We start from the raw sequence: 57,671 nt of genomic DNA, 5'->3' as shown, positions 1-57,671 counted from the left end.
AGACCAGCGCGGTCAGGGTGATCACACTGCGGGTGCGCCGGTCGAGGCCCTCCCGGTTCCAGACCTCGCCCCAGACATAGCGGGTGACCAGGTCCTGGAAGTCGGCGGTGAAGCCGTCCGCACCGGCCGTCGCGGCGTCCACATAGGCGTCACCGAGCACCTCCCGGCGTACCTTCATACCCGGTTCGTACGGGTCGGGGCGGCCGGAGACCTCGGGCTCGGGTGCGGCGGGGGCGATCTCGGCGACCGGGACCACCGGAGCGGAGACCGCGGGCACCGGGGCGGCGGCGGTCTGCTGGACCGGGATCGCGGACAGCGTGTCCTGGGGGGACCCGGCGAAGTGGGCCACCAGCAGGTCGGTGACGGCGGCCGGCTGCTCCACGGGCGCGAGATGCGAGGCACCGGGCACCAGCGCGAGCCGCGCGTCCGGAATACCGGCGACCAGCGTGCGGGCCTCGGCCGGGCCGGTCACCTGGTCCTCCGAGCCGACGAGTACGAGGGTCGGGACCCCGATACGCCCGAGTTCGGCCCGGACGTCGAAGGCCGCGAGCGCCTCACAGGCGGCGATGTAGCAGCCGGGATCGGTCGTCCGCACCATCTGGACGGCCCACTCGACGATCGCCGGCTGGGCGGCGGCGAAACCCCCGGTGAACCAGTTCTCGGGCGCGCTGCGGGCCATCGGTTCGAGGCCGTTCGTCCGCACGACCACCCCGCGCTGGCGGAACTCGTCGGCCGTCCCGAACCGGGGCGAGGCGGCGACCAGGGCGAGGGATGCGACCCGGTGCGGATGGCGCAGCGCCAGGTCGATCCCGATCGCGCCGCCGATGGAACAGCCCGCGTAGCCGAAGCGCTGGATTCCGAGACCGTCGAGGGTGGCGAGCAGCCGGTCGGCGAGCTCACCGACGGCGTCGGCGGGATGGGCGGGGGCGCCGCCGTGACCCGGCAGGTCGTAGCGGAGGATCCGCCAGTCACGGGCCAGATCGGCGATCTGCCTGTCCCACATGTGCCATGTGGTACCCAAGGACGGGCCCAGGACGACGACCGGGGCGTCTTCCGGCCCGTCACAGCGGTATTGCAGGCTGTTCATCGGTGTCTCACTCACCCGCCCGACCCTCTCATCTGTCACGAGATCTCACATCTCCGGGGTGGACCTAGGTGCTGTGACCGGAAAGGTTCACCGGCCCGCGACGCCCTGCACAGCACTTCGCTGCGTTGTCGGACCGCGCGAGTACGGCGAGTACGAGCTGCGGAACTCCGCCTTGCGCCGCATCACCCGTCCACATCATCCCAAGGCAATACAACTAGCGGGCCCTGCCCCGCTCCGGCACCGCCGGACCTGTCGGCGAGAGCCCGGGGAAACGTCTCCGGTATGTACCCGTGGCCGTGTCGGCAGTGGGTCCTCCGGGCACGGGCCCTCCTTCGGTCGCTTCCGTATCCGCGACGTCCCCAGGGGCGCCGAGCAGCCGCCTCGCTCTGTCACCCCGCTGCCGGACGGCACCGGAGGACCTGACGGACGAGTACCGGACGGCTCGGCGCCGCCGGGCGGGACCGCCGTGACCTCGATGCCGTCCGCGGGCAGGATCATCTTGAACCCGGTGCGTACGAGTGCCTGATCGTCGGCGATGACCGCGCGCAGCGGCGGCGGGGCGGCGCTCACACCGCGCTCCGCGGTATGCGGGCGCTGACCCGGTAACCACCGGTCCGGGTCGGTCCGGCCGTCAACTCGCCCTGGTAGACGGAGAGTCGCTCGCGCAGCCCCAGGTGGCCGCGGCCGTTGCCCTCCACCGGTGGGGACCCCTTCGCGCCGCCGGTGTCCGTGACCTCGATCTCCAGCCAGTCGTCGGTGTACCCGACGGCGACGGACGCCTCCGCGCCGCGAGCGTGCTTGATCGTGTTGGTCAGTGCCTCCTGCACGACGCGGTACGCCGCGAGGTCCGCTCCGGGCGGCAGCGGGTCCGACGGGAGCGACACCCCGACGCTCACGGGCGTCCCGGCGGCCCGCACCCGGGCGACCAGTGCGTCGAGCTGCGCGAGTCCCGGCTGCGGCTCCAGGCCCTCGGGTCTCCCCTGGTCCGGCCCCGCCAACAGACCCATCACATGGCGCAGTTCGGCCATGGCGGCCCGGCCACCCGCCTCGACGGCCAGCAGTGCCTCCTTCGACTGCTCGGGGACCGTGTCCATCACTTTGCGGGCCGCACCCGCCTGGATCACCATCACGCTCACATTGTGGGTCACGACATCGTGCAGTTCGGAGGCGATGCGGGCACGCTCCTCGTCGACGGCCCGGCGCATGGCCTCCTCCTGGGCCTGCTGCAGTTCCCTGACCCGGTCCCGGCTGGACGCCAGCCGCAGTTGCAGGAAGCGGACGAAGCTGGCCAGCATCCCGGCCACGAGCAGCACGAACCCCGGACTGGACCATCCCGGGAGCACGGGTTCGGCGTTGCGGAAGGCGAACCCGGACACTCCGGCGGCGACCGCGAGGAGGGCGATCGCCAGCATCCGGTAACGGCTGTACACGACGGCGCTGTAGGCACTGACGACACAGGCCAGGACGGTGATCCAGGGGGCGGAGCTGCCGATGGCCAGGCTCGCGCCGAGCACCGTCGCGAAGACGGTCAGCGGGTGGCGGCGGCGCAGCGCCAACGGCAGCGTCGACAGGACGACCAGGGCCCAGGGCACGGGAGGCGGCTCCTCCTCAACGGGCAGGGCACCGAAATCGGGCAGCGTGGGCGGTACCGGGATCCCGGTACCGCCGTCGATCCGGGGAGGGTCCACGTTCACCGGCCCGCCACCGGGATAGCGCACCGCGGCATACAGGGCGACCACGGTCAGCAGCACCGCCAGCACCACATCGACGCGCGCCGCCCGCTCGGACAGCGGAGCCGCCTTCGCCTCGGGGCGCAGCGCGTGGATGAGCTGTCGGCGCCGGTCGCGCCGGTCTTCCGTCTCCATCCGTACAGTGTGCTGCGCTCTGTGCCCGGTCCGCGTCCGCCCATCCGACCGGGTCATTGTCCGCGAGGAGTACTCCTCAGGTAGGAGTCCGCGGCATGTTCATCCGCGGGAAGGCACCGATGTTGTTTCCGCGGCCGACGCGTACGAGGGGCGTCGGCCCCTCGGGCAACCGGCTGGAGATCCACACGGGCATGGCCGACTTCCCGTCGGCGTCTCACCGACGGGCCCTGGGGTAGTGACTCATGCCGGGGAGGGCGGAGGCCCCTCTCAGTCACTTACGGGCATCCTCGATCACTTACGGTCGCACTCGATCAGGGAGTGGTGGTGGAAACGACATACACCCAGGGGCTGTCGGTTTCGGTCAGATCGACGGTGATGTGCTGGGTCGGCCGCGGCTTCCGCTGCGGATTGGTGGTCCCGAACCAGTCCCGGCGGCCCGGTGAGAAGTCCCAGCCGGCCTTCTCGGCGTCGCGCGAACCGATGGCGACCACCCCCTCCTGGAGCGCAGCCCGACTGCTGCCGATGTCCTCCAGGAAGAGGTCGAGCCCCGCGGACGTCGTCCTGAACTGCACGTACAGCCTGCTGGTCTTCCAGTTGCTGGTCTCGTAGTACTTGACCTTCTTGGAGTTCGGGGGGATGGGCACCTCGAAGACCCGTCGCTTCATCTGCGACGGCCACTTGCCCACCAGTCCGGTCGCCGAGGACTCGGCCGCCTTGTCCCGCCCGCTGGCGCGGCTCTGCTCGGCGGAGACCACGAGATATCCGGCCGGGATGCCCACGAGCAGCACGATGATGATCGCCGTCAGCCAGCGACGGATGATCATGTGCCGCCGTCCTTCGGGCGGCCGGAAGCTGTCGTCGGGGGACGCGGGCTGTCGGGGCACGGTCATGAATGGGTTCCTGCGTGGGGGCCAGAGGAAGTGAAGTCTACGGGGAGCGGGGTTCGGCGCGGGCTCCCGGTGGGCGGGGCCCGGGTCGGGCCCTGAGCGGGGCTACGGCTCCCTGCGCCGGGTTATGGCTCCCTGGCCGGGCGGGTGGTGGTGGAGTTGCGCAGGACCTGGGCATAGCGCTCGTACCGCTCATGGCGTTCGACCCGGCGGCGGTTGGTACGGCGGAAGCGGCGGGCCACGAGTCGTGCGAGATCGGCCGCGCCGACCATACCGGCCTCCGGACCCAGCTGGGCCTTGGTGATCCGGGCCTCCGGACGGTATCCCCGGCCCGTCAGATGCCGGCGGAAGGCGTCCCGCGCGGGCCCGATGAGCAGGTCGTCCGCCGCGCTGACCCCGCCGCCGATCACAAAGCACGACGGGTCGAGCGCGGCGGCCAGATTCGCGATACCGACGCCCAGCCACTGGCCGATGTCCTGGAACAGCTCCACGCACATGGCGTCGCCCTCACGCGCCAGCTCCGTGATCAGCGGTCCCGTGATGTCGGCCACGTTGCCGCCGACCCGGTCGATCAGGCCCTGCGCGACCGGGGAGTCCGCCACGGCCAGTTCCCGCGCCTCGCGCACCAGGGCGTTGCCGGAACTGTACTGCTCCCAGCATCCCCGGTTGCCGCAGGGGCAGCGATGGCCGCCGGGCACGACCTGCATATGCCCGAACTCGCCCGCGACCCCGTACTTGCCCCGTTTGACCTGCCCGCCCTCCAGGATCGCGCCGCCGATGCCCGTGCCGAGCGTGATCATGACCAGATGGTCCTCGCCCCGGCCGGCGCCGAAGCGCCACTCGGCCCAGGCGGCGGTGTTCGCGTCGTTGTCGACGAGTACGGGGACGGCGAGGCGGGCCGAGAGCGCGTCGCGCAGGGGCTCGTTGCGCCAGGCCAGATGCGGGGCGAACAGCACCTTCGAGCGGTCCGCGTCCACCCAGCCCGCCGCGCCGATGCCGACGGCGTGGACGTCGTGGCGGTCGGAGAGGTCGAGGACGAGTTCGCAGATGGTGTCCTCGACGACCTTGGGGCTCTTGGACTTGTCCGGTGTCTCCGTACGGACCTTCTCCAGGATGACCCCGTCGGCGTTGACGACTCCCGCCATCACCTTCGTCCCGCCGATGTCGATACCGACGGTGGGTACGCGGGGCGCGGTCAGATGCGACCGCCGCTCGCGCGTCCCGACGGTACGCAGGACGGTGGCGCGGGCGGAGCCGCGGTCCGGGAGGTCGCGATAGGTGCTCATGTCCCTGCGGGGTGTCGGGGGCGGGGGCGGGGGTGGGCGGGGCCACCGGAGCCCTGATTCTGCCACTAGGCGGGGTTGGGTGGGCGTCCGCGATGGTGGTCGTCTTCGTCCTCGAACGCCGGACGGGCTCGGGTGCGGGGGCGGGCCATGCCACGGGGGCCGTGGCTCGGGTCCGTCCTCAAACGCCGGACGGGCTGGAGTGAGGCCCCCCTCGGGGGCAACCCGAGCCACTGCACCCGTAGCCGAGGTCCGTCCTCAAACACCGGACGGGCTGGACAATGCGGCCCAGGCCCACCACCAGGACGACAGGCCGGGAGCGGCTGCCCCACACCAGAAGCAACCCGAGCCACCGCATCCGTAACCCAAGTACGTCCTCAAACGCCGGAGGGGCTGGAAAATGCCCCGTACCAGAAGCAATCCACGCCGCCGGGCCGTGGCCCGGGTTCGTCCTCGAACGCCGGACGGGCCGGGAGTGCGGCCCCTCCTCCGGGGCGGTCAGCCGGGGGTGGGGGACGCGGGGCGGGAGAGTTCGTGGCGGAGGTCGTCCAGGTCGCTGCCCCCCGCCATCTGGCGGGTGAGTTCGTCCAGCGTCACGGAGTCCTTCGTATGGCTGCCCGACATCGTCCCGCGCTTCAGCAGGACGAAGCGGTCGCCGACCATGTACGCGTGATGCGGGTTGTGCGTGATCAGTACGACGCCGAGCCCCGCGTCCCGCGCCGCCGCGACGTACTTCAGGACGACTCCGGACTGCTTCACCCCCAGCGCCGCCGTGGGCTCGTCCAGCACGAGGACCTTCGCGCCGAAGTACACCGCGCGGGCGATCGCGACGCACTGCCGCTCGCCCCCGGAGAGCGTTCCGATCGGCTGGTCCACATCGCGGAGGTCGATCCCCATCCGGAGCAGTTCCGCGCGCGTGGTCTCCCGCATGGTGCGGACGTCGAGGCGTCTGAAGGGCCCCGCCCCCTTCACCGGCTCGGAGCCGAGGAAGAAGTTCCGCCACACCGGCATCAGAGGCACCACGGCCAGGTCCTGGTAGACCGTGGCGATGCCCCGGTCGAGGGCCTCGCGCGGCGAGGAGAGCGCGGTCTGCTCGCCCTCGATGGAGAACGTGCCCGCGTCGTGCCGGTGCAGACCGGCGGCGATCTTGATGAGCGTGGACTTGCCGGCTCCGTTGTCGCCGAGGACACAGGTGATCTCCCCGGCACGGACCTCCAGCGAGACCCCCTCCAGCGCACGGATGTTCCCGTAGTACTTACTGACCCGGTCCAGTTCGATCAGTGCGGGCCGGCCGTTCATCGTGTCGCCTCCGCCCTCTTGCGGACCCATGCGTTGAGCAGCGTGGCCAGGAGCAGCATCGCCCCCAGGAAGAACGTGAACCAGTCGGGGTTCCACTCCGCGTAGACGATGCCCTTGCTGGTCATGCCGAAGATGAACGCGCCGACCGCCGAGCCGATGGCGGAGCCGTACCCTCCGGTGATCAGACAGCCGCCGATGACCGCCGCGATGATGTACGTCAGCTCATTGCCGACGCCCTCGCCGGACTGGACCACGTCGAACGAGAACAGCAGATGCTGGCCGGAGACCCAGGCGGCGAACCCGACGCCCAGGTAGAGGCCGATCTTGGTCCTGACCACCGGCACACCGACCGCGCGGGCCGCGTCCGCGCCGCCGCCGACCGCGAAGATCCAGTTGCCGAAGCGGGTGCGCAGCAGGATCCAGGTCGCCAGCGCGACCAGGGCGAACCACCACAGGATGGTCACCTTGAGGGTGACATCACCGATGACGAGTTCGGAGGCGAACACCTTCTTCGCCGACGCGAAGCCCTCCATGTCGCTGATGGAGTCCGAGGAGACCCGGCCGGTGATCAGCTTGGTGAAGCCGAGGTTCAGTCCGGTCAGCATCAGGAACGTACCCAGCGTGATGATGAAGCTGGGCAGCCTCGTCCGGGTGAGCAGGACGCCGTTGAAGACCCCGACCGCCAGGGTGACGAGCAGCGACACCAGGACGCCGACCCACACGTTCGCCGTCATCTGATAGCTGAACATCGACGAGATCAGGGCGGAGCTGGTGACCAGCACACCGGCCGAGAGATCGAACTCGCCGCCGATCATCAGCAGGGCGACCGGTACGGCCATGATCCCGATCGTGGAGGCCGCGTACAGCACGGTCGAGAAGCTGGACGCCTGGAGGAAGGAGTCCGCGACGAACGAGAAGAAGACGAAGACGGCGACGGCTCCGACGACGGAGCCCAGCTCGGGCCGGCCCATCAGTCTTCGCAGGGGGGAGGTCCGCAGCAGGCGCTCGTCGCCTCCCGTTCCCGTGTCGCGAGCGCCGGCCGGTGGTGCGGTCGCGCTCATCGGGTACCCCGCCCGGTGTAGTCCTCCAGCCGGGCCGCACTGTCCCCGCTGACGATCTGGGGTCCGGTCAGGACGGGCCGCCCGCCGCCGAGAGCATTGGCGTTGTAGCGGTGGAGCCAGAGCAGATCGACGGCCTCGTACCCCTGGAGATAGGGCTGCTGATCGACGGCGAAGCCGAGGGCGCCGGTCCTGAGGGCCGCCGCCACCTTGGGGTTGAGGTCGAAGGTGCTGATCTCGGCCTTGCTGCGGGCGGTCTCCTTCGCGCGGACGGCCGTGTCCGCGAAGGGCGCGCCGAGGGTGACGACCGCGTCGATGGAGCGGTCGGTCTGGAGCTTGGCCTCGATGGACGCCTGGACGTCGGGCATATTGGTGCCGTCGACGTACAGATTCTGCATCGCGCCGCCGAACGTCTTCTTCGCACCGGCACAGCGCTGCTCATGGCCGACGTTGCCCTGCTCGTGCAGCACGCACAGGGCCTTCTTCCGGCCCCGCTTGTCCAGCTCGTCACCCACGGCCTCACCGGCGACGGTCTCGTCCTGGCCGATATGGGTGATCGCGCCGTACGCCGCCGACTGCCGCGAGCCGGAGTTCACCGTGATCACGGGGATGCCGGCCGCGACGGCCTTCTTCACGACGTCCTTCATCGCGTCCGGCTTGGCGAGCGTGACGATCAGCCCGTCGACCTTCTTGTCGATCGCGGTCTGGACGAGCTGGGCCTGCTGCTGGCCCTCGTCGTTCTTGGAGTAGAGGAAGTTGATGTTGTCCTTGGCCGCCGCCTCGGTGGCGCCCTTCTGGACGATGTCCCAGAAGGTGTCGCCCTCGCCCGAGTGGGTGACCATGGCGAAGGTCCAGCGGGGCGTGCTCACCGCGGCCTTTCCGGCCGCGGCGGTCCGGGCCTCGCGGGCGTCCGCCGCGCGCTTGCCGCCGGTGCTGCTGCATCCCGCCAGGGAGGCCCCGAGCACCGTCGCCAGCAGCGCGAACAGCGCGCGTGCCCCTGTTCTTGCCCTTGCCACGCTGCCGTGCCCTTCTTGCCGTACTTCTCGGTGCGGCCGGGGCGAAATGTCGCGCCCCGGCCGCCCAAGTATGTGTCACGGCAGGTCGGGGGGTGGGCAGCGGGTGTGGAGGGGTACTTCGCGAGGCGCTCGCGAGCACGCGTTCCGGTACGCGCCGGGGCGCTGCAACCCGTACGCACCGGGGTGGCCGTGTCCTCGGGCACCGGGGTGGTCATCCGCGGGTGCCGTCGCTCGTGAACTTCTCCCGGGCGTCGGTGTACGTCGGTGTCCTGGGCCCCTCGCCGCCGGAGCCGCCGCACCCGGCGACGAGGACCAGGGCACTCGCGGCGAGCAGGGCAGCTGCCGTGCGAGGGGTGCGCCGGTGTTCCGCCTCTCTCCCGGCCGCGCGGTTGCGGCTGGCGAGTCTTTACGGCGGCCATGCGACTCCGTCAAGATTTTTGTCCGGACATTCTGAGGTAACAGACATTCTTGGGCGATTCAGGGCTTTCGAGTCGCAATGCCCCGGGGCGGAGACCGCAGGGTGGTTCGGACCGGGCGGGGCCGGGTGGGCCGGAGACGGTACGCCGGGCCGGACGCAGGGCCCAGGGGGGCAGAGCCGTGGCGGTGCCGCGGGCGGGTCGGACGATACGCCCGGTGGCCCGGAGACCGTGGCGGTGCGCTCAGGGGCGTACGAGCAGCTGGAACTCGAACGCGTACCGCGAGGCACGGTAGATGTGCGAGCCGAACTCGACGGCCCGTCCCGTGTCGTCGAACGTGATCCGCTCCATCGTCAGCACCGGGCCGCCCGCCTCCTCGCCGAGAAGCTCGGCCTCGGCGGCGGTGGCCGCCCGCGCGCCGACCGACTGCCGGGCGCTGTGCAGGGTGATCCCGGCCGCCCGCATCATCCGGTACAGACCGGTGGCCTCCAGCTGCTCCGTGTCACAGGCCAGCAGTCCGGCGGGCAGCTCGTTGACCAGGAGGGCCATGGGCTCCCCGTGGGCGTACCGCAGCCGTTCGATCGACCGGACCTCGGCACTCTCGGCGATACCGAGGGCGCCGGCGGCCCGGGCGCCCGCCGACCCGACGGTGTTGCGCAGCACGACCGTCGCGGGCCGCTGGCCCGCCGCCTCCAGGTCGTCGTAGAGGCTGCTCAGCTCCAGCGGGCGCTTGACCTGGGAGTGCACGACCTGGGTGCCCACCCCGCGGCGGCGCACCAGCAGGCCCTTGTCGACGAGTGACTGGATGGCCTGGCGCACGGTCGGGCGGGACAGCCCGAGCCGCCCGGCCAGCTCTATCTCGTTGCCGAGCAGGCTGCCGGGAGTGAGGGCTCCGCGCTCGATGGCCGATTCCAGCTGCTGGGACAGCTGGAAGTAGAGCGGGACCGGGCTGGTGCGGTCCACGCTCAGCTGGAGCGACGGGGACGCGTCCGTCTCTGATCTGGGCTGCTTGGGCACAGAGTGAGCGTAATCGCCTCTCAAGTTGACGGGAAGTCGTGAAGTTCGGTTGTCAGGACAAAGCCTTGACACGGTAGGCGGCACCCCATCATTTTTGGCGCATGCGCATCGGACTCATCGGTACGGGCCGGATCGGCACCTTCCACGCGGGCGTACTCAGCCGCCACCGGGAGGTCGGCTCACTCGTCGTGGCGGACGCCGACCCCGCACGGGCGGCGGCGGTCGCCGAGCGGACGGGAGCGACGGCGGCGCCCAGCGCTCATGAGGTCTTCGCCTGGGGCGTGGACGCGGTGGTGATCGCCTCGGCGACCGCCGCGCACGCCGAGCTGATCGGGCGCGCGGCCCGTGCCGGGCTCCCCGCGTTCTGCGAGAAGCCGATCGCGGTGGATCTGCCCGGCACGCTCGCCGCCCTGCGCGAGGTCGAGTCCGCCGGGACACTGCTCCAGATGGGTTTTATGCGCCGATTCGACGGGGGCTATCTCGTCGCCCGCGATCTGGTGCGCTCAGGGCAGCTCGGGCGGCTCCACACCGTACGCGCCATCACCTCCGATCCGGCGCCGCCGCCCGCCGCGTATCTGCCGCTCTCCGGCGGGCTCTACCGGGACTGCATGGTCCATGACTTCGACATCCTGCGCTGGGTGACCGGGCGCGAGATCGCCGAGGTGTACGCGACCGGTGCGGACGGGGGCCCGGCGATGTTCCGCGAGGCGGGTGATGTGGATACCGCGGCGGCGCTGCTGACGCTGGACGACGGCACGCTCGCGACGGCTACGGCGACGCGCTGCAACGGCGCGGGCTACGACGTACGCATGGAGCTGGCGGGCGATCTGGACCAGGTGGCGGTGGGCCTCGACGACCGTACGCCGATCAGCTCGACGGAGCCGAAGGGGCCGCCGCCCGCGGACAAGCCGTGGGCCGGATTCCTGGAGCGGTTCGGGCCCGCGTACGAGGCGGAGCTGGACGCGTTCGTCCGGCTGGTGCGCGGGGAGACGGAGAATCCGTGCGACGGGCGGGAGGCGTTGGCGGCGCTGAGGGTGGCGGAGGCGTGTGAGGTGTCGCGGCGGGAGGGGCGGCCGGTGCGGGTGGAGGAAATCGGGGTCGGCTGACCCCGGGCCCCGGGCGCGGCCCGTTGCCCTGGGCGCCTGCCCTGGGTGGCCCGGTTCGCGGTGGGCGCGCGGCGTCCCGAGGGGTGCTCCACTGTCGTGTACGTGGCCTGTACGCACCGGGCCCTCCGCGGATGCCCCTGCGACAGCACAGGCTCCTGGCGGGGGCTCCGCCCCCACACCCCTGCGCCTCAAACGCCGGCGAGGCTCAAAGAGGGAACCCGCACCCCGGCCCCACAGAAGCTCCGCCTCCCCGCCTCAAACGCCGGCGAGGCTGAAACAGACAACCCAGTCCCCGGCAGGCACGCGGTACCGGCAAGGCACTCCGGCATCGCGCACGTCGCCCCCGCGCACCGGTCCCACCACGAAAGCCCCTGCGACAGCGCAGGCTCCCGGCGGGGGCTCCGCCCCCACACCCCCGCGCCTCAAACGCCGGCGAGGCTGAAAGACAGAACCCGCACCCCGGCCCCACAGAAGCCCGCCCCTCCCCGCCTCAAACGCCGACGCGGCCGAGATAGCCGCACCCGGCACCCCGGCCCCGGGCAGCCCGGTCGCGGCGGCCCCATGGCGCCCGCCTGGCGGAGCTCTCCGCCCTGGCGCACATCGCCCCCGCGCCGGGCCCTCCAGGTTCAAGAACCGAACCCGCGCCCCCGCCAGGAGGCCCGGGGTCAGGGCTCGTCGTCGAGGAGGCCGGCGTCGTGGGCCAGGAGCGCGATCTGGACGCGGTTGTTGAGGCTCAGCTTGGCGAGAATGCGGGATACATGGGTCTTCACGGTCGGCAGGCTCATATAGAGCGCGGCGGCGATCTCCGCGTTGGACTGGCCTCGGCCCACCGCGACCGCCACCTCGCGTTCCCGTTCGGCGAGGGCGGCGAGTTGCCGCGCGGCCGTGGTTCTGCGGGGGTCGGCGCGTCCGCGCTCGTGCGCCCGGTCGGCGACATGGCTCATCAACTGCCGGGTGACGGCGGGGGAAAGGACGGGGTCGCCCGAGGCCACCCGGCGTACCGCGGCGACGATCTCGGCGGGCGGGGTGTCCTTGAGGACGAAGCCGGCGGCCCCGGCGCGCAGGGCTCTGAGCACCTGTTCGTCGGCGTGGAAGGTGGTGAGGACGACGATCTCCGGGGCGTTGGGGCCCCGGCGGAGTTCCTCGGTGGCGGTGAGTCCGTCGACCTCCGGCATCCGGATGTCCATCAGCACCACGTCGGGGGCGAGGCGTTCGACGAGGGCGGGGACCTCGGAGCCGTCCGCCCCCTCCCCCACGATCTCCAGGTCGTCGGCTCCGCCGAGCATGAAGGAGAGGCCCGCGCGTACGAGGGGGTCGTCGTCGACGACGAGCAGCCGGATAGTCATGCCGCCCACGGTAGCCAGGCCTGGACATGGAAACCGCCGTCACCGGTGACTCCGTGCTCCAGTCTGCCGCCCGCGAGCGTCGCGCGTTCGGTGAGTCCGATCAGTCCCTGGCCCGATCCGGGCACCGCTTCGATCTCGCCCTCGGGGGCCGGGTTGGCGATGTCGACGGTGAGCCCGTCGCCCGGCCGGCCGTCGACCGCGACCGTGACCTCGGCGCCCGGGGCGTGCTTACGGGCGTTGGTCAGGCCCTCCTGGGCGATGCGGTACACGGTACGGCCGACGGCGGCGGGGACGGCGGCGGGATCGTGGATGCGGTTGTCCAGGCTGACCTTCATCCCGGCGTCCCGGGATTCGGCGACCAGCGCGTCCAGCGTGGCGAGGGTCGGCTGGGGGCGGTTGCCGCCGTCGCCGTCGCCCGGCGCCCGCAGAACGCCGATGATCTCGCGCAGATCCTGGAGCGCGTCGTGCGCGCTGTCACGGATCACCCCGGCCGCGCGGGCGACTTCGGAGGGCGGTGCGTCCGGCCGGAACTCCAGGGCTCCCGCGTGGACGCTGAGCAGGGTCAGCCGGTGGGCGAGGACGTCGTGCATCTCCCGTGCGATGGCCTCGCGCGCCAGGCGCTGTGCCTGCTCGGCGCGGAGTTCCGCCTCGGTCTCGGCCCGCCGGGCCCGCTCGCGCAGGGCGACGACCAGCTGTCTGCGGGCCCGTACGAGCATTCCCCAGCCGGTCATCAGCAGCAGGACGATCACCCCGGCGATGATCGAGGCCGCGGGGGTGGAGTTGGGGTCGGGACGCACGAACGGCTGGACCGCGCCGAGGACGAGCGAGATCAGGCCGACCATCGCGACCGGCCGGAAGGGCCGGTGCACGGCGAGGCTGAACAGACTCACGATGAGGGCGCCGGCGGAGGTCGGCGAGACGACCGTGACCACGGACAGCACGATCGTGAGATGGACGGGCCAGCGGCGGCGCAGCCAGATCGCGCAGCAGGCCGCCGCGCCCGCCAGCTGGTCGAAGAGGACGATCCCGTCGTTCTGGTTGATCTGGTCGCTGGCATCGGCGATCACCAGTCCGAACAGCGCCGCGAAGAGGAAGGCGACGATGTCGACGACCCAGTCGCGCACGGTCCGCCTCCGGCCGCGTCCCCGGCGGCCGGACTTGCCCGAGGTGGGCCGGCCCGGATCCCCCTCGGGCCGGCCCACCTCGGGCTCCGGGTCCATCAGTCCCGGTTCCGCCATGGCCGAGGGCAGCAGCCAGGGGTACTCCGTACGCGTCATGTCGACAAAGTTACGCATGCCGGGTCCATCCCGCTGCCCCTCCGGGGCCGGAAGCTACCAAAGTCGCGGGACCTCAGACTTTTGGACGGGCGGCACATCCCGAGGGCCGACGCGCCGGTGCGGCGCACAGGAGAACGATCGGGGCATGAACAAGCTGATCGAGACCACCGGCGGGCTGCTGGTGCTCCTGGGCGTGACCGGAGTCCTGAGGGAACTGACCGGCTGGTTCCATTTCATGGGGTTCACCCGTTTCCTCACGGAAAATATCAGTTTTATGAAGGAACACGGTCTCTTCACCAACATCGTGATCGCGGTGGCGGGGGTCGCGCTGGTGCTGACCGCCGGCGCCCGCAGATAGGCGTAGCGGCGGCTCGGTTCCGGGCGGGCGCCCGTGCGCCTTCCCGGACCGGGGTCGTACCGCCGTCACGGTACGAGCGCACGCCGGGCCTCCCTCGCGGGGCCCGGCACCCGTACGCTCCCGGCACCCCGTATCCGCGCCGGTGCTCAGTACGAGCCGTACTCGGGGCGGCCCGCCAGTTCATAGCTGTGGATGGCCACGCCCGTGCCGGTGGTACGGGCCTCCTTGTGGCGGAACGCGGTCGGCACCGCGCCGTCCGCGAAGAGCCGGCGGCCCTTGCCGAGGACCACGGGGAACGTCAGCAGATGCAGGGTGTCGGCGAGGTCGTGCGCCAGCAGGAAGCGGGCGAGTTCGCCACTGCCGTGGACCTGGAGCTCGCCGTCCGTGCGTTCCTTGATCGCAGCGACCTCCTCGGCGAGATCGCCTCCCCCGATGACGGTGGTGCCCGCCCAGTCGGCCTTCTCCAGCGTCTTCGACGCGACGTACTTGGGGAGAGAGTTGAGCCGTGAGGCGATCGGGTCGGCGGGGTCGGTCACCTTGGGCCAGTATCCGGCGAAGATCTCATAGGTCCGCCGTCCCAGCAGAAAGCCGCCGACCCGGTCGAAGACCCCGGTCATGAACGCGTTGAAGTCCTCGTCCCCGTAGGGAACGGACCATCCGCCGAGATCGAATCCGCCGGAGGGGTCCTCCTCGGGGCCGCCGGGTGCCTGCATCACCCCGTCGAGGGTGAGGAAGGTGGTGATGGAAAGGGAAGCCATGGCCGGGCCTGCGCTTTCGTACGAGGGTGTGGTTGCGGTCACCGGTTCCGACCGCCCCGCCCTCCGGAACTCATCGCCATGAACCCCGGCCCCGACCCGGCGGCCCGGGCCGGCAGGGGCCGGGCACCCCCGCACGTCACCCCCGCGGGGCGTCGTACCGCGACCGCAGTCCGGCCGCGCCCTCCTCGGTCAGGCTGCCGAAGGCCCTCAGCCGGGAGATTCCGCCGTCCGGGTGGATGTCGAGCCGGAGCTCGCTCCCCACGGCGACGGCGTCCAGCACGAAACGGTGGTTCGTGTCCGGCTGGAGCCCGGTCATGGGCAGGATCCGGACCCACTCACCCTCCGGGCCGTCCCGCAGGGAGACCGAGGCCCACCCCGCGCTGTTGCCCTTGAGGTACGCGGTGTCGATCTCCAGCGCGCGGACGCGGGACCGTCCGGCCAGCCGGTAGGAGATCCAGTCGTTGCCCGTGTCACGGCGGCGGCGGGTCTCCCAGCCGTCGTCCATCCTGCGGGAGCGGCCGGGGTGGATCGTGTGCGCGGCCGGTGAGTAGAAGCGGTCGGACGCGTCCTCCACCCGTCCGCCGTTCTCCAGCGCGACGAGATCGAAGGTGCCGAGCGCGGCGAGCCACGCGGGGTCGGGTGCCACCTCCCCGTACACCCGCAGCCGGGCGATTCCGCCGTCCGGGTGCTGATTGACCCGCAGATGGGTGAAGCGCCCGCCCGCGGACACGGCGAATCCGTTCGCCGCGTGCCCGCCGACGGGTGTACGGGGCACGAGCGTCGTCCATGCGACGCCGTCCGCGAGGAGTTCGCCGGGCGACGGCGTCCCGGTGACCGCGGTCGCCTCGACGGATACGGCGTGGGGATGGTTGCCCCGGAAGTGGGCGGTGTCGACGACGACGCCGTGGACGATCCCGGGCGCCCCCAGCCGTACGAGCGCCCAGTCGTGCTCGTCGAGCGGGGGATGGGGGCGGGAGGCCGAGGGGCCCCGGCGGCGGCGGGTCTCCCAGCCGTCCATGATCTTGCCCTTGTGGCCGAAACGCTCCGGGTCGAACTCGGCCGGGCCGGGCTTCAGCAGATTCTCGCGCTCGGCGAAGAACTCGTCGTTCGCGGCGATCACGGAGGAACCGAGCCGCCGGTCGGCGAGATCGACATGGTGGAGGAACGGGAAGTCCGCGGTGCGGTAGTCGGCGTAGGGGTCCCCGCCCGGGTACGGACCGGCGGCCCCGGTGAAGGAGGGGATGGCGGGAGGGACGGGGCTGGACATGTTCAGTTGTTCCTTTCGAGCAGTCGTCCGGCGGGCCCGGCCGGGAACGTCCCGTCCGCCATCACCAGGCGGCCGCGCAGCCAGGTGGTCCGGACGACGCCGTGCAGGGTTCTGCCCGCGTACGCCGTGACCCGGTTGCGGTGGTGGAGCCGGGCGGGATCGACGGTGAAGGCGGCGTCCGGTGCGAGCACCGCGAAGTCGGCGTCACGTCCGGCCTCGATCGCGCCCTTGCGGTCCAGCCCGGCCAGCCGCGCGGGGGCGGCGGACATCCAGCGGACGACGTCGTCCAGGGTGTGGCCGCGCCGGCGGGCCTCGGTCCAGATCACGGGGAGGCCGAGCTGGAGCGAGGAGATACCGCCCCAGGCGGAGGCGAAGTCGGCCGTCTTCAGCTCGGTGGTGCAGGGCGAGTGGTCGGAGACGACGCAGTCGATGGTGCCGTCCGCGAGGCCCGCCCACAGGGCCTCCCGGTTGGCGGCCTCCCGGATCGGTGGGCAGCACTTGAACTCCGTGGCGCCGTCCGGGACTTCCTCGGCGGTGAGCGTGAGGAAGTGCGGACAGGTCTCGGCCGAGATCCGGACGCCGTCGCCCTTGGCCGCGGCGATCAGCGGCAGCGCGTCGGCGGAGGACAGATGGAGGATGTGCACCCGCGCGTCCAGCCGACGGGCGAGCGCGATCAGTCGCTCGACGGCCCTGTTCTCGGCGTCCCGGGGGCGGGAGGCCAGAAAGTCGGCGTACTTCGGGCCCGGCCGCTGGGCCGGGAGATGGCGCGGGTCCTCGGCGTGCACGATGAGCAGTCCGCCGAAGCCCGCGATCTCGGCCATCGACCGGGCGAGCCGGTCCGGGCCCAGTTCGGGGAACTCCTCGACACCGGACGGCGACAGGAAGCACTTGAACCCGAAGACCCCGGCGTCGTGCAACGCCCGCAGCGACGGGGTGTTGTCCGGGACCGCGCCGCCCCAGAAGCCGGTGTCCACATGGGTCCTGGCCCTCGCCGCGCTCTGCTTCGTCCGCAGATGGTCCACGGTGGTGGTGGGCGGCAGCGAGTTGAGGGGCATGTCGATCAGGGTGGTGACACCGCCCGCGGCCGCGGCGCGCGTGGCGGTCCGGAAACCCTCCCACTCGGTGCGGCCGGGGTCGTTCACATGGACATGGGTGTCGACGAGACCGGGAAGCACGGCATGGTCGCCGACGTCCTCCAGCCGGGCTCCGGCCGGGATCACGGAACCGTACGGCAGGACGGCGGCGATCCTGCCTCCCCGGACGGCGACCGAGGCGGGGCGGGTCCCGTCGGGGGTGACCACCCGCGACGAGCGCAGAACGAGATCGATATCGCCCATGCCGAGTCCACCGGCGTCCGCACCGCTCAGGCCCGTGTCGCTCAGGACTGTGTCACGCAGGGCTGTTTCCGTTGGTGCCGTCGCGCTCGGTGCCGCGTTGCTCGGTGCCGCGTCGCTCAGGCCCGCGTCGCTCAGGTCCACATCGCCGCCCATCCGCGTCTTCGCGTGTGCGCGCCCGCACCCACCCGTGTGGTCCGCGCCCGCGCATCCAACAGATTCAACGAACTGTTGAACGAGTCTTCCCCCTGACAGGGGACCCGTCAAGGCATGTGGATTTCCGCTGAGCGAAATAGGAATCCCGCTCAGCAGAAGGTAGCGTGGAATCCCCAGGGTGCCGCCGGCCTGGCCGGGGGCGCACCCCGACTTCGTGAGGACAGCGGACAAACACCCCCTGACCGGCGAGGACTCCAGGCCGGGAGCGATGTGCCGGGCGCTGCCGCCCGGTAGGCTGCTCCCTTGTCCGTCCGCCCGAAAGGACCCGCCGCCCGTGCCGACGTCCAGCGCCAGCTCCGCCGACACCACCAGGAACGCGACCAGCGGTGGTGTGCAGTCCCTGGAGCGCGCCTTCGATCTGCTCGAACGCATGGCCGACGCCGGGGGCGAGGTCGGGCTGAGCGAGCTGTCCGCGAGCAGCGGCCTTCCCCTGCCCACGATCCACCGGCTGATGCGCACCCTGGTGGCCTGCGGCTACGTCCGCCAGCAGCCCAACCGCCGGTACGCGCTCGGTCCCCGTCTGATCCGGCTGGGCGAGTCCGCCTCCCGGCTGCTCGGCACCTGGGCCCGCCCGTATCTGGCCCGGCTGGTCGAGGAGACGGGCGAGACGGCGAACATGGCACTGCTCGACGGTGATGAGGTCGTGTACGTGGCACAGGTGCCGTCCAAGCACTCGATGCGGATGTTCACCGAGGTCGGCCGACGGGTCCTGCCCCACTCCACGGGGGTCGGCAAGGCACTGCTCGCCGGCGCCGGCGCGGACGAGGTACGCGCGCTGCTCGCCAGGACCGGAATGCCGGCCGCCACCGAGAAGACCATCACCACACCCGATGTCTTCCTCCTGGCCCTGGAGGAGGTCCGGCGCAGCGGTTACGCCATCGACGACAACGAGCAGGAGATCGGGGTCCGCTGTCTCGCGGTGCCCGTACCCGACTCGCCGACCGCCGCCGCGATTTCCATCTCGGGCCCGGCGGGCCGGGTCACCGAGTCGGCCATGGAGCGGATCGTGCCCGTGCTCCAGGAGGTCGCCCGTGAGCTGTCGGCGGCGCTGGCGAGCAACGGGACGGCCGGGGGCTGACGTTCCGTACGCCGAGTGCCCGGCCGCGCTCCCCCGCGCGGGGTGCCGGGCGCGCCCCGGTCCGGGTCGCGAGCAGGGCGGGGTCCGCTCCGACCGCGCGGGCCGTCCGGTGCTACGCGCCGCTCGCGGCCTCGTCGATGAGATCGGCCACGGCCTGGGGCTGCGAGGCCATCGACGCGTGGCTGGCATCGATTTCGACGGTCTTGCGCGGTGACATCCGCTGGGCCATCCGCCGTTCGTTGTCGGGGTGGATCATCCGGTCGTTCACCGACACCTGGTACCACACCGGCTTCTTCCGCCACGCGGGGTCGGTCACCTCGTCCCCGAAGGCCGAGGCGAGAGGGGCCTTCTGGGTGACGGCCATGACCAGCGCCTCGTCGGCGGTCAGGTCCTGGCAGAAGCTCTCCCGGAACGCGTCCTGCTTGATCCAGAGATAGCCGTCGGAGTCGGGGGCGATATTGGCGAACGCGGCCGGCGGCAGCTCCTGACTGATACCGCCCGGGCTCTCCCCGGCGTCGGGCGCGAACGCGGCGACATAGACCAGTCCGGTGACATTCGGCAGATCGCCCGCCTCCGTGATGACCGCGCCCCCGTACGAGTGGCCGACCAGCAGCACCGGGCCGTCCACCTGCCGGACCATCTTCCGGGTGCGCTCGGCGTCCTCGGCGAGCGAGGTGAGCGGGTTCTCCACGGCCCTGAGGGAGGTGTAGCCGCGGCCCTTCAGCTCAAGGATGGTCTTGCCCCAGTGGGCCGCTCCACCCCAGAATCCGTGCACCAGGACGACGGTCGGTTTACTGGCCGTATCGGCACCTTCGTTTCGGTCTACGGCCTGTGGAACCCCCTTTGTTTCCACGCTATGACCGGCCCTCCGACCGTGCCACCGCAGGCACCTCGACCCGGCGCCGGACCACCCACGGAGCCGGGACAGGACGCAGGGAGCGCCCGGGACACGGCACGGAGCCGGGTTGCCGCGCCGAGAGACGGAAGCGCTCGGGGATCCGGCCCAGCCGCCCGCGTACGGTCGTGGCTCAGGGGCGGCGGGCCGGCACCGGACTTCCGTACCGGTTCAGGCCGATTCGCGGACAGGGCACGACGCACCGCCGGGCCGATACGCCGCCGGGGCGGGCCCGGCGCGGCGGCTCATGGCACGGCGGCTCACGGTGCGACGGCTCACGGCGCGGCGGCTCACGGCTGGCGCGGGACCTCGCCGAACACGTCCACGGCCCTGCGCACCTGGTGCAGCGCGGGCGCGAGCGCGCTGACCGAGCCGATCGCGCCCGCGATCAGCAGCAGGGAGCGGCGCATCCTGGGGATCTCCGGCGTGCCGCCGTCCACCATCGCGGCCAGGACCGCCAGTTCGTCCTCCGCGATGTCCCGGTCGGAGAACCTCCCGGGGTGGGCCGCGAGTTCCCGGCGCAGCCGTGAGACGGCGGCGTTCAGTTCCGCCGCCCTGGGGTCCTCCCCGCTCCCTGTCACCCGCGTCTGCCCCACGCTTCGCAACAAAGCTCTCCCCCTCACACACCCCCCGGGACGGCTCGACGACGCTCAGTCGATGCACAACCACCCAGAGTTGCGGGCAAGTTAACGCCATAGGAGGTGGTACGCGCCACTCCATGGACCGAATTCAAGATGTCGGTTGTACGACATCCACCGCGTTGAGCCACACCGTGACATCAAGGGTGACAAACCTACTGGGGTCGGAATCAGGGGATTTGCCCTGGTAGGTAACGACGCCCACATGTCCGGAATCGGTGAGGACGCAGAACTTTGAACCCTTGGAGAGTACTTCGAGTTCCAGGCTCTGGGCGTACCGGGTCTCACTCCGGCAGGTGGCGAGCTCCGGCTTCTGACCCTTGCGCAGCAGGATGAGCCTGCCGTTGTCGACTTCGAGACGACCCATGCTCCAGTCGTAGGCGACATCGGAACTGGAGTTGTCGTTGAGGGGCTTGAGGGGGTCGTCACCGAAGGTGAGGTGGTAGCCGTCGACCACATTGAGGGCGGTGTACGAGGAGGGTTCCGGGTCCTGTACCGGTTCGGCGGGCGCCGAGGACTCCTCCGTCACCGAAGGTCCCGTCTCGGGCCCGGACTCCGGCGTACTGTCCGCCGGCTGCTCGGGGGCCTCGGACGTGGGCCCGGGGCCGGCGGAGTCGCTGTTCCGCGCGTCCTTCTTGTCGCCCTTGTCCGCCAGGGCCAGATACGCTCCGCCTCCCGCCAGTGCGCCGATCACCAGGGTGGCGACGACGGCGATCGCGATGACCCGGCCGCGCTTCTTCGGCGGCGGGGTGGGCCCGGCGGGCACGGTGGCCGAGCCGTACGGCTGCGCGGGCGCGCCGTACTGCGGGGTGGGGACGGTGGCGCCCTGTGGAGCGGGCTGGGGCTGCGGATAGCCGTACGCGGAGGCCGGGGGCGGGCCGAAACCGGGCGGCGGGGTCGCCGGGGCGGCCATGGCGGTGGGGGTGGGGGTGACCGGCGGGGTGTCCGCGGGGTTGCCGGGGGCCGTGCCCGGCGTGGTCCCGGCGCCCTGCTCCGGGGCCGGGGCCGGGGCCGGGGCTCCGGCGGTCTGCTGCCCCGCCGGGACGGGGGCCCCTGCCCCGGGAGCCGTCTGCGGGACCCCGTCGGGGGACGCCTGCGGGACCGCGGACGGCGGCGGTCCGACGGGCGGCTGCGCCCCGCCGGACGGCCCTGCCGGGGCCGCGGCCGGGGCGCCGGCGGGAGGCGCGGGCACCTGGGCGGCGGCCGGCGGGGTCGTGGGCGGCGCGGGGACATGACCGGGTGCGGGGGCCGCGGCGGGGGCGGGCGGGGGCGGGGTCACCGGCGGTGCGGGCGCGGCCTTGCGCGTACCGATCTCGGCGGCGACCACGCTCGGCAGCCACTCCTCCGGACGGCGCAGCACCGTTTCCGCATTGGCCTCCTGGCAGATCGTCAGCAGTTCGGTGACCGAGGGCCTCTCGTCCGGCTCCTTCGCCAGACAGCGGGTCACGAGTTCACCGAGGGACTCCGGGACGCCGGAGAGGTCCGGCTCCTCGTGCACGATCCGGTACAGCACCCCGTGCGAGGTGCCCTCGCCGAAGGCGGCCCGGCCGGTGGCGGCGTAGGCCGCGACCTGCCCGAGCGCGAAGATGTCGGTGGCCGGGGTGACCTGGCTGCCGGCCGCCTGCTCGGGGGCCATGAACGACGGCGTACCGATGGTCACTCCGCTGCTGGTGAGCGAGGTGGCGTCGGCGGCGCGGGCGATGCCGAAGTCGATGACGCGCGGTCCGTCGGCGGCGAGCAGGACGTTCGCGGGCTTGAGGTCGCGGTGGACGATGCCCGCGCCGTGGATGACCTGGAGGGCCTCCGCGATGCCCGCGACCAGCAGCAGCACGGTGTCGACCGGCAGTTTGCCGTGCTGCGCGACCGCGTCGGCGAGGGAGGGCCCCGGGACGTACGCCGTGGCGAGCCAGGGCTGTTCTGCGTCGGGATCGGCGTCGATGACCGGCGCGGTGTACAGCCCCTGCACCCGCTGGGCGGCATGCACCTCCTGGGCGAACCGGCGGCGGAACTCCGCGTCCTGCCCGAAGTCGGGCCGGATCACCTTGATGGCGACGGGCCGGCCGCCCGGTGTGTACGACAGATACACCTTGCCCATGCCGCCCGCGCCGAGCCGGGCGGCGAGACGGTATCCGGCGACGTGCCGCGGATCCCCTTCACCGAGTGGCTGAAAGACCGTTCCCTGATGTGCGCGCCCACTCATCGATTTCTGTCCCCCACGGCGAACTACACGAACTGGAAGATGCACCTTATCCAAGGTCACCCGCCCCTCTCCACGCTGGACGACGGCTGCCGCGCACGCGGTTGCGGGACACTGCGGACGGTCCGTCAGCCACCCGCCGCTTCGCCTGGGTTTGCGATAAGGAGTCCGTATGACACCTCCCCTGCCGCCCCTGTCCGGGCAGCCGTCCCGGGAACCTCCGGGAGGGCCGGTCCCGGGCGGGCCGGCACCCGGAGGCCCGGTTCCTGGAGGGCCGGTCCCGGGCGGCCCTGTGGTCGCGGGACTGCTGCTGGCCGCGGGCGGTGGACGACGGCTCGGCGGACGGCCGAAGGCGCTGCTCCCGTACCGGGGCCGGACGCTGGTCGAGCACGCGGCCGGTGCCCTGCGCGCGGGCGGGTGCGGTCCGGTGCATGTGGTGCTGGGCGCGGGGGCCGGGCGCGTACGGGCCGGGACGGGGCTGCCGGGGCTCGCCGGCTGCGTCCTGGTGGACAACCCCGGCTGGGCCGGGGGCATGGGGTCGTCGCTGCGCGCGGGCCTGGAGTCGCTCGCGGGCACGGGCGCCGACGCGGCCCTCGTCCTCCTGGTGGACCAGCCGGGGATCGGCGCGGCGGCGGTCTCCCGGGTCCGGGCGGCGTACGGCTCCCGCGACGCGCTGGCGGCGGCCTCGTACGCGGGCGAACGCGGACATCCGGTCCTCATCGGCGCGCACCGGTGGCCCGCCGTCGCCCGGAGCGCGGCGGGCGACCGGGGTGCCCGCGCCTATCTGAACGGGCACGCCTCTTCGCTGGTCCTGGTGGAGTGCGGTGATGTGGCGGAGCCGTACGACATCGACACCCCGGAGGATCTGGAGCGGCTGGAACGAGGAGCCCCGGGGACGGGTGAGCCGTGACCTGGGCGGCGGGGCGGGCGCGGTACGGAACGGGCGCCGGGTTCCGGGCATCCGCCGGGTTCCGGGCACTCACCCGGCTCCAGGCACCCCCGAGGGCCCGGGCACCCCGGAGCCGGGCGGAAGCGCGGCGCCACCCACAACGGCCCCGCACCCGATGGACCGTCCGGTGCGCGCCGGGCCGGGAACTCTCGACATCAACAGACCTTGAACTTCCACAATGAGGAAACTACTATCCACTTCACGGCACCCCGCCTGCCCGGGAGGCCCGCGTTCGATCCGCGTACCGCCCGCGAAGGAAGTGACAGTCCATGTCCGCAGCAGCGCCGTCCCCACCGGCCGTCGTCGTCGAAGCCGAGCCCCTGCCCCGGCAGGAGGAGGTGCTGACCGAGGCCGCCCTCACCTTTCTGGCGGAGCTGCACCGGCGCTTCACCCCCCGCCGTGACGAGTTGCTGGCCCTGCGGGCCGAGCGGCGCGCCGAGATCGCCCGCACCTCCACCCTGGACTTCCTGCCGCAGACGGCCTCCGTCCGCGAGGACGACTCCTGGCGGGTCGCCCCCGCTCCCCCGGCGCTGGAGGACCGCCGGGTCGAGATCACCGGCCCGACCGACCGCAAGATGACCGTCAACGCCCTCAACTCGGGCGCGCGGGTCTGGCTCGCCGACTTCGAGGACGCCTCCGCGCCCACCTGGGAGAACGTGATCCTCGGCCAGCTCAACCTGATCGACGCGTACGAGCGCCGGATCGACTTCACGGACGAGCGCACCGGCAAGTCGTACGCCCTCAAACCGGCCGGAGAGCTGGCGACGGTCGTCACCCGCCCGCGCGGCTGGCATCTGACAGAGCATCACCTCCGGGCGCCGGACGGCACCCCGCTCCCCGGCGCGCTGGTCGACTTCGGCCTCTACTTCTTCCACAACGCCCAGCGCCTCACCGACCTCGGCAAGGGCCCGTACTTCTATCTCCCGAAGACGGAGTCCCATCTGGAGGCCCGCCTCTGGAACGACGTCTTCGTCTTCGCCCAGGACTACGCGGGCATCCCCCGGGGCACCGTCCGCGCGACCGTTCTGATCGAGACGATCACCGCCGCGTACGAAATGGACGAGATCCTCTACGAACTGCGCGAGCACGCCTCCGGGCTGAACGCGGGCCGCTGGGACTATCTGTTCTCCATCGTCAAGAACTTCCGGGACGGCGGCGAGAAGTTCGTCCTCCCCGACCGCAACGCGGTGACGATGACCGCCCCCTTCATGCGCGCCTACACCGAACTCCTCGTCCGCACCTGCCACCGGCGCGGCGCCCACGCCATCGGCGGGATGGCCGCCTTCATCCCCTCCCGCCGCGACGCCGAGGTCAACCGGGTCGCCTTCGAGAAGGTCAAGGCGGACAAGGACCGCGAGGCGGCCGACGGCTTCGACGGCTCCTGGGTCGCCCATCCCGACCTCGTACCGGTCGCCATGGCCTCCTTCGACGCCGTCCTCGGCGACCGGCCCCACCAGAAGGACCGGCTTCGCGAGGACGTCACCGTCGCGGCCGCTGATCTCATCGCCGTCGACTCCCTGGACGCCAGACCCACGTACGAGGGGCTGCGCAACGCGGTCCAGGTCGGAATCCGCTATATCGAGGCATGGCTGCGCGGCCTCGGCGCGGTCGCCATCTTCCATCTCATGGAGGACGCCGCCACCGCCGAGATCTCCCGCTCCCAGATCTGGCAGTGGATCAACGCGGGCGTCGTCTTCGAGAACGGCGAACGCGCCACCCCGGAACTCGCCCGCGAGGTCGCCGCGCGGGAGCTGGAGGCCATCCGCGCCGAACTGGGGGACGAGGCGTTCGAGGCGGGCAACTGGCGGCGGGCCCACGATCTGCTGCTGAAGGTGGCCCTCGACGAGGACTACGAGGACTTTCTGACCCTGTCCGCGTACGAGCAGCTGATCGGCTGATTCCCTTCGCTCCTCCGCGCCCGGACCGCTCCCGGGCGCGGAGGGCTGCCATGATGCGCTCCATGAGCGGACTGCGGGTCGCCGTCGTGGGCGGCAGCGTCGGGGGATGCGCGGCGGCACTCGCCGCGCACCGCGCCGGACACCGGGACATCACCGTCTACGAGCGCGCGGCGGGGGATCTCGCCGACCGGGGCGTCGGAGTCGCCGTCCACAGCACGCGCTATACGGAGCTGGAGGCGGCGGGCTACCTCGACGGCGCGATGCCCTGGGTCAGGCTGACGGAGCGTCATTGGCTCGTCCGCGACGGCGACGCCCCGCTGGGCCGTCTGATCGCCTCGGACGCCTTCGCCTTCCGTACCTACAACTGGGGTCCGCTGTGGCGGGAGTTACGGGCCCGGGTACCCGATCCGGTCGTCTTCCGCCCCGGCACCGAGGTCTCCTCCGTCGTCGAGTCGGACTCCGGCGCCGAGGTCCGTACCAGGACGGGCACCGCCCGCTACGACCTGGTGATCGGCGCGGACGGCTATCGCTCGGTGGTCCGTGAGACGGCCTGCCCCGGTGTACGTCCCGCCTACGCGGGCTATCTGGCGTGGCGCGGCGCCTATCCGGAGAGCCGGCTGCCGGACCCCGGCCGCTGGGAGAAGACCACGGTCGCCTACGTCGTCTTCCCCGGCGGCCATCTCGTCGTCTACCGCATCCCGGACGGCACGGGCGGTCACCGGGTCAACTGGGTCCTCTACGCCGCTCCCCCGCCGGGTTCCGACAGCCGTCTGACCCGGCCCACCAGTCTGCCGCCGGGCACCCTGGGCGAGTCCCTGCGCGAGCATCCGGTCCGGCTGGCGTCCCGTCATCTGCCGCCGTTCTGGGCCGAACTCGTCGGGCTGACCGCCCCGGGCGAACTCTTCGTCCAGCCGATGTACGACTTCACCGCCTCCCCCGGCTCCACCCGGCGGCTGGCCCTCCTCGGCGACGCGGCCACGGTCGCCCGACCCCATACGGGCGCGGGCGCCGTCAAGGCCCTCCAGGACGCGACCCTGCTCGAATCCGCGCTCCGCTCCACACCGTCCCTGCCCGAGGCCCTCGCCGCCTACGACGGGGCCCGTTCCGTCATGGGCCGCACCATGGTCGACCTCGGCCGCCGGCTGGGCCACGCCCTGGTCGAGTCGACCCCTGACTGGCGGGCCCTGGACCAGGCCGCGCTGGACGCCTGGTGGAAGGGGGCGGACGGGGCGGGGGTGTTCGGCGGAAGGCGCCTGTAGAGGGGCGCGGCCGGAGCGCGAGCCCGCCGGGTGCGGCGGGTGCGGCGGGTGCGGCGGGTGCGGCGGGTGCGGCGGGTGCGGCGGGTGCGGCGGGTGCGGCGGCGGATCGTTCCGCCGGTCAGCCCTGTCCCGCTCCGCCCGCCCCGGGCCGGCCCGCCCGCTCCCACGCCTCGATGATCCCGGCGGGGACACGGCCGCGGGCCGGGACGTCGTAGCCGTGGGCCCGGGCCCATTCCCGGACGGTCTCGGTGGCCACCGGTGAGGGGTCCGGGGGCCCCGGAGGTGTGCGGGGGACCGGACTCGACGGGGTGAAACGCATGGCCTGGTCGAGCAGGTCCCCCGGGAACTGGGGCACGGTCGTACCACCGCTCAGTACGGCGAAGAGGAACCTGGTGAGGGTCCCGCCGAAGGTGAACCAGCGCGGCCCCCGGGCCTCGTTCACGGTGACGCGCCAGGTGTCGGGAGCGTCCTGCGGGTCGGTGATCCGGAAGAGCCGTTCCCCGTTGTCCGTGCCGGCCATGGCGAACAGCCGCCGGGGGTCGTGGGGCACCGGGTGCGTGCCCCGCTCCCGGTCCCGGCTCAGCTGTTCCCGTGCCCCGGCGGGCACCGGACCGGTCAGATCGACCCATTCGCTCGCGCCGTGCGGGTGGAAGACATGGATGCAGCCGGCGAACACCCCGGGGCCGTACACCGACGCGAGCCGCTTGTAGTCACCGGGGAGCCGGATGCCCAGACGCGTCTCGACGTCGTCCCAGCCGACGGGCCGGGGGGAGGTTTCGGGAGGCGGGCAGAGCCGGGTGAGTTCGGCGAGGGCGGTCACTGGATTCCTGGAAGACGTCGCTGGAGCCGGTCGGCGTGGTCGGGGTTCAGCAGGGTCGTGCCGAGTCTGAAGCCGTTGCTTCCGTCGGCCTCCGTCTGAATGTACGTGGGCACCGAGTCCTTCAGATCGTCCGTGTACTCGAGGTAGACGCTGTACCGGACGATCTCGCCGGGTACCCCCGGGCCGGTCGCCGGCCACCGCATTGTCGATCGACTGCTCCAGATCGCGCATGTCCGGACTGTTCGTGAGGTCCTGCGTGATGGCCTTGCCCGTGTGGCCTGCCGTCCTCGCCCTCGGCCCCGCCTTCGCGCCCTGCCTCGTGCGGCCGTCGGACGTGGAGACGGGCGACCGGTCCGGTGGGTCACCCGGACAGTCCTCCCGTTTCACTCTCGCGCCCTCCGAGGCGTGCAGGGCCGGGCGGGCTCGAAAACGCTGGAGGCCGGCAAACCCCTCCCGAAGAAACGAGACCCGCCATGTCCGTGTCCTCATCGGTGCGCCACCCGGGCCGGCGCCGAATATCCCGTACGCCCCGTGCACCCCGTACCTCCTGTGGCTCCGGTGGAACGCGTACGCCCCGTGCGTTCCGTGGCTCCCGTGGCTCCCCCGCTTCCCGTGGTCGCCGGACAGCCGCCCTCGCGCTGGCCGTGACCGCGGCGGTGGCGGGCGCGGGGCCCGCGGTGGCGGCGGGGCGGGGTTTCGGTGGGGAGAGGCCGGCGGGGGCGGGGGCCGGGGGGACGGGCAAGCCGACGGTGGTGCTGGTGCACGGCGCGTTCGCGGACGCGTCGGGGTGGAACGAGGTCGCCGAGCGGCTCATCAAGGACGGCTACGACGTCATGGCACCCGCCAATCCGCTGCGCAGCCTCAGCGGGGACTCCGCGTACATCGCCAGCGTGCTCAAGAGCATCGACGGGCCGATCGTGCTGGTCGGCCACTCCTACGGCGGTGCGGTGATCAGCGGTGCGGCCGCCGGGAACCCCAATGTCAAGGCGCTGGTGTACGTCTCCGCGTTCATGCCCGACAAGGGTGAGACGCTGGGTGCTCTGGCGGCGAAGTTCCCGGGCAGCGAACTCCAGCCCGCGCTCAACCCCGTTCCCTACTCCGACGGAACGACCAGCGGGACCGATCTGTACATCAAACCCGACCGGTTCCACAGCGTGTTCGCCGCGGATCTGCCCATGTCGGTGACCCGGCTGATGGCCGTGGGGCAACGGCCCATCTCCGGCGTCACCTCCGAGGAGAAGGCGGGGCCCGCCGCTTGGAAGACCATTCCCTCGTGGTTCGTCGTCGCGAAGAACGACAAGGCCATCGCCCCCGATCTGGAGCGCTTCGAGGCCAGGCGCGCCGGGTCGCACACGGTCGAGGTCGACTCCTCGCACGTGGCGATGATGTCCCGCCCCGATGTCGTCACCCAGACGATTCGCGAGGCCGCCGTCACCACCGCGTCCGACTCGGCCAAGGCGGCTGCCCTGGCCGAGAGCGGCGCCCGCAGGCTGGCCATCGCGGGCGCCGGCGGACTGGCGTGCGCGGCGGTGCTCACGGGCACGGCGCTGGTCGTCACCGGAGCCCGGTGGCGGGCGCCGCGCCGCTGAGCGGACCGGGTGGGGCGGTGAACTCCCTTACGGGACCGTGCCGGACGCCCCGGTCGCACCCGCCATGAGCGGACCGGCCCGGCCACCGCGGTGAGCCGTCAGCGGACCACCACCGTGCGCTGCGCCGAGAAGTCGCCCCACTTGCCGTCGGGGAGCTTGGCCCGGAGCTTCACGCTGTAGCGGGTGCCGGGCGGATCGGTAACCGTCATCGTGTAGATCGCCCGGCCGGCCGGCGGGGTCGCGCCCCACACGATCGTGGTGGCGAACTTCCCGTTGAGATACAGCTCATGGGTGTGGATCTCCCCATCGGCCTTCGGTGGCGTCCATGTCAGCTCGACCGACCCCTTGCGCGCCGAGGCCGTCACGTCCGTGGGCGCCGTGCTGGGGCCCTCACCGGGTGCGGCGGGTGTGGTCAGATCGACGGCTTCGCTGTCCGGGGACGAGTTCTCGGCGGCATCGCGGGCCCGGACGGTGAACGTGTAGACGGTGCCGGGGCGCAGTCCGGTCACCCGGGCGGTCGTCTCGGTGCCGGGGACACTGTGGATCCGGGTGTCCTCCTGGTAGACGTCGTACGAGGTCACCGTGGTGTTGTCGGTCGCCTTCCCCCAGGTGAGGGTGACCGCGCGGCGGCCGTCGAGTCCTCCGCGGAGCCGCACCGGCTTCGTGGGGGCCACCTTGTCCTCCGGCGTGGGGGCCGGGGTGGTGACGGCGGTGGCCGGGCTCGGCAGCGAGAGATTCCCCGCGGCGTCACGGGCCCGGACGGTGAAGCTGTACGCGGTCTTCGGGCTGAGGCCGCCGATGTCCACCATGTTCTTGGTGGCGGGCAGGGTCTTCACCCTGGCGCCCTTCTGGAACACCTCGTAGCCGGTGACGGCCTTGTCGTCGGTGGACCGCTCCCACATGACGTGGACGGATGTGGCGCTGCCCGCCTGTGCGGTGACGCCGGACGGTGTGGTGGGGGGCTCGGTGTCCTTGTCCTCACCGTCACACGCGGTGAGGAGAACGAGGGCGGCCGCGCAGACCAACGCGGCTGTTGTGGGGGGACGTTGCACGATCGGGCCTCCGCGGGCGAGGGCAATGGTCCAGACCAATATGGCCGCAGGGGGCCCGGACGGCAAGGCTCTCGCGCGGATTCGCGACGGGGCTCCGGGCGGGGCGCGGGTGGGCCCCGGGCGTGGGCGCGGCGGGTGGTGCGGGCCGGATGCGCGCTGCGGATGCCCCGCAGGGGTATCCGGCCGGCGGGGACGCGGCCGGCACGGCTGCGGTCGGCACGGCCCGCGAGGACGCTGTCTGCACGGATGCCTCGGTGGCTACGGCCGGTAGAGCTCCGGCCGGTACGACTGGGGACGACTGCGGTCCGTAGGGCCGCGGGTCCGGTCGGTAGAGCCGCGGGGCAGTCGGTACGGCTCCTCGCTACGGATGCGCCGGTACGGCTCAGAGGGCCGGGGCGAGCCGTCTCCGCGCGCCTCACCGGCTTTGTCCCGGCCCCGCCCCAAGGCCCGGTCCGCTCACCCCATGCCAGGTCGCTCACGCTTCACCGCTGGGTTCACCGCCAGGCCGAACCGGCGACCGGGGCACGGCGCCCTGGGGACCGGCGGCGATGCGTTGCGGGTCGGGGGGCGGCAGGTCGCGGCGGTCACATAGCCGACGCGGTTGGGGCCCTTCGGCGCGGCCCCCGCCCGGAGCGACGCAACGGCACCTTTCAGGCTCGGCGACGACCGTCACGGAGTCGGCGCGGCCTCCTCGGGCCCGCGACGATTCGCCGGACGGCGGGCGATGAGTTCCCGGTATGCGGACGGTCTCCCCTGTATGGACTCCACGACGACGCCCTCCCTTCCCGGCCTGCGCCCCGCCGCCGACGCCGTGGCCCGGCTGCTCGACGGCGTCGGCGACGAACGGCTCGGCGATCCGACCCCTTGTCCCGAGTACGCGGTACGGGAACTGCTCGGCCATCTCCTCGGGCTCGCTACCGCCTTCCGCGACGCCGCACGCAAGGAACTCGGGGAGACGACCGGCGTCAGCCCCGATGACGCGCTGCCGGTCCTGGAGGACGGCTGGCGCGCTGTCCTGCCGCGACGACTCGACGAGATGGCCCGGGCCTGGGCCGACCCCGCGGCATGGGAGGGCGAGACCCAGGCCGGAGGGGTCGGCCTGCCGGCGGCGCTCGCGGGGCGGGTCGCACTCAACGAGCTGGTGATCCACGGATGGGATCTGGCCCGCGCCACGGGCCAGCCGTACGCACCGGCCGAGGCGAGCCTGCACGTCTCGTACGCGCTGCTGGAGGCGGCCGGGGACGACGACCCGATGCGGGGGACGATCTTCGGGCCGGTCGTGGAGGGAGCGTCCCTGCTCGACCAGGTCATCGCTCTCAGCGGACGACGCCCCGACTGGCGGCCCGGTGAGCGGGCGGCGGAGAGGTGACCGGAGCCGGATCTGTCGACACCCCGCCCCCGCCCGGCCGACGGCACTCGCCGCCGGGCTGACCGTCGGCCTCTGATCCCTCCAGCCTCCGCCCGGACCTCGGCCACCGCCGACTCCCCCGGCCCGTCCGGCCGCACCCCGCAGGCGCCCGGCCCGCGTACCCCGGGCGCACCGCTCCTGCGGGGCGCACCGATTCTCCGGGGAGCCCGCCGGTCCGGGTCCCGCGGACCTCGGATCAGCCGCGTGGCACCGCCTTCACCGGCACCCGCCGAGCGCGCCACCGCCGGGCGGCCCCCTCGCCGTCCCCGCCCCGGGACACCCGGCCCGCGCACCACGCCCGTGGCCGGCGCGTCCCGGTCGCGTGCCTCAGCCCGCGAGCAGCTTCCGCGCCGCGTCCTGGAAGCGCTCGTCCCCGGGGATGATCTCGGACTCCGGGCCCGAGGCCACCACCCGTAGATCCCGCTCCCCCAGGGCGGTCAGGCGCGCCGTCTCCTGGGCGCTGAGGGTTTCCGGGCCCAGCGCCCCCAGGGCCTCCAGGGCGGTGAAGGGATCGGCGTGCAGTTCGGCCGAGGTCAGGAGCAGGTCGGCCGCGTGCGCGGGGGCGCCGCCCGCCGCGTGGAGCGCCAGGACCGCCGTCGGCGCGTGTTCGGGGTCGGTGAGCAGGGATTCCAGCACGGGCGCCAACGGGCGGGCGAGGACTCCCAGTTCGGCCGCGGCCCGGCAGGCGTTGTGGACCGGCCCGCGCATCCACATGCCGTCCGCCGCCTCCGCCAGGACGCCTCTCAGAACCGTCAGGGACTCGGCCGGGTCGCCCGTCAACCGCCACAGGGCCAGGGCTATCCCGGTGTCGGTGTTCATCTCGTGGACCGTCCGACCGCCCGAGGGGGTGAGCGCCGCCCGCAGATGGGGGACGAGAGCGGTGCCCTCCGCGCCGAGGCTGCCCGCCGTCTCGGGGATCTCCGGGCGCAGTTCGCCGCCCAGGAAGTCCTGGAGCGCGCTCAGCAGCGGTCCGGTCTCTCCGGTGAGGCCGCGCAGCGCCTCGGCCGCCGCGTAACGGTCCGCGACGGGACCGGAGCCGGCCGCCTCGCGCAGCAGTTCGGCCGTCGCGTCGCGGCTCTCCGGTGGGCAGACCGCCGCCAGTGCCCGCGCGAAGCGGGACGGTGAACGGTGGAACAGGGCCGTCAGCTCGGGCAGCGCCGCCGATGCCCGGGGGCCCCAGCCCGCCAGCAGTTCGGTCAGCCGGCCCGGCCCGCTGCTCTTGATGTCGTCCGCCGCGGCGACGGCGGTCAGCTGGATACGGATCGCGTTCAGCAGCTCCGGCGCGTACGGGAGCGGGGCCGGGGGGCGCCAGCCGGGGAAACCGGCGACGGCGGCGAGCGTACGGGAGCGGTCGCCGAGGTCGCGGGCCAGCAGCGGGGCCGCCTGCTCCGGGGAGAGCCGGGCGAGGATTTCAAGGGCGCGGTCCGCGAGCTCGCCCCCGGCCGCCGCGAGCGCCGCCAGGGCGGGCGCCGCCGGGGTCGCGTGGCCACCGAGCTTGTCCAGGATCGGCATCAGCGACGCGGTGTGGGTGAAGGACGGATCGGCCAGCAGTGAGAGCAGCACCGGGGCCAGCCGTGCGGGCGCGCCGCGGGAGAGCAGACAGGCGTGCTCGGCCGCTCCGAGCGCCTCGCCGCGTGCGCCCGGTTCGGTGAGCCGGAGCGCGGCCTCGATCAGCTCGTGCGCGGACGCGCGGTCGGCAGGGGTGTCCCGGAGCAGCAGCTCGTTCACCACATGGCGCAGAGGTTCGCTACGGAACTGGTCGAAGCGGCCGGAGACCACCGGGTCGGCGGGGAGCAGGGCCAGCATGGTGTCCCGGTGGACGGGCGACCACGGCAGCCCCGCGTCCAGGCAGGCCATCACGGCGACGACACGTAGTTCGGCGGGGGCGTCGGCGGCCAGCGCCTCCGTCGCGGCGTCCGCCGTGCCGACGGGGTCGACATGCGCGAGGGCGGCGAGCAGTTCGGCCCGTACACCCGGGTCCCGCTCGTCGGCCCGGCGCGGGCGCAGGACGGACAGGACCGAGGCGTCCTTCGTACGCCCCGCGGTCCAGACGGCGGCCCGGCGCACCTCCGGGTCGTCGGCCCCGCACAGCGGAAGGATCAGCGGGAGCGCGGCCACCACGGCGGCCCTGCACAGCCCCGGCCGTGACAGACCGTACTCGTCGGTGCTCTCGGCTATGCCGCCGAGGAGGACCAGCAGATCACCGGAACGGACCCCGGCCGCGGCCAGCCGCGCGAGGAAGGGCACGGTCTCCGCGGTCGCCCCGTAGACCGTGCCCTGGTGGATGACGCTGCCCCACAGCTCGTCGAGGGCCTCGGACGCCTGCCCGTCGTCGCCCACGAGTCCCCGCAGCATGTCGGGCACGTCCTCCGCGTCACCGTAGGCATGCTCCAGCTCGGCCCATCGCACGCCGTCCAGATCCGCGAAAATCCGTTCAAGATCCATGCCTCAGAGGATGGCACGCGGGTCTGACAGTGAGGATGTAGGCGGCATCGCTCGGGGGTCTGACTCTGGGTCTGACTGGCGCTTCGGCTGCCTGTGCGTTGAATCGTCGGCCCGCGGGCGATGCCACTGCGTGTACTCATGGGCGTCCGTGACCTCATAGGAGCTTGGCCGTCGGGCCTCTTCACTGTCTCGTCCGTCTGCCCGGGCAGCACACGCTGTTCCACCACGCCTCTTACGAAGGACGGCAGAGTAAGCATGAGCGCGCCCGGGATAGCAGTGATCGGCGGAGTCGACACCCACACGGACATCCACCAAGCCGCAGTGGTCGACTCGGTCGGCCGCCACCTGGACACGCAGTCGTCCGAGACGACCTCGGCCGGCTACGGGCAGCTGCTGGCCTGGCTGCGTGCCCAGGGGGACGTCATCGCGGTCGGGATGGAGGGGACCGGGGCCTACGGCGCCGAACTCGCCCGGTTCCTGACGGCCAGCGGCATCACGGTCGTGGAGGTCGACCGCCCGGACCGCAGGGCCAGACGGGCCCACGGCAAGTCCGATCCGATCGACGCCTACGCGGCGGCCACCGCCGTCCTCTCCGGCCGTGCGAGCGGAACGCCCAAGAGCCGCAACGGGATCGTGGAAGCCATCCGCGCGCTGCGCGTGGTCCGCAAGAGCGCGGTCAAGGCCCGCACCCAGACCATCAACCAGATCCGCTCTTTGATGGTCACCGCGCCCTCCGCCCTACGGGAGAAGCTGCGGGGACTGCCCACCGCCGTGCTCATCGACACCCTCGCCCGGACCCGGCCCACCGGGGACCTGATGGACCCTGACTTGGCGGCCAGGACGGCCTTGCGTCGCCTCGCCCGCCGCTACCAGGCCCTTCAGCAAGAGATCAAGCAGGCCGACGCCGACCTCGCCCCCCTCGTGACCCGCGCGGCCCCGAGCCTCGTCGCCCTGCCCGGAGTCGGCATCGAGACGGCCGGCCAGCTGCTGATCACCGCCGGAGACAACCCCGACCGGCTCCGGTCCGAAGCATCCTTCGCCCACCTGTGCGCGGCCGCCCCGATCCCCGCCTCCTCGGGCCGCACCAACCGCCACCGCATCAACCGCGGCGGAGACCGGCACGCCAACAGTGCCCTCTACACCATTGTCCTGGTTCGCATGCAATACGACGCACGGACCAGGGATTACGTCGCCAGACGCACCGCCGAAGGTATGACCACCAAGGACGTCATGCGGTGCTTGAAGAGGTTCGTCGCCCGCGAGGTCTACAGGCATATCAAAGCCACCGGCGTCCCGGTCCCGACACCGGCCACCTGAACGAGGTGATCAATTCATCACGAGGTGGTGCGCAGGTCAGGCCAGGGATGCCCGTCCGGCGAGATGCGGGACGGGCGGCCGGCCCGGACAAAGTCACGGTACTCGTCCTGCACGACACCCTGGTTGACCCATCGCCCACGAACAGCGCCCGTGCACTCCTCGGCAAGAACCAGCGCGTCCTGCGGGTCCTCAGCCGTGCCCAGAAGCTGGCCGAAGTCCTCTTCCTCGGCGTCCTGATCGAGCGGCGGGAACACGTCCAGGTCCAGAAAATCCTCGTGCCCGACATCTTCGACGGCATGAACATAGACCTCATACGACGTCCTCGCCGCCCGGACCTCGGCATACCTCACACCAGGGCGCTCGGGCGAACCGACCGGCCCGAGGAACTGCTCGACCGAACGGCCCCGCCTCAAGGCCCCGATGATGAAGGGCTCCACCAAGTAGCGCACCCACGCACAGTACGACCCAGCTATGACAGCCGACCAGCTTGACGATCTATAGGAGCTTCAACACCGCCCGGCCCGCTCTGCCCGCGCCGGGACGGTCCAAAGGGCCCCGGACCACGGGTGGTCGGGAGACGGCCGGCGACGGCTGCCGGCCGCGAGGTGCCCGCCGGAGCCGGGGGCCGACGCACACCCGGCCATGGGCGCCGTGGCCAAGGGCGCCCCTGCTCGGGCGGCGACCGCCCGGCCGGCCGTCCCCCGGCCGACGGCTCAGCTGCCCGGGGGCAGGTGCCCGGCGGGGCGGGTGCCCGGCAAGGCTCGTGCCGACGGGGCTGGTGCCGGGAGGGAACCCGCACGCCCGCCGGGTCCCCCGCACGCCACCAGCCGTACGCATCTACGCCGGCCGGCCCGCCCGCCATGCCGTCAGAACGTGAGCTTCCAGCTGTCGAGGAACCCGGTGTTCCCCGGATAGGCGTCCCGGACCTGGAGCTTCCAGGTGCCGTTGGCGACTTCGGCCGAGGCGTTGACGGCGAAGGTGTCCTTCAGATCGACGGTGCCGTCCGCGGTGAAGGTCTTCAGCTGGTAGACGGTCCCGTCGGGCGCGACGAGGGCGATGTCCAGATCACCCCGGAACGGATGCTTGATGTCGACGGTGACCCTGACCGAGGTGGGCGCGTTGCCGCTCACTCCCGTGACCGTGACGGGCGAGACGACGGCACGGCCGAGATCCGGGACGCTGAGCCGGGTCCTGTTCTCGAACGACGGACCGCTCGGCCAGGGCCCGTCCGGCCGCGTGCCGACGTTGACGGCGGCCCAGGCGTGGCCGACGGCCTTCTGTTCGGGGCTGTTCGCTCCGTACAGCTCGCCCGCCGCCTCCAGGGTGTGCTGACGGGCGGCGGCGAAGGTCTCGTTGGGGAGCATCTTCTCGGTGAGCGCCTTGAACCAGATCTTCTCGGCCTTCCCGATGCCTATCGCGGGCACCGGCAGATTGTCGAAGGTCGGGCTGTTGTACCGGACGCCGTTGACCGTCTTCGCACCGCCGCCCTCGGACAGCAGATAGAAGAAGTGGTTGGCTATGCCCGAGGAGTAGTGGGGGTCGAGGACGCCGAGGCTCGCGCGCCAGTTGTCCATGGACCCCCCGTCCTTGCTGGGTTCGTCCATGTAACGCAGGGGTGTGCCGTCGCCGTTGATGTCGATCTTCTCGCCCGTCAGATAGTCCGCGGGGTCGGTCGCGTTGCCCGCGTAGAACTCGACGGCGGTGGCGAAGATGTCCGAGGTGGCCTCGTTGAGACCCCCCGCGTCATAGGCGTCGTAGACGAGTCCGGCGGTGTGGGAGGTGACGCCGTGGGTCATCTCGTGGGCAGCGACGTCGACGGCGGTCAGGGGTGACCGGTTGTTCACACCGTCGCCGTAGGTCATGCAGAAGCAGGTGTCGTTCCAGAACGCGTTCACATAGCCGTTGCCGTAGTGGACCCTGCTGGAGGCGCCGACCCCGTCCCCCCGGATGCCGTTGCGCCCATGGACGTTCTTGAAGTAGTCCCAGGTGAGCGCGGCACCGTAGTGGGCGTCCACAGCGGCGGTCTGGGGGTTCGCGGGCGTACCGTCGCCCCAGGTGTCGTCCGTGTCCTTGAACAGGGCCCCGGTGCGGGCGTCGACCGTGGTGTGTCCGCCGCGCGCGGTGTCGGTCAGGGTGTACGAGCCGGGCGAGCCCGCGGTGCCGATCCGGACCGTACCGCTGTACTGACTGTGGCCGCTGCCCGTCTGCACGCCCTGGAACTCGGACAGCTTCTTGCCGGTCAGCGCGTCGGTGACGATGTGCAGTTCGTTCGGAGTGCCGTCCTTCCGGATACCGCCGACGACCCGCTCCCAGGCGAGCACGGGCTTGTCGCCCCCGGCCCAGATCACGGTGCGCGGTGCCCTGGAGCCCTTGGCCGTGGCGGCCTTCGGCTTCTTGGTGACGGGCGCGGTGGTGGCCACGGCGGCGAAGCCGGCCCTGGTCGCCCTGGTCGCCCTGTCGACGTTGTCGACCGCTCCGTCCGGGCCCCGGTGGACGATGAGCTGCCCGCCGAGCACGGGCAGGCCCCGGTGGACCTGTTCGTACCGGGTGTGGGTGGTGCCGTCGCGGTTCTCGACGACGTCCTTGACCCTCAGCTCGGTCCCGGGGCCGAGCCCGATCTCCCGGGCGGTGCGGATGCGCCGCCTCTCCGCCTTCCGGATCAGGGCGGTCCTCTCCTGCGGGGTGGTCGCGGCGGGCAGCGCGCCCGGATCGACCGGGGTACCGTCCGAACCGGCCGGAAGAACGCCGAGGATGGCCCGGGAAGCGGCCGGGACTCCGGAGGGCGCGGGGGTCGTCGCATCGGCCGAGACCTGCACACCGACAGCGACGACGACGCCCGCGGCCACCAGGGCCGTCGCGGTCCGGGCGCGTCTGCCGACGGCTTTGGGAGAGGTGGGACTCAACGTGTGGCTCCTTCGCTGGCCGGTCTGCCGGGGGCATGGCCGACTGGGGGCCGGACAGCGAACGGTCGCTCGCCGGGGGCCCTGTGACGATGGTTCAGGGAAACGATTCCGGCGGACCGGAGTGCCGGGCGGCGGTCACGGGAGAGCCTGAGGGGGGGGTGGAGGGCGCCGACCGGGAGTCAGAGTGCCACCGCGCGCCCTGGCGTGTCAGGAGCAGGACAAAGGTTGGCCGATTTCCCTCACCCAACCCAGAAGCGGAATCCCGTCAACTGGCTGATTGAGCATCAACTGAACCCTGACCGACGGTAGTTCACCCCTCACCAGGGAATGAAGCGGAATTCGCTGGACGTCCCGGCGAGCCGCTTCCGGGGACGACCACGACCATGCGGTCTCGCTTCAACTTCTTTGCGTAAACATGGGTGTTCGGTAGATCCCCACTCTGATAGGAAAGCTTCCTAATAGAGCACCTCCCCACCCCACACTCTGGAGGCAAGGTGCCCGCCCCCCACAGGCGCGCTCGACGTCCGGCCGCCCGGTTCGTCCCTCATTTACTGCTCCTCGGCGTGACACTGATCACCGTGTCCGCCACGGCGTACGGGACCGGTGCCTCGTCCGGCGGCGGGCAGCCGGCTGGCGGATCGGCCGGTCAGCGGTCCGGCGCGCAGGCACGCGCCGCCGCCGGGCTCGACGACCCGGCGAAGAAGGACATCGCGATGAAGCTGGTGTCCAGTGCGGAGAACTCGTCGCTGGACTGGAAAGCGCAGTACACCTACATCGAGGACATCGGTGACCGGCGCGGCTACACCGCCGGGATCATCGGATTCTGCTCCGGAACGGGCGACATGCTGGAGCTGGTCGAGCGGTACACCCGGCGCAAGCCCGGCAACGTACTGGCGCGATACCTTCCCGCGCTCCGGCAGGTCGACGGCACGGACTCACACGCCGGGCTCGACCCCCACTTCCCCGGCGACTGGGTGAAGGCGGCCCGGGACCCCGAGTTCAGGAAGGCGCAGAACCACGAGCGCGACCGGGTGTACTTCGACCCGGCCGTCAGCCGGGGCAAGAGCGACGGCGTCGGCGCGCTCGGCCAGTTCATCTATTACGACGCCCTCGTGATGCACGGCGGCGGTACGGACCCGACCAGCTTCGGCGCCATCCGTACGAAGGCGCTCGCCAAGGCCAGGCCACCGGCCCGGGGCGGCGACGAGAGGACGTATCTCAACGCCTTCCTCGACGCCCGGGTCTGGGCGATGAAGCAGGAGACGGCCCACAGCGACACCAGTCGCGTCGACACGGCCCAGCGGGTGTTCGTCCGGAACGGCAACCTCGACCTCACCACACCGCTGGACTGGAAGGTCTACGGCGACAGCTTCCATCTCGACTGAGGTCCACCACCGAGGGGGAAGAGCAGGGCGCGTACCTCGCCACTGGGTACGCGCCCTGCCTACGGCCATGCCCCCCGGCGCACTGTACGGTCCCGTACACCCGCGGGCCCCCCTTACGTCTCCGCCGCCGTACGTGCCCCCACGACATCACCGCCCTCAGGGCGTCGCCCGGGTCGGTGCGGATACGGGTCCGCCGGCTTCCGGCTCGACGGTTCCGAGGACGACGAGCATGTCCCGGGGAAAGGCGTGGTGGAACTCCGGCGCCGGGGCCTCGCCGATGAGCCGGCGGTTCCGGCGGTCGGCAATCCGGCGATCCAGAGATTCAGCGGTCCGGCGCTTCCATGGGCGCCCGCGCCGAACCGTTCCGTCGCGGTGGCCGCTACGGCCCGCTCAGTCCCCCGCAGCGATCCGCGCGAGCCGCCGGGCCTCCACCCGGGTGGCGTGCGCGATCGCCTCCTCGTCCACCGTCGTCAGACGGTTGTCCTCGACGACGGTTCTGCCGCCCACCAGGGACAGCGTTACGGGAGCCGCCGCGCCGAGAACCAGGGCCGCCACCGGGTCGGCGATGGAGGCGTGGGCCAGGGTGTCCATCTTCCACAGCACCAGGTCGGCGAGCTTGCCCGCCTCCAGGGAACCGATCTCCCCGGCCCGGCCGAGCACCCGCGCTCCTCCGTACGTCCCCAGCCGCAGCGCCTGGCGGGCGGTCAGGGCGAGCTCACGGCGGGCGCCGAGGCGGTTGATGAGGAGCGCGTTGCGCAGTTCGGTGTGGAGTTCCCCCGACTCGTTGGAGGCGGTTCCGTCGACGCCGAGGCCGACGGGGACGCCCGCCTCCAGCATGTCGGGCACCCTGGCGATCCCCGCCGCGAGCCGGGCGTTGGACGACGGACAGTGCGCGACGCCCGTTCCCGTACGGGCGAAGGCGGCGATGTCCGTGTCGTTCATATGGACGCAGTGCGCCATCCAGACATCGTCGCCGAGCCAGCCCGTCGACTCGAAGTACTCGGTGGGACCCACGCCGAACTGCTCCTTGCAGAACTGCTCCTCCTCCACCGTCTCCGAGCCGTGCGTATGCAGCCGCACCCCCTTGCGCCGTGCCAGTTCGGCTCCCTGGCGGAGCAGTTCGGTGGATACGGAGAAGGGCGAGCAGGGCGCCACCGCGATCCGGGTCATCGCGTCGAACGATGTGTCGTGGTACTTGTCGACGGTCTCCTCGGTGTGCGCCAGCGCGTCGTCGAGGGATTCGACCGCGAAGTCCGGGGGCAGTCCCCCGTCCGACCGCCCCCTGTCCATGGAGCCCCGGGCCAGGGTGAGGCGCACCCCCGTCTCGTTCGCCGCGCCGATGATCGCGCCGGAGAGATCCCCGGCACCCCGGGGATAGACGTAGTGATGGTCCATCGCGGTGGTGACCCCGCCGCGGGCCATCATGGCGAGGGAGCCCCGGGCCGCCGCGCGGACCATCGGCTCGTCGATCCGCGCCCAGACCGGGTACAGCGCGACCAGCCAGTCGAAGAGATTGTGGTCGGTGGCGACTCCCCTGGTGATCCACTGGTAGAAGTGGTGGTGGGTGTTGACCAGGCCGGGGGTGGCGAGATGGCCGGTGCCGTCGATCCGGCGGACCACCTTCTCCAGCCCCTCGGGCGCCGGACCCGCGCCCACCGACTCGATCCGGTTGTCCGCGACGACGAGATGGCCGGAGGCGTACTCGGTGTCCTGCGCGTCCACGGTCGCGACGGCACAGTTCTCGATGACGATGCGCGAAGCCGCCATTCGGGGATCCTCGTTTCCTTGCTCGGCGTCCGCTTCGGGGCTCGGGGCGACCGGGTCGGTCCCGACCGGTTCGCACGGCCGGTCTCACACGGTGGGGCTCACACAGTCGGTCTCACACAGTCGGGCTCGCACAGTCGGGCTCGTGCTGTGGGGTTCCGTACGGTCGGGTGCGGGTGGGGAGCAGCTCAGAGGTTGGTGAGATCGACCGGGATCTGCGGCTCGGCGTCCTCCCTCAGGATGGTGGCCTCGATCAGCCCGTAGGGCCGGTCGGCCGCTACGTACACCTCGTTGTCGTTGTCGAGCCCGAACGGCTCCAGATCCACCAGGAAGTGATGGTTGTTGGGCAGCGAGAATCGGATCTCGTCGATCTCGTCCCGGTGCTCGATCACCCGGGACCCCATGTGCCAGAGGGTCTGCTGCAGAGAGAGGGAGTACGTCTCGGCGAACGCCCGGAGGATGTGTGTCCGCGTCTGCTCGTACGAGGTGTCCCAGTCGGGCACGGGGTCCTCGTCCGAGGTCCAGCCGTAGCGCCACCACGCGGACACATCGGTGGCGAGTACCCGGTCGTAGGCCTCCTTGAGCGTCGTGTACGTGTCCTTGCGATAGCCCCAGAACTCGGAGTCCGTGGAGTTCAGCACCGTGAGGCCCTTGAGCCCGGAGACCACCTGCCAGGTGTCACCGTCGTAGGTGATCTGGCAGACGCGGGTCTCCTGACCCTTGCGTATGAAGGAGTGGCCGGGTTCGCCGCCGGCTCCGGCCCCCCGGTCGCCGCCGGAGGTGGTGATGCGCTCCCACGCGTACTCCTCGATACGGATACGGGCCCGGTGGATCGGCTCCTGCGACGATACGAAATGACGTGCCAGATGGATGCCGAACTCCTCGGCGGACGCGATTCCATGCGCCTTGGCGAACGCGAACACCGTGTTCTTCGTGGTGTCGGTCGGCAGGACGTTGGCGTTGGAGCCGTGGTGGTGGACCTCCTCCATGTCCCCGGAGAGGGCGACGGAGACGTTCAGGTCCTTGATGTGGTGGGTGTGACCGTCACGGGTGATGCGCACGACGCGGTTCTCGGCCTTGCCGTACTGGTTCTGCCCGAGAACCGCCGGGCGGTCGGGGCGGTTCGCAGCAGCCGGGCGGTCCCCGGGGGCCGGGCGGTGGCCGGGGTTCCGGGGGCGGTCAGGCTTCGTCGGGTGGCCGGGGTTCCGGGGGCGGTCGGAGTTCGCCGAGTGGTCAGCGTTCGTCGGCCGGTCGGAGTTGCCCGGCCGGTCGGGGCGGGAATCGGCTGTCATGAGATCTGCTAGCTCCCTCGGTAAACGGAGTAGCCGAACGGGTTGAGCAGCAGCGGTACGTGGTAGTGCTCGCCCGGTACGACGGCGAAGGCGACCGCCACCTCCGGGAAGAACACCGGGCCGTCCCCGCCGTCCCGGTTCGCGGAGGCGTCCTGCCGTGCCTCGGCTCGCCGGGTCAGGAAGTACTCCTCGGTCCCGAAGACGAGTCGTACCCCGGTGGTGCCCTCAGGCAGGACCGGCAGATCCCGGCAGCGCCCGTCCGCGTCGGTCGTGAAGCCGCCGAGGCGCGTCCATTCGGCGCCGGGCCCGCTGCGGGCCGACAGGGAGACGGCGACTCCGGCCGCGGGGCGTCCGGTGCCGGTGTCCAGGATGTGGGTGGACACCGACGCGGTGGCTTCCGTACTCATGCGCTGTTCTCCTCCACGGGCTGCGTCGATCGGTCCCGGTCGCCGTCCCCGGGGACCCGGGTCCCCGGCGCATCGGCGGGCGCCGGGGCTGTTCGGCCCCAGGACCCCTCAGGCGCCCCGGGGACCCGCCGTTCCCACCTCCCCTTCCCCGCTGTCCGTCCCGTTCGTCCTGTCCGTCCCTTTCCTCTCTTCCGTCTCCTCGGGGTCTTGGGTGAACTCGTTCTCGCGGGTGCCTTCGGCCAGACGAGTGAGCCGGATGCGGTTGATCTTCCCCAGTTCGGTGCGGACGTTCTCCCGCTCCCGCTCCCGCGTACTGCCGATCCGGTCCCGGAGGGCGTCCCGCATCCGCTCCCCGCTCAGCCCGGCGGCGCAGATCAGAAAGACATGGCCGAACCTGTCCTGGTACGCCAGGTTCAGTTCCAGCATCTCCGCCCTGAGGGCGTCGGAGGCCGTCGCCATCCCGCGCTGCTCCCGGGACGACACCGCGTCCCCGGGCCCCGGGCGCCCGATTGGCGGATGCCCCGCCATCGCCTCGGCCAGATCCGTCTCCGTGAGCCCGGCCAGGGCCGCGTCAGCCGCGGCGAGAAGGGCTCCGGTGGTGGCGTACGGGCGCCGGGCGAGCAGTGCGCTCCCCCACGCCGAACTGGCGCACACCTCGTGGAGCGCTGCGATCGCGTCCCCTTCGGACGCGGTGTTGAACCGGGCGAGACCCGGGGAGGGCTCGGGCGCCTTCCCCGTAACGCGCTGTGGTCTCGACGGCACGGGAACCTCCGTGGCTGCTTCGGCTGTGCGTCGAACGGCTGCGCATAGCTAACGCGCTCGACAACATCGCGTCAACACTTTGTTGAAAAGTTGCTCCGAGGGCCCGCCCCCCCTCCATCCCGGCCGCCGTGCGCCATTCAGGCAGACGCCTACGCCGAGCGGCGGGGCGGCGGCCGGTCAGGCGTCGACGGCGTCCCGGAAGTTGAAGCAGCCCTGGAGCTTCGCGGTGTGCTTGCCGTCGGCGACATCGACGGTTCCCCCGAGGAAGGCCATGCGGTGGCTGTCCCATCTGTCGGTGATCCGGTCGAAGGTGAGCCTGAGGGGTACGCGGCTCTCGAAGACCGGCCGGGACAGCGAGAACCGGAGCGAGGTGACCTGGATACGCCTCCTCGCCTCGTCCATGTCCACGCGCGGGAGGGCGGCCAGCGTGGGGTGGTGGCCGTTGGTGTAGGCGAACAGCAGGGAGGCGAGTGCCTGGTAGGAGACGATCGCCGCCAGGACCGGGGCGTGCAGGACCGGGCGGTAGGAAGTACGCGTGTCCATCCCTGCCGCCGCGCCGATGTCGAACACACCGCGGTACACACCCTCGTCGAAGCTCACCTCCGAGGCCGACCACGGGGTGTGGAACCAGGTGTCGGACAGCTGGTTCATGATGGCGCGGAAACTCGGCGGCTGAGCGCTGGACACGGTGATCACCTTCGCGTGGGAGCAGGGGAGGGTGTCAGGGGCACGGCCCCGCGGGCGCGCTTTCCCTGGTGGTTCCAGAGGCGAACTACCCGCCCGCCGGAACAGGCTCAAGTCCGGTCGGGGCAAACCACTCGATCTACTGAGCGCGGGGCGCCCTACCCGGCGGTGGGCCGGGGCGATGACGCCCGGCCGCAGGAGAGGCGCACGGTGTCCACAGCGCTCCAGGCCGCCGCGGTGTCGAACAGCGTCGTCGAGGCCCTCCGGCCGGGAAAGTACAGGACGTAGCTCTGCGCCATGAACGACAGCTCGCCCCACGGTTCCCGGATGCACGCGCGCCCGAGCGTATGTCCGCAGCGGTCGCAGACGATCCACGGGACGACGGACAGGCCGGCCAGTGCGGCCTGAGGACCGATGGCGCTTCCGTCCAGGGGAGCCGTACCGGACGGCTCGATCAGTCTCAGCGACACCTCGTCCCGACCCCGGCTCCGGTCCTGCTCCCGACCCCGGCTCCGGTCCTGCTCCTGGCTCCGGCAACGGCGGATGTCCGGTTCCAGCGCGGGCCACACGCCCCAGAGCTCGGACGCCACGGCGATCTCGGCCCGCGTCGTCTCACTGATCGCGACCCCGTCCGCAAGCAGCCCCCCAACGAGCAGGTCCAGCCCGGCCTCCTGCTCCCCGATCGCCCGGCAGTCCATGACCTCCTGGGCCCGGTCCGGTGACAGCAGGGCGGCGAACCGGCTCCACCGGGTTGCTTCGTCGGTCACACGAGCGAGGCTATCGAAGCCCGGGCAAGCCGTGCCCTGCGCCTGGGGCAGCCCGGAGTCATCGGGTGACGGCGGCGATGAGTGCGGCCCGGGGCCGCGAGACCGGGTGCGCCGTTCCGCGGCCCGGGAGCCGCCAGGCCGGGTGCGCCGCCCCGCACTGCGTCGGCAGCCTGCCCCGCCCCGGTCGTTCTGCCGCGCCTCAGTCGTCCCGACGCGTCCGCTCCTCGCCCCCGCGCGCCCTGGCCCGCCGCTCACTGGCGTAGTTGATGTAGTTGTAGACGGTGAAGCGGCTGACGCCCAGCGCCCCCGCGACGGTCTCCACTCCGTGCCGTACGGAGAACGCGCCGCGCGCCTCCAGATTCCGTACGACCCGCTGCTTCGTTCTGCGGTCCAGCTCCGGCAGGGGCTTGCCGTGTGTGCGTTCCAGGGCGGCGAGAATACGGTCCAGCGACTCGGACAGCAGCGGCAGGCGTACGGCGAGCACGTCCTCGCCCTCCCAGGCCAGGACCACATCGTCGGTATCCGCCTGCGCGAGGCCCACGATCTCGCCACCCATCGCGTCGACCAGCGGCTTGACGGCATGCGTCAGCGGGTGCTCCGTCACGGAGGGCGGGGTGTCGTCGGGCCGGGTCACCGGTCCGTCCCATCGGCCCCGGCGATCCCGGTGGCCCCTGTGCTCCCTGCGGCCCTCGCGGTCTCGGCGGTCGCCGTGGTCTCCCCGATCAGGCTCACCTGGAGGGAGATCCGGGTGGCCCCGGCTTCCAGGGTGCGCCGCAGCAGCGCGTCCACGGCGGTGAGTACGGCGTCGGTACCGCCCTCCGCCGTATTGCCGAACGGCCCGACGTCCACGCCGTCCAGCCCGGCCGACCGCACCACCTCACGGGCGACCACCGCATGGGCGGGCGTCTCGTCCAGATCGAAGGGCTCGGTCGTGAACTCCACTCTCAAACGCACGGTGCCCCCATGGTGTCTCGTCCGACCTGCACGTTCTCTCGTACTCCAACGGGGAGGGCACATACGGGGCACACTCTCCGCCGCCGGTGCGCCGCACGCCCCGGCCACAGTGGCCACGTCGGTTCATCCGGCGTGGCCGAGGTGACCGTGAACGCTCGGCGTCATCGCCGCGCCGGTCGGCCCAAGCGCTCCGGCACGACCTTAACGGACGCCTCCGCGGTGATCGGCAGTGACGTACGGACCAGTACACCCGGCGCCGGCGCCACCATGCTCTCCCCGGGGCCCGGTGTGTCCGGGGAGAGCCACGGCACAGCCGCCAGGGGCGGCCGGAACCGAAGCCCGCGAACGGCCCGCTGGTCCATGGCGAGGTGGACAGGTCGGCCGTGCCGGAGTCGGAGGTCGGGCCCGGGGAGGTGCTGGGAGCCCATGCCCATGCCGAGCGGATCGTCGGACTCCAGCTCGTGGCCGCGCCAGGCCAGGGTCTCCCGGGCCTGGCTGGACCACCCTTGGGGATAGGCCTCACGGGTGCGTACGGTGAGGGCGTTCTCCAGGGTGGTCCTGGCCCGGGTGCGATCGTCCCGCCGGCCTACCTCGACGCGCCCCGGTCGCTGCCCTTCACCGCCCTGCTTCCGGCGGAAGCCGGGTCAACGGTCTTCCGGGACAGTCGAGTCGGCCGACGTTCATGCCGACTAGTGACCCCTGGCTCCCTGCCCGGTGCTCCGCCGCAGCAGGCGCCGGGCAGGCGGAAGGCGCTCCGCCCCGGGGCCGTGGCGCGGGATCCGGGCTACGCTCATGGCATGGGTGACAGTGCCGATCCGATCCCCCGGGGACCCGAACACGACGCGGTTCACCGACAGCTCACCACCGTCGCGAACGACTGGGCGGCCGCCATCGTCTCCAACGACCCCGCCCGCATCGCGAGCTTCATGGCGGACGAGTGGGCCATCGTCTCCGAGACCGGTGTCACCACCAGGGAGCAGTTTCTCGCCGTCGTCGAGTCCGGGGAGCTGACCCACTCGGCCATGGACCTCATCAGCCGGCCCAGGGTCCAGGTGCACAGGGACACCGCCGTGTTCACCGCGCGTGTGACCAACACGGCCCACTTCGGGGGCCGGCGCTTCGACGCCGACGAGTGGACGACGGATGTCTTCGTGCGGCGGGATGGACGCTGGCTGTGCGTGCTGAGCCATATCACCGCGGCGGCTCCGGCACCGTAACCCGGCACCCGCCGTGAGCCGACGCACCTGAGCCCGCACCAGCCGTCCGCCCGGTCCGCTCCCGCGCGGCTCCCGCCCGGATTCCGTCCGTGCCGACGACGATGCGGCCGGCCTGATGTTCCCCTGCGGCCGGGCCCTGACCGGCGGGCCCGGCCGTACGGACCCGGCCGGGGCCAAGACCGCCCCGGCCGTGGTGAGAGCCCGCCCGGGCCGCGGCACCACACCCGCCCCGGAACGGGGACGGCACGGACGGCCGGTCCCTTTCCGCCCGGCAACGACGCCCCTGGCACCTCTGCCTCCGCCCCGCTCACGGGGCACTCTCCCGTCACCGCGTCCATGGCGTACGAGGGCGATCGGCACCGGCCGGCGCTTCGCGGTGACGAAGTACCCCCTTCCCCCGGTGCCGGTGCACACCGGGCGATACCGGCCCGGCGGGGCCCGGCGCGTTGATAGCGTCGGAGCGCACCGGGCCGACCGGTACGGTGCGCCGTGCGACCGAGAGAGACTTGATGCCCCCGACGATCCGCAGGGCTGTGATCCCCGCCGCCGGACTCGGCTCCCGCCTCCTGCCCCTGACCAAGGCCACCCCCAAGGAAATGCTCCCGGTCGGCGACAAGCCGGTGATCGAGCACACCGTGCGCGAGTTGGTGACATCCGGCATCACGGACATCACCATCGTCGTCTCCGGCGGAAAGTCGCTGATCCAGGACCACTTCCGCCCCAACCCGGCCCTGGTCGACCAGTTGCGCGCCGACGGGAAGACCGCGTACGCGGACGCGGTCGAGGAGGTCGCCGAGCTGGCCCACCGGGGTCACATCACCTATCTCGACCAGCACGGCCCGTACGGCAATGGAACCCCGGTACTCAACGCGGCCCGCAACGTCGGCGACGAGCCCATGCTGGTGCTGTGGCCCGACGATGTGTTCGTGGCCGAGGTGCCCCGCGCGCAGCAGTTGATCCGCGCCTACGAGACGACGAACTGCCCCGTGCTGGCCCTGATGCCGATAGACCGCACGGATGCCCACCGCTACGGGGTCCCCGTGGTCAAGGAGGACCTGGACGGCGGGCTGCTGCGGATCACCGGCCTGGTCGAGAAGCCCAAACCGGAGGACGCCCCCTCCACGTACGCGGCCATCGGCGGCTATGTCGTCACCCCCGCCATCATCGACGAACTGCGCGAGCAGACCAGCCGCTGGTACGAGCACCGGACCGGCGAGGTGTATCTGACGGATGCCATCAACGCGTACGCCAACAGCCGTGCGGTGTACGGTCAGGTGATCTCCGGACGCTGGTACGACACCGGGAACCCCGCCGACTATCTCGTGGCGCAGATGGCCTCCGCGCTGGCCCACCCGGAGTACGGGCCGGTCCTGCGGCGGCTCGCCCGGCAGCTGGACAGCGATGAGCGGCCCGAGGCCGGGACCACCGCCTGATCCGGCACTCCCCGTGGGCCGCCCCCCTGTAGCCGGCGGTCCACGGGATTCCTCCATGGGGCCGCCGCATGTCCGCGAACCCGCCAACGGGCCCATGCCCGCCCACCGCTCCGGACCGGCACACGATCCACCACCTCCCCGCGCACTGCGAGTCCGCCCGCGCGGTGGCCTCGGCACTCCCCGCCGGCGTCCCCGGAGCCTTCACTCCACTGGAGCGGCTGCCGCCCCGGCTTCTCCGGACTCAACGGGCGGAGCCGGAACCGGACCTCGGAAGGTACGGACTCACGCCCGTCGGATGACGGCGTCAGGAGCCGTACGCCTGTGGGCCCCGGCCCCGGATCGGTGCCTTCGGCACCCCGGTCCACCGGCTCCGGCCACCCCACTCCATATCATTCATTTCATATGACCACCCCCGGGTGATTTCCCGTGATCTCCACACCGGACACAACGGGGCGATGAACCTTTCCCCTTCCCGGCGGCCGATAGATCACATCCGCCATAAACGATAATTCCAAAGGGAATTGACGGATCGTCATCAGGCTCCCACCAGGCCACCGTTTTTCCGACGAGTCGGCGACTACTCAGAATCGAGCCCTCTGTCAACACTCGAAGCGGTGATTGCGCCCCTTTTGCTCGCGGAAATACCGTAACGGCTGTGCAGTTGTACGGAGCCGTTCGGCCGCATCAGACGGCTCCGCCGCGGCGGCCCGCTGGGGAGCAGGCACCTGCCGCCTTGTCAGGTCAGTAAACCGTTCGCGATCCCACCCGTGGCAGTCGGGTTGAGCCCGCCCTTCGGTCCACCACCGGGGGATGCCGTCCGCTCGGCGCATCGCCCTCTTCGAGAACGGCTCGAAAATGACAGCTCAGGCCTTTCTTTCCTGGTCCCCGTCAGCCATCGTGTTCGACTGCGACGGCACTCTGGTGGACTCCGAATGCCACTGGCAGGAAGCGCGGATGAAGACCTTCCGCGAATTCGGCCTCAAGCCGGCCGAAGGCTTCACCGAACGCGCGCAGGGCGTTCACTACATCGAATGCGGTCGCCTTATGGCCGAGGAGACGGGAAAACCCGAACTCACCGACGAGCTGACCCATTCGCTCCTCAGGCACTTCATGGCCCTCGTCCAGACCCACCCGATCACCATGCCCGGCGCCGTCGAACTGGTCCGGCTCGTCGCCGGACACCTCCCTCTCGCGGTGGCCAGCAACTGCCCGCTGGAGGTGGTGGAGTCCACCCTGGCCAGAGTGGGCCTCCTCCGCCACTTCGGCCATGTCGTCGTACCCGGCGAGGCCATGCGGCCCAAACCCGAGCCCGACCTCTACGCCACCGCGGCCCGTCTCTGCGGTGTCGCGCCGGAGCAGGCCCTGGCGGTGGAGGACTCCCTCACCGGCATCGCCTCCGCGCGCAGCGCCGGACTCCAGGTCCTGGGTGTCGGCCCCCGGCTGAACGGCCGGCACACCCCGGACCTCCGGGTCGCCACTCTGGCCGACCCCGACCTGCTCACCTGGGCACGCACCCATGTCGCGGGAGGGACACCGCCGCGCGGATAGCACCGCGGCAGGCCGGGCGACCCACCGGGGCGCGGCTTGGTGCGATCGGCTCCCGGGAACCGATCGCACCAAGCCGCGCCCCGCACGCACCAAAGGCATGGGTGACGCCTCCTCACCTCGGATCCGGACTGCCGCCCGGACGGCTGCCCTTCCGGGTACACGCCCTCCCGCACCACCGAACGGCACCCACGTTCCGCGATACGGAAGAAGAGTCCCCCTCAGCGGAAGGAAGGGGGAAGTTGGACCATAAGTAGTCAAGCGATGGACCAAGTGTCTCCCCAAGCGGTGGCACCTGGTGGACGATGGGCGGCAGCGGAAGAGGAGCAGGGCGGTAACAGGGGGTGCGGCGATGGCCGAAGCGGTACCGGTGCGCTGCCCGTCGTGTCTGCGCGACCATCTGTACGCGTCACCGGTCTATCCCTGCGAGTGCGGCGAGCCCGTGGCCCCTCCCCTGCTGGCGACGGCTCCGCCCGAACGCCTGCTGCGGCGGACCTGGAGCGAGGACTGGGTGATGGTGCGCTGCCGGCACTGCGCACGGGAGGGCTACTGGCCCCAGCCGGAGCTGGGCTGCCCCTGCGGCGCGCTGCTGCGTATCCCCGTACGCCCGGTCGGCGCCCCGGGGCCGGCCGCGACGGACGGCCGGCCCGGGGCCTTGACGAAGGGCTCCCCGCCGCAGGGCTCCGCGCCGGGCCCGGTACCTCTGGGCGGTGTGCTCCCCCGCCCGCCGTACCCTCCGCTGCCGCACATGGGGGCGACACCGCGCCCTTCCTTCCGTCCCATCGCCATAAGGACCACCCGGGACGCGGTGACGGCGGCGGAGCTGTATCTGCGGTGGCTGGGGTTCCGCGAGGTGGTCCAGCAGGAGGTCCACCGGGCCGACGTACGGCCGGGGACCCGGCTGTCGTCCGCCGTCGACCTGCGCGGCCCCGGCCTGATCGCCCAGGTCGAGCCCTCGACCCGGCCCGCCGGTCTGCGTGATGTGGAGTGCCTCTGGCTCAACGGTCTGAGCGAGCCCGCGACCACCGTCTACTTCGCGCTCGCGGGGTACACCGACGATGCCCGGAGCCGCGCGGACGAGCTGGGCGTTCCGCTGTTCGTCATGGATCTCACGGGCAGTCCCCAGCCGGTCAACGCCACGGCCGACGACCTGGTGGCGAAGGGCCCGAGCGCCTGACCGCACCCGGGCACCCCCGAGCCTCCGGACACCCGGGGATCCACGGCGTACCACCGGGCCCGGTGCACCCGCGTCCGGCCCCATGGCACCCCGGGGACGGGCGATACTTCCGGTATGCGTATACGACCGGCCGAAGCCGCCGAGCTGCCTCTCCTCCAGGACATCGAAAGGGCGGCCGGAGAGCCGTTCCGTGACCTCGGTATGGCGGAGATCGCCGACGACGAGCCCCCGGCGCTCGATCTGCTGGAGGGGTACCGCCGCGCGGGCCGCGCCTGGGTGTCCGTGGACGGGGACGGCCCGCCCCTCGCGTATCTGATCCATGACACCGTCGACGGCGCGGCCCATGTCGAGCAGATCTCGGTCCATCCGGCCGCCGCCCACCGGCGGCTGGGCAGCGGCCTGATCGACCATCTCGCGTCCCGCGCCGCCTCGGACGGGCTGGCCGCGCTCACCCTGACGACATTCGCCGAGGTGCCGTGGAACGCGCCGTACTACACACGGCTCGGCTTCCGGACCCTCGGCGAGTCCGAACTCACCGAGGGGCTGCGGGAGATCAGGCGCACGGAGAAGGAGCACGGCCTGGACCGCTGGCCACGGGTCTGTATGCGCCGGGAGCTGTAGCGGCCGCCGGGCCGCCCCACCGACCGCCGCCGGGGCGGCCCGCCCTACCACCGCGCGGCCGGACCCCCTCACCGGCCGGCGGACGGAACCGGCCGGGCGCTGCCCGTCGTGATTCCGGCCGGCTCCCTTTGCCTCCGGCCCCGCCGGCCCCGGCTCCCGCCACTCCGGCGTACGGCCGGTGCGGACAATCCGGTGTCCGGCCGGTGCGGACCACCCGTCATCGTTTGTAGTGAACGTTCCATTCAGTCAGTACACGTCCTCTCCGGCGCCGTACCGTTCCCGGAGCTCCACCTTCCGTACCTTGCCGCTGACCGTCATCGGGAAGTCGTCGAGGATCTCCAGCCGGCGCGGGATCTTGTAGTGCGCGAGCTGGTCCCGGCAGTAGGCGGCGATGTCGTCGAGGGTCGGCGGGGCGGCCGGATCGCGGGGAATGACACAGGCGAGGATCTCCTCCCCGTACTTCTCGTCCGGCACCCCGACCACCTGGACGTCCGCGACCTGGGGATGCCCGTACAGAAACTCCTCTATCTCCCGGGGGTAGACGTTCTCGCCGCCCCTGATGATCATGTCCTTGATCCGGCCGACGATCTGCACATAGCCGTCGGGGCGCATGACCGCGAGATCGCCGGTGTGCATCCAGCGGCCGGAGTCGATGGCCTCGGCGGTCTTCTCGGGCTCCGCCCAGTAGCCCAGCATCACGCCGTAGCCACGGGTGCACAGCTCACCGGCCTCCCCGCGCGGCAGGGTCACCCCGGTGACCGGGTCGGTGATCTTGACCTCGACATGCGGGTGCACCCGGCCGACCGTGCCGGTACGGCGCCCCAGGTCGTCGTCGCGGCGGGTCTGGGTGGAGACGGGTGAGGTCTCCGTCATGCCGTAGCAGATCGACACCTCAGCCATGTGCATCTCGGCGACGACCCGTCGCATCACCTCCACCGGGCACGGGGAGCCCGCCATGATGCCGGTACGGAGGGAGGTGAGATCGTACGAGGCGAAGCCCGGCAGATTCAGTTCGGCGATGAACATCGTCGGTACGCCGTACAGCGAGGTGCACCGCTCGTCCGCGACCGCCCGCAGGGTGGCCTCCGGGTCGAAGGAGCGCGCCGGGACGACCACGCAGGCGCCGTGCGAGGTGGCCGCGAGATTGCCCATCACCATGCCGAAGCAGTGGTAGAAGGGCACGGGTATGCATATCCGGTCCTGCTCGCTGTACCCGATCGCCTCCCCCACGAAATAGCCGTTGTTGAGGATGTTGTGGTGGGAGAGGGTCGCGCCCTTGGGGAAGCCGGTGGTGCCCGAGGTGTACTGGATGTTCACGGGGTCGTCGCAGGACAACTGCGCCTCGCGGGCCGCCAGTTGCGCGGGGGTGACCGAACGGGCCGCGTCCAGCAGGATGTTCCAGGAGCCGTCCTCGATGTAGTGGACGGAGGAGAGCTGGGGGCAGTCGGCGCGGACCTGCTCGACCAGGGCGCGGTAGTCGCTGGTCCGGTGCCGCTGCGAGGCGCACAGCACGGAGACCCCGGACTGGTTGAGGACGTACTCCAACTCGTGTGCGCGATAGGCCGGGTTGATGTTCACCATGATGGCGCCGATACGGGCGGTGGCGTACTGCACGAGGACCCACTCGGCGCAGTTGACCGCCCAGATGCCGACGCGGTCACCCTTGGCGACACCGATACCCATGAAGCCGCGGGCGAGTTCGTCGACGGCCTCGCCGAAGCGGGCGTACGTCCAGCGGGCGCCGGTGGGAACGTCGACGAGCGCCTCACGGTCCGGGTACGCGGCGATCGCCCGGTCCAGATTCCGGCCGATGGTGTCGCCGAGCAGCGCGGTCGTGCCGGTGCCGTGCGCGTAGGAGAGTGCTGTGCTCATCTCGTTCGTACCGTTCTTCCCGGTCGAACCGCGTCCCTGAGTCGTGCCGGGTATCTCGGTGGCAGGGCTCTTCCTGGTCGGGGCGCTCATCCCGCTGGTGCCACACGTCCCGTTCGGGCCGCTCATCTCAGTTCCCCCTCGTCGTACTCGTCCGTGGTCGAGCCCTCCGCCGTACGCTGGCGCAGTTCGATCCGGCGGATCTTGCCCGAGACCGTCTTGGGCAGTTCGGCGAACTCCAGCCGCCGGATGCGTTTGTACGGCGCGAGGACCGAGCGGGAGTGCGCGAAGAGGAGCTTGGCCGTGTCGGGCCCCGGCTCCCAGCCCTCCGCGAGGACGATGTACGCCTTCGGGACGGCGAGCCGCAGGGGATCGGGCGCGGGCACGACGGCGGCCTCGGCGACACACTCGTGCTCCAGGAGCGCGCTCTCCAGCTCGAAGGGCGAGATCTTGTAGTCGGACGCCTTGAACACGTCGTCGGAGCGGCCGACGTAGGTGATGTATCCGTCGGCGTCGCGTGCTCCGATGTCTCCGGTGCGGTAGTAGCCGCCCGCCATCACCTCGGCCGTGCGCTCGGGGTCGCCGTGGTAGCCGGTCATCAGCCCGACGGGCCGGGTGGACAGATCGAGCGAGATCTCCCCCTCGGCCGCGCCGGGCTCTCCCGTGACGGGGTCGAGAAGTTCCACCCGGTAGCCGGGGCAGGGGCGCCCCATCGAGCCGGCCTTGAGGAGCTGGCCGGGGGTGTTGGCGACCTGGACGGCGGTCTCGGTCTGCCCGAAGCCGTCCCGGATGGTGACGCCCCACTCACGGCGGACGGTCTCGATGACCTCCGGATTCAGCGGCTCGCCCGCGGCGACGACCTCCCGCGGGGGCGTGCGCAGCTGGGTGAGATCGGCCTGGATCAGCATCCGCCACACCGTGGGCGGGGCACAGAAGCTGGTCACCCCCGCGCGGTCCATCTCGGCCATCAGCCGGGCCGCGTCGAAACGGCCGTAGTTGTGGATGAAGACGGTCGCCTCGGCGTTCCAGGGGGCGAACAGATTGGACCAGGCGTGCTTGGCCCAGCCCGGTGAGGAGATGTTCAGATGCACATCGCCCGGCTGGAGACCGATCCAGTACATCGTCGCGAGATGGCCGACGGGGTACGAGACATGGGTGTGCTCGACGAGTTTGGGGGGGGCGGTGGTGCCGGACGTGAAATACAGCATCAGCGGGTCATCGGATCGGGTGACACCGTCGGGCGTGAACCGGGAGTCGGCGCCGTCGGCCTCCCCGTACGGAAGCCATCCTTCCACTCGGTCGCCCACCGCGATCCGGGTGTAGTCACCGGGCACCTCCGCGAACTTCGGCACGTCCTCGGAGCGCGCGAGGACATGCGCCGCGCGGCCGCGCCGGACACGGTCGCGCAGGTCGAGGGGGCCGAGGAGGGGGGTGGCGGGGATGACGACGGCACGCAGCTTCATCGCGGCGAGGGCGGTCTCCCACAGCTCGCGCTGGTTGCCGAGCATGACGACCATCCGGTCGCCGGCCCGCACCCCGCGGGCGCGCAGCCAGTTGGCGACACGGTTGGAGCGGGCGGAGAGCTCCGCGTACGAGAGCCGGGTCTCGGTACCGTCCTCGTCGACGATGTGGAGCGCGGTACGGTCATTGCCGTCCGCGATCGCGTCGAACCAGTCCAGCGCCCAGTTGAAGCTCTCCGGGCGCGGCCAGGTGAAACCGTCGTACGCCCTCTCGTAGTCCTCCCGGTGTCGCAGGAGGAAGTCCCGGGCCTCCCGGAACTCCTCGGTCGCGCCGCTTGCCGACATGTGCCCTCCTCATTGCCGCAGCACTCAGTAGCATCGTGTAATCAGTGACGTACGTCTCACCACCCCCGATCGGGGGGTGGAATCCATCTACGGAACCAGAGGAAGCAGGGCGATGTCCGAACCGGCCGAGGCGGTGGAGATGCAAGCGGCGCTGCTGCGGCTGCGCCGTGCGACCGGGCTTCCGGTCGTCTTCGGAGGGCTGCTGCACGATACGCAGCGGCTGAGGATCGCGCAGGTCAGCGGGGCGCAGACCAGAGCCCTGCACGGACTCGGGATCAACACCGGACACGGTCTGGGCGGCAAGTCCATCGCGCTGTCCCGCCCGTGCGCGGTGGTCGATTACCACGAGGCCCGGCACATCAGCCATGAGTACGACGCGCCGGTATCGACCGAGGGGCTGCGCTCGGTGCTCGCGGTCCCGGTCGTCGTACGCCGGAAGGTGCGGGGGGTCCTGTACGGGGCGATCCGGCGGCCGGTCCCGATAGGCGACCGCACCTTCGACGCGGCGGTCGCGTCGGCCCGCGATGTGGAGCAGGCGCTGGTCGTCCGCGACCAGGCCCAGGAGTTGCTCACCCTCGTCCGGGAGCCGGTCGCGGGGCCCGGCGCCTGGGAGGAGGTCCGCGAGGCCCACGGCGAGCTGCGGGCCCTCGCCCCGCAGATCAGCGACCCCGTGCTCAGGGAGACCCTCCTCAGCGTCTGCGGCCGCCTCGCCGCGGCGGGCGCGGAGCCCCCGCCGGACGTCCGCCCGATCACCCTCGCCCCGCGCGAGCTGGACGTCCTCTCCTGCGTCGCCGCCGGTTCGACCAACGCCGCGGCGGCGGAACGTCTGGGCCTGCGCCCCGAGACCGTCAAGGGCTACCTCCGCAGCGCCATGCGCAAACTCGGCGCCCACACCCGCCTGGAAGCCGTGGTAGCCGCCCGCCGCTCCGGCCTCCTCCCCTGACCCACCCCACCATCTCCCCTGCGGGGGCGCCCGCTTCCCATCGAGGTGCGGCCCCTTCCACCCCGCCCGCCCTTTGATGCGTGAGGTCCGGGGCGCCAGCCCGCCCGCCCCTTGAGCACCCGGGCCGATTCCACCCCCGTCCAACGCTTGAGGACTGAGATCCGGAGGCGGCCACTTCCCAGCCCGCCCAACGCTTGAGGACCCGGGCCCGGGGCGGAGCCCCGGAAAGCCCCACCGCGGACACGCCCCATCCGAGGGCTGACATTTCCAGCCCGTCCGGCGTTTGAGGACCGGGGTCCGGGGCGGAGCCCCGGAAAGGGACCCGCGCCGGAACCCGGACGCCCTCTGGAGCCCACCCCACCCCCCGGGTTCTAATGACCCCCATGGTGTCCACCGACCGCCTCCTCGCCTTCGCCGCGATGTCCCTCCTCGTCATCGTCATCCCCGGCCCCAGCGTCCTCTTCGTCATCGGCCGCGCCCTCGCGCACGGGCGCCGCACCGCCATGGCCACCGTCCTCGGCAATGTGCTCGGCTCGTACGTCCTGGTCGTGGCCGTCGCGCTGGGCGTGGGCTCGCTCGTGGAGCGGTCCGTCACGGTGTTCATGACGGTGAAACTCGTGGGCGCCGCGTATCTCGTCTATCTCGGGGTGCAGGCGTTCCGCCACCGCGGACGGATGAAGGTCGCCGCGATGGACACCCCGCCCAAGCGTTCCGCCCAAGGAGATGTACGCACGGTGATCGACGGGATCCTGGTGGGGGTGACCAACCCAAAGGGGATCGTGTTCTTCGCGGCGGTGCTGCCGCAGTTCGTGGACCACTCGGCCGGGAATCTGCCCGCGCAGATGCTGGTGCTGGGGCTGGTACCGATCGGGATCGGACTGATCACCGACACCCTGTGGGGACTGGGCGCGGCGGCGGCCCGCAGCTGGTTCGCCCGCTCCGACCGACGGCTCTCGATGGTCGGCGGGGCGGGGGGATTCGCGATGATCGGCCTCGGGGTGACCGTGG

Annotated in this window: 47 protein-coding genes and 2 pseudogenes (2 of these 49 cut by a window edge); 17 read left to right on the top strand and 32 right to left on the bottom strand. The window is 71.8% G+C overall.

What is annotated here, in order from left to right; translation table 11 throughout:
• The 8 genes from ACIBCM_RS10595 to ACIBCM_RS10560 all read right to left on the bottom strand — a co-directional run.
• Positions 1-1,087 carry the 5' portion of an alpha/beta fold hydrolase gene (locus tag ACIBCM_RS10595; protein ID WP_399241619.1) on the bottom strand. 182 nt of this gene lie to the left of the window's left edge, so the window shows 1,087 of its 1,269 coding nt (coding positions 1-1,087); its start codon is at positions 1,085-1,087; the stop codon falls past the left edge of the window.
• A gap of 566 nt (positions 1,088-1,653) precedes the next feature.
• Entirely contained in the window at positions 1,654-2,952 is a 1,299-nt protein-coding gene (locus ACIBCM_RS10590; RefSeq protein ID WP_399241618.1) for a sensor histidine kinase, read from the bottom strand.
• A 311-nt stretch (positions 2,953-3,263) separates the two neighbouring features.
• Complete coding sequence (locus ACIBCM_RS10585) at positions 3,264-3,842, bottom strand: hypothetical protein (RefSeq protein WP_399241617.1); 579 nt, start codon at positions 3,840-3,842, stop codon at positions 3,264-3,266.
• Between the two features lie 122 nt (positions 3,843-3,964).
• A complete protein-coding gene (locus ACIBCM_RS10580) occupies positions 3,965-5,125 on the bottom strand; it encodes an ROK family glucokinase (protein ID WP_399241616.1) in 1,161 nt (386 codons plus the stop codon).
• 495 nt (positions 5,126-5,620) lie between these two features.
• The gene (locus ACIBCM_RS10575; protein ID WP_399241615.1) at positions 5,621-6,451 is read right to left on the bottom strand and encodes an ATP-binding cassette domain-containing protein; all 831 of its coding nucleotides are present in this window, start codon (positions 6,449-6,451) and stop codon (positions 5,621-5,623) included.
• Entirely contained in the window at positions 6,418-7,482 is a 1,065-nt protein-coding gene (locus ACIBCM_RS10570; protein ID WP_399241614.1) for an ABC transporter permease, read from the bottom strand. Before ACIBCM_RS10570 ends, ACIBCM_RS10575 begins: the two co-directional genes overlap by 34 nt.
• Positions 7,479-8,495 (bottom strand): sugar ABC transporter substrate-binding protein, encoded by a 1,017-nt coding sequence (locus ACIBCM_RS10565; protein WP_399241613.1) that lies wholly within the window; start codon positions 8,493-8,495, stop codon positions 7,479-7,481. The genes ACIBCM_RS10570 and ACIBCM_RS10565 overlap by 4 nt, the downstream gene beginning before the upstream one ends.
• A gap of 659 nt (positions 8,496-9,154) precedes the next feature.
• A complete protein-coding gene (locus ACIBCM_RS10560) occupies positions 9,155-9,928 on the bottom strand; it encodes a GntR family transcriptional regulator (protein ID WP_399241612.1) in 774 nt (257 codons plus the stop codon).
• A gap of 101 nt (positions 9,929-10,029) precedes the next feature.
• Here ACIBCM_RS10560 and ACIBCM_RS10555 point away from each other — a divergent pair, with 101 nt between their 5' ends.
• A complete protein-coding gene (locus ACIBCM_RS10555; protein WP_399241611.1) occupies positions 10,030-11,034 on the top strand; it encodes a Gfo/Idh/MocA family oxidoreductase in 1,005 nt (334 codons plus the stop codon).
• A 665-nt stretch (positions 11,035-11,699) separates the two neighbouring features.
• Here the strand turns inward: ACIBCM_RS10555 and ACIBCM_RS10550 are convergent.
• Together ACIBCM_RS10550 and ACIBCM_RS10545 are read right to left on the bottom strand one after the other, a co-directional pair.
• Entirely contained in the window at positions 11,700-12,380 is a 681-nt protein-coding gene (locus ACIBCM_RS10550) for a response regulator (protein WP_399241610.1), read from the bottom strand.
• On the bottom strand, positions 12,377-13,657 hold the full coding sequence (locus ACIBCM_RS10545) for a sensor histidine kinase (protein ID WP_399241649.1): 1,281 nt from the start codon (positions 13,655-13,657) through the stop codon (positions 12,377-12,379). The genes ACIBCM_RS10550 and ACIBCM_RS10545 overlap by 4 nt, the downstream gene beginning before the upstream one ends.
• 145 nt (positions 13,658-13,802) lie before the next feature.
• On the opposite strand from ACIBCM_RS10545, the gene ACIBCM_RS10540 reads away from it, so the two are divergent.
• The gene (locus tag ACIBCM_RS10540; protein ID WP_399241608.1) at positions 13,803-14,015 is read left to right on the top strand and encodes a hypothetical protein; all 213 of its coding nucleotides are present in this window, start codon (positions 13,803-13,805) and stop codon (positions 14,013-14,015) included.
• A gap of 146 nt (positions 14,016-14,161) precedes the next feature.
• On the opposite strand, the gene ACIBCM_RS10535 is transcribed toward ACIBCM_RS10540, so the two are convergent.
• The 3 genes from ACIBCM_RS10535 to allB all read right to left on the bottom strand — a co-directional run bounded on the left by ACIBCM_RS10535 (position 14,162) and on the right by allB (position 17,377).
• Complete coding sequence (locus tag ACIBCM_RS10535; protein ID WP_399241607.1) at positions 14,162-14,773, bottom strand: dihydrofolate reductase family protein; 612 nt, start codon at positions 14,771-14,773, stop codon at positions 14,162-14,164.
• 136 nt (positions 14,774-14,909) lie between these two features.
• Positions 14,910-16,040 (bottom strand): allantoicase, encoded by a 1,131-nt coding sequence (gene alc, locus ACIBCM_RS10530; protein ID WP_399241606.1) that lies wholly within the window; start codon positions 16,038-16,040, stop codon positions 14,910-14,912.
• Positions 16,041-16,042: 2 nt separating this feature from the next.
• Positions 16,043-17,377, bottom strand: a complete 1,335-nt coding sequence (gene allB, locus ACIBCM_RS10525; protein WP_399241648.1) for an allantoinase AllB — start codon at positions 17,375-17,377, stop codon at positions 16,043-16,045.
• Between the two features lie 487 nt (positions 17,378-17,864).
• Here allB and ACIBCM_RS10520 point away from each other — a divergent pair, with 487 nt between their 5' ends.
• On the top strand, positions 17,865-18,668 hold the full coding sequence (locus ACIBCM_RS10520) for an IclR family transcriptional regulator (protein ID WP_399241605.1): 804 nt from the start codon (positions 17,865-17,867) through the stop codon (positions 18,666-18,668).
• 112 nt (positions 18,669-18,780) lie between these two features.
• Here ACIBCM_RS10520 and ACIBCM_RS10515 read toward each other — a convergent pair whose 3' ends face one another.
• The 3 genes from ACIBCM_RS10515 to ACIBCM_RS10505 form a co-directional block, all read right to left on the bottom strand.
• Complete coding sequence (locus ACIBCM_RS10515) at positions 18,781-19,443, bottom strand: alpha/beta hydrolase (protein ID WP_399241604.1); 663 nt, start codon at positions 19,441-19,443, stop codon at positions 18,781-18,783.
• 410 nt (positions 19,444-19,853) lie between these two features.
• Positions 19,854-20,171: a DUF5955 family protein gene (locus ACIBCM_RS10510; protein WP_399241603.1), complete on the bottom strand. Its 318-nt coding sequence runs from the start codon at positions 20,169-20,171 to the stop codon at positions 19,854-19,856.
• A gap of 121 nt (positions 20,172-20,292) precedes the next feature.
• On the bottom strand, positions 20,293-22,401 hold the full coding sequence (locus tag ACIBCM_RS10505; protein WP_399241602.1) for a protein kinase: 2,109 nt from the start codon (positions 22,399-22,401) through the stop codon (positions 20,293-20,295).
• A 289-nt stretch (positions 22,402-22,690) separates the two neighbouring features.
• Between ACIBCM_RS10505 and ACIBCM_RS10500 the strand changes: the two genes are divergently transcribed.
• The 3 genes from ACIBCM_RS10500 to ACIBCM_RS10490 all read left to right on the top strand — a co-directional run bounded on the left by ACIBCM_RS10500 (position 22,691) and on the right by ACIBCM_RS10490 (position 26,504).
• Complete coding sequence (locus ACIBCM_RS10500; RefSeq protein ID WP_399241600.1) at positions 22,691-23,308, top strand: NTP transferase domain-containing protein; 618 nt, start codon at positions 22,691-22,693, stop codon at positions 23,306-23,308.
• 308 nt (positions 23,309-23,616) lie between these two features.
• The gene (gene aceB / locus ACIBCM_RS10495; RefSeq protein WP_399241599.1) at positions 23,617-25,245 is read left to right on the top strand and encodes a malate synthase A; all 1,629 of its coding nucleotides are present in this window, start codon (positions 23,617-23,619) and stop codon (positions 25,243-25,245) included.
• 62 nt (positions 25,246-25,307) lie between these two features.
• Positions 25,308-26,504 (top strand): FAD-dependent monooxygenase, encoded by a 1,197-nt coding sequence (locus ACIBCM_RS10490; RefSeq protein WP_399241598.1) that lies wholly within the window; start codon positions 25,308-25,310, stop codon positions 26,502-26,504.
• A 118-nt stretch (positions 26,505-26,622) separates the two neighbouring features.
• Here ACIBCM_RS10490 and ACIBCM_RS10485 read toward each other — a convergent pair whose 3' ends face one another.
• A complete protein-coding gene (locus ACIBCM_RS10485) occupies positions 26,623-27,324 on the bottom strand; it encodes a histone-like nucleoid-structuring protein Lsr2 (protein WP_399241596.1) in 702 nt (233 codons plus the stop codon).
• The gene (locus ACIBCM_RS10480) at positions 27,321-27,527 is read right to left on the bottom strand and encodes a hypothetical protein (RefSeq protein WP_399241595.1); all 207 of its coding nucleotides are present in this window, start codon (positions 27,525-27,527) and stop codon (positions 27,321-27,323) included. Before ACIBCM_RS10480 ends, ACIBCM_RS10485 begins: the two co-directional genes overlap by 4 nt.
• A 555-nt stretch (positions 27,528-28,082) precedes the next feature.
• On the opposite strand from ACIBCM_RS10480, the gene ACIBCM_RS10475 reads away from it, so the two are divergent.
• Positions 28,083-28,913, top strand: coding sequence for an alpha/beta fold hydrolase (locus tag ACIBCM_RS10475; RefSeq protein WP_399241594.1), 831 nt, complete (start codon positions 28,083-28,085; stop codon positions 28,911-28,913).
• A gap of 98 nt (positions 28,914-29,011) precedes the next feature.
• Here ACIBCM_RS10475 and ACIBCM_RS10470 read toward each other — a convergent pair whose 3' ends face one another.
• Positions 29,012-29,965 carry a fibronectin type III domain-containing protein gene (locus ACIBCM_RS10470; RefSeq protein ID WP_399241593.1) on the bottom strand — a complete coding sequence of 318 codons (954 nt, stop codon included), beginning with the start codon at positions 29,963-29,965 and terminating at the stop codon, positions 29,012-29,014.
• A gap of 757 nt (positions 29,966-30,722) precedes the next feature.
• Here ACIBCM_RS10470 and ACIBCM_RS10465 point away from each other — a divergent pair.
• Positions 30,723-31,334, top strand: coding sequence for a TIGR03086 family metal-binding protein (locus ACIBCM_RS10465; RefSeq protein WP_399241592.1), 612 nt, complete (start codon positions 30,723-30,725; stop codon positions 31,332-31,334).
• Between the two features lie 366 nt (positions 31,335-31,700).
• On the opposite strand, the gene ACIBCM_RS10460 is transcribed toward ACIBCM_RS10465, so the two are convergent.
• Positions 31,701-33,818, bottom strand: a complete 2,118-nt coding sequence (locus tag ACIBCM_RS10460) for a HEAT repeat domain-containing protein (protein WP_399241591.1) — start codon at positions 33,816-33,818, stop codon at positions 31,701-31,703.
• Positions 33,819-34,073: 255 nt separating this feature from the next.
• Between ACIBCM_RS10460 and ACIBCM_RS10455 the strand changes: the two genes are divergently transcribed.
• On the top strand, positions 34,074-35,135 hold the full coding sequence (locus ACIBCM_RS10455; protein WP_399241590.1) for an IS110 family transposase: 1,062 nt from the start codon (positions 34,074-34,076) through the stop codon (positions 35,133-35,135).
• Positions 35,136-35,152: 17 nt separating this feature from the next.
• Here ACIBCM_RS10455 and ACIBCM_RS10450 read toward each other — a convergent pair whose 3' ends face one another.
• Positions 35,153-35,584: a hypothetical protein gene (locus ACIBCM_RS10450; protein WP_399241589.1), complete on the bottom strand. Its 432-nt coding sequence runs from the start codon at positions 35,582-35,584 to the stop codon at positions 35,153-35,155.
• A 417-nt stretch (positions 35,585-36,001) separates the two neighbouring features.
• The gene (locus ACIBCM_RS10445) at positions 36,002-38,038 is read right to left on the bottom strand and encodes a M4 family metallopeptidase (RefSeq protein ID WP_399241588.1); all 2,037 of its coding nucleotides are present in this window, start codon (positions 38,036-38,038) and stop codon (positions 36,002-36,004) included.
• 563 nt (positions 38,039-38,601) lie between these two features.
• On the opposite strand from ACIBCM_RS10445, the gene ACIBCM_RS10440 reads away from it, so the two are divergent.
• Positions 38,602-39,423 (top strand): chitosanase, encoded by an 822-nt coding sequence (locus ACIBCM_RS10440; RefSeq protein WP_399241587.1) that lies wholly within the window; start codon positions 38,602-38,604, stop codon positions 39,421-39,423.
• Between the two features lie 390 nt (positions 39,424-39,813).
• On the opposite strand, the gene ACIBCM_RS10435 is transcribed toward ACIBCM_RS10440, so the two are convergent.
• The 8 genes and pseudogenes from ACIBCM_RS10435 to ACIBCM_RS10400 all read right to left on the bottom strand — a co-directional run.
• The gene (locus ACIBCM_RS10435; RefSeq protein WP_399241586.1) at positions 39,814-41,190 is read right to left on the bottom strand and encodes an 8-oxoguanine deaminase; all 1,377 of its coding nucleotides are present in this window, start codon (positions 41,188-41,190) and stop codon (positions 39,814-39,816) included.
• A 185-nt stretch (positions 41,191-41,375) separates the two neighbouring features.
• Entirely contained in the window at positions 41,376-42,479 is a 1,104-nt protein-coding gene (gene pucL / locus ACIBCM_RS10430) for a factor-independent urate hydroxylase (protein WP_399241585.1), read from the bottom strand.
• Positions 42,480-42,487: 8 nt separating this feature from the next.
• Positions 42,488-42,886, bottom strand: a complete 399-nt coding sequence (gene uraH / locus ACIBCM_RS10425; RefSeq protein ID WP_399241584.1) for a hydroxyisourate hydrolase — start codon at positions 42,884-42,886, stop codon at positions 42,488-42,490.
• A gap of 234 nt (positions 42,887-43,120) precedes the next feature.
• A pseudogene (uraD, locus tag ACIBCM_RS10420) lies at positions 43,121-43,648 on the bottom strand (2-oxo-4-hydroxy-4-carboxy-5-ureidoimidazoline decarboxylase); the annotation flags it as partial.
• Positions 43,649-43,825: 177 nt separating this feature from the next.
• A complete protein-coding gene (locus ACIBCM_RS10415; protein ID WP_399241583.1) occupies positions 43,826-44,335 on the bottom strand; it encodes a hypothetical protein in 510 nt (169 codons plus the stop codon).
• Positions 44,336-44,490: 155 nt separating this feature from the next.
• Entirely contained in the window at positions 44,491-45,099 is a 609-nt protein-coding gene (locus tag ACIBCM_RS10410; protein ID WP_399241582.1) for a hypothetical protein, read from the bottom strand.
• Positions 45,100-45,298: 199 nt separating this feature from the next.
• Positions 45,299-45,733: a helix-turn-helix domain-containing protein gene (locus ACIBCM_RS10405; protein ID WP_399241581.1), complete on the bottom strand. Its 435-nt coding sequence runs from the start codon at positions 45,731-45,733 to the stop codon at positions 45,299-45,301.
• Between the two features lie 80 nt (positions 45,734-45,813).
• A pseudogene (locus ACIBCM_RS10400) lies at positions 45,814-46,053 on the bottom strand (hypothetical protein); the annotation flags it as partial.
• Between the two features lie 797 nt (positions 46,054-46,850).
• On the opposite strand from ACIBCM_RS10400, the gene ACIBCM_RS10395 reads away from it, so the two are divergent.
• The 5 genes from ACIBCM_RS10395 (at position 46,851) to ACIBCM_RS10375 (ending at position 52,046) form a co-directional block, all read left to right on the top strand.
• Positions 46,851-47,270, top strand: coding sequence for a nuclear transport factor 2 family protein (locus ACIBCM_RS10395; RefSeq protein ID WP_399241580.1), 420 nt, complete (start codon positions 46,851-46,853; stop codon positions 47,268-47,270).
• A gap of 509 nt (positions 47,271-47,779) precedes the next feature.
• Positions 47,780-48,703: a UTP--glucose-1-phosphate uridylyltransferase gene (locus ACIBCM_RS10390; protein ID WP_399241579.1), complete on the top strand. Its 924-nt coding sequence runs from the start codon at positions 47,780-47,782 to the stop codon at positions 48,701-48,703.
• A gap of 855 nt (positions 48,704-49,558) precedes the next feature.
• Positions 49,559-50,251 (top strand): HAD family hydrolase, encoded by a 693-nt coding sequence (locus tag ACIBCM_RS10385; RefSeq protein ID WP_399241578.1) that lies wholly within the window; start codon positions 49,559-49,561, stop codon positions 50,249-50,251.
• A gap of 349 nt (positions 50,252-50,600) precedes the next feature.
• On the top strand, positions 50,601-51,425 hold the full coding sequence (locus tag ACIBCM_RS10380; RefSeq protein ID WP_399241577.1) for a hypothetical protein: 825 nt from the start codon (positions 50,601-50,603) through the stop codon (positions 51,423-51,425).
• 114 nt (positions 51,426-51,539) lie between these two features.
• A complete protein-coding gene (locus ACIBCM_RS10375) occupies positions 51,540-52,046 on the top strand; it encodes a GNAT family N-acetyltransferase (protein ID WP_399241576.1) in 507 nt (168 codons plus the stop codon).
• 246 nt (positions 52,047-52,292) lie between these two features.
• Here the strand turns inward: ACIBCM_RS10375 and ACIBCM_RS10370 are convergent, their stop codons facing one another.
• The gene (locus tag ACIBCM_RS10370) at positions 52,293-53,918 is read right to left on the bottom strand and encodes an AMP-binding protein (RefSeq protein ID WP_399241575.1); all 1,626 of its coding nucleotides are present in this window, start codon (positions 53,916-53,918) and stop codon (positions 52,293-52,295) included.
• A 122-nt stretch (positions 53,919-54,040) separates the two neighbouring features.
• Entirely contained in the window at positions 54,041-55,720 is a 1,680-nt protein-coding gene (locus ACIBCM_RS10365) for an AMP-binding protein (RefSeq protein ID WP_399241574.1), read from the bottom strand.
• Between the two features lie 112 nt (positions 55,721-55,832).
• On the opposite strand from ACIBCM_RS10365, the gene ACIBCM_RS10360 reads away from it, so the two are divergent.
• Positions 55,833-56,663, top strand: coding sequence for a response regulator transcription factor (locus ACIBCM_RS10360; RefSeq protein WP_399241573.1), 831 nt, complete (start codon positions 55,833-55,835; stop codon positions 56,661-56,663).
• A gap of 383 nt (positions 56,664-57,046) precedes the next feature.
• Positions 57,047-57,671 carry the 5' portion of a LysE family translocator gene (locus ACIBCM_RS10355; protein ID WP_399241572.1) on the top strand. Its footprint extends 23 nt past the window's final position, so only the first 625 of its 648 coding nucleotides appear in the window; its start codon is at positions 57,047-57,049; the stop codon falls past the right edge of the window.

Origin of the sequence: Streptomyces sp. NPDC051018, assembly GCF_044456085.1 — a bacterium.
GTDB lineage: Bacteria > Actinomycetota > Actinomycetes > Streptomycetales > Streptomycetaceae > Streptomyces.
This window is presented reverse-complemented; position numbering and strand designations above follow the sequence as displayed.

Excerpts from the sequence above, each read along its gene's own strand:
- ACIBCM_RS10370 (WP_399241575.1), bottom strand. The coding sequence starts at position 53,918 with ATGAGCACAGCACTCTCCTACGCGCACGGCACCGGCACGACCGCGCTG.
- ACIBCM_RS10385 (WP_399241578.1), top strand. The coding sequence starts at position 49,559 with ATGACAGCTCAGGCCTTTCTTTCCTGGTCCCCGTCAGCCATCGTGTTC.
- pucL (WP_399241585.1), bottom strand. The coding sequence starts at position 42,479 with ATGACAGCCGATTCCCGCCCCGACCGGCCGGGCAACTCCGACCGGCCG.
- uraH (WP_399241584.1), bottom strand. The coding sequence starts at position 42,886 with ATGAGTACGGAAGCCACCGCGTCGGTGTCCACCCACATCCTGGACACC.
- ACIBCM_RS10580 (WP_399241616.1), bottom strand. The coding sequence starts at position 5,125 with ATGAGCACCTATCGCGACCTCCCGGACCGCGGCTCCGCCCGCGCCACC.
- ACIBCM_RS10555 (WP_399241611.1), top strand. The coding sequence starts at position 10,030 with ATGCGCATCGGACTCATCGGTACGGGCCGGATCGGCACCTTCCACGCG.
- ACIBCM_RS10380 (WP_399241577.1), top strand. The coding sequence starts at position 50,601 with ATGGCCGAAGCGGTACCGGTGCGCTGCCCGTCGTGTCTGCGCGACCAT.
- ACIBCM_RS10505 (WP_399241602.1), bottom strand. The coding sequence starts at position 22,401 with ATGAGTGGGCGCGCACATCAGGGAACGGTCTTTCAGCCACTCGGTGAA.
- ACIBCM_RS10365 (WP_399241574.1), bottom strand. The coding sequence starts at position 55,720 with ATGTCGGCAAGCGGCGCGACCGAGGAGTTCCGGGAGGCCCGGGACTTC.
- ACIBCM_RS10360 (WP_399241573.1), top strand. The coding sequence starts at position 55,833 with ATGTCCGAACCGGCCGAGGCGGTGGAGATGCAAGCGGCGCTGCTGCGG.
- aceB (WP_399241599.1), top strand. The coding sequence starts at position 23,617 with ATGTCCGCAGCAGCGCCGTCCCCACCGGCCGTCGTCGTCGAAGCCGAG.
- ACIBCM_RS10540 (WP_399241608.1), top strand. The coding sequence starts at position 13,803 with ATGAACAAGCTGATCGAGACCACCGGCGGGCTGCTGGTGCTCCTGGGC.
- ACIBCM_RS10570 (WP_399241614.1), bottom strand. The coding sequence starts at position 7,482 with ATGAGCGCGACCGCACCACCGGCCGGCGCTCGCGACACGGGAACGGGA.
- ACIBCM_RS10490 (WP_399241598.1), top strand. The coding sequence starts at position 25,308 with ATGAGCGGACTGCGGGTCGCCGTCGTGGGCGGCAGCGTCGGGGGATGC.
- ACIBCM_RS10550 (WP_399241610.1), bottom strand. The coding sequence starts at position 12,380 with ATGACTATCCGGCTGCTCGTCGTCGACGACGACCCCCTCGTACGCGCG.
- alc (WP_399241606.1), bottom strand. The coding sequence starts at position 16,040 with ATGTCCAGCCCCGTCCCTCCCGCCATCCCCTCCTTCACCGGGGCCGCC.
- ACIBCM_RS10460 (WP_399241591.1), bottom strand. The coding sequence starts at position 33,818 with ATGGATCTTGAACGGATTTTCGCGGATCTGGACGGCGTGCGATGGGCC.
- ACIBCM_RS10455 (WP_399241590.1), top strand. The coding sequence starts at position 34,074 with ATGAGCGCGCCCGGGATAGCAGTGATCGGCGGAGTCGACACCCACACG.
- ACIBCM_RS10535 (WP_399241607.1), bottom strand. The coding sequence starts at position 14,773 with ATGGCTTCCCTTTCCATCACCACCTTCCTCACCCTCGACGGGGTGATG.
- ACIBCM_RS10395 (WP_399241580.1), top strand. The coding sequence starts at position 46,851 with ATGGGTGACAGTGCCGATCCGATCCCCCGGGGACCCGAACACGACGCG.
- ACIBCM_RS10465 (WP_399241592.1), top strand. The coding sequence starts at position 30,723 with ATGGACTCCACGACGACGCCCTCCCTTCCCGGCCTGCGCCCCGCCGCC.
- ACIBCM_RS10585 (WP_399241617.1), bottom strand. The coding sequence starts at position 3,842 with ATGACCGTGCCCCGACAGCCCGCGTCCCCCGACGACAGCTTCCGGCCG.
- ACIBCM_RS10575 (WP_399241615.1), bottom strand. The coding sequence starts at position 6,451 with ATGGGTCCGCAAGAGGGCGGAGGCGACACGATGAACGGCCGGCCCGCA.
- ACIBCM_RS10375 (WP_399241576.1), top strand. The coding sequence starts at position 51,540 with ATGCGTATACGACCGGCCGAAGCCGCCGAGCTGCCTCTCCTCCAGGAC.
- ACIBCM_RS10390 (WP_399241579.1), top strand. The coding sequence starts at position 47,780 with ATGCCCCCGACGATCCGCAGGGCTGTGATCCCCGCCGCCGGACTCGGC.
- allB (WP_399241648.1), bottom strand. The coding sequence starts at position 17,377 with ATGGGCGATATCGATCTCGTTCTGCGCTCGTCGCGGGTGGTCACCCCC.
- ACIBCM_RS10545 (WP_399241649.1), bottom strand. The coding sequence starts at position 13,657 with ATGACGCGTACGGAGTACCCCTGGCTGCTGCCCTCGGCCATGGCGGAA.
- ACIBCM_RS10590 (WP_399241618.1), bottom strand. The coding sequence starts at position 2,952 with ATGGAGACGGAAGACCGGCGCGACCGGCGCCGACAGCTCATCCACGCG.
- ACIBCM_RS10480 (WP_399241595.1), bottom strand. The coding sequence starts at position 27,527 with ATGCGGTGGCCGGCGACCGGCCCGGGGGTACCCGGCGAGATCGTCCGG.
- ACIBCM_RS10435 (WP_399241586.1), bottom strand. The coding sequence starts at position 41,190 with ATGGCGGCTTCGCGCATCGTCATCGAGAACTGTGCCGTCGCGACCGTG.